The sequence below is a fragment of the Limnospira indica PCC 8005 genome (assembly GCF_000973065.1).
Lineage (GTDB): Bacteria > Cyanobacteriota > Cyanobacteriia > Cyanobacteriales > Microcoleaceae > Limnospira > Limnospira fusiformis.
Map to the genome: position 1 here is coordinate 3716089 of NZ_FO818640.1, position 57671 is coordinate 3773759.

Consider the following 57671-nt stretch of genomic DNA (forward strand, 5'->3'; position numbering starts at 1 on the left):
TTGGCTTCTGCCCCCAAGGCTGCATTCATCGTAAATGAACCACCAATGGTATGTTCCACTGTGTTGGCAAAGCTTTGCTGTTCTGAGCGCAGCCCACCATCGGCATCCCACACATAGGTATTGACAATGTTCCGTTTCGCAGCGCGAATTTGCAGATCTTCCATCCGTTTCTGCCAACCGGCAAAGCTTTCTGTTGCTTGAACCTGCTTCTCTTGGTCGGTGATTTTGCTCTGAATTTCCGCTTGTTTGGCTTGGGTAGCCTGGCTCTGTTTATCCACATTGGCATTGGCATTGGCTTGGAGATTTTGAAGCTTTGCCGCATCGGCTGCTTTTTTCTCCTCCTCTGTCATCTCGGTGGAGGGTTGGTCTTCCTCTCGATGAACGCCAATCGTGCTAGGCGGTGGGCCGCTGTCAATGTTGCGATCCAGGGAGGCTTCATCTAAGAGGCGCGCATTAAAGTTAGAGAAGTAAGATTCTCGGCGCTTGTCCTCAGCTTCAATCTGTTCTTTCAGGTCGTAGGCTTCTTTGAGGCGGTAGTAGCTGGCTGGATAGAGGGAGCCATATTGCGATCGCATTTCGGGAACGTGCTTGAAGAAGCGATCGCTGGTGGCGCTGCTGCCGGTCATCCCATCCAGACTGCCGTTCATGGTGTAGGCCGGGTTCATCAAGAAGGTGATGGTATTGACATCTGGCGGCAGACCTTCGACGGGACGCACCTGGTAGCCCACCATCTTGCCGCTGCGGGCTAGGCGGGTCACAAACACATCGGAGATGGCCGAGACTACTAGGGCATAGCCAATATTCTTGGGAATAAAGCGGGTGCCGAGATGAGGGAAGTGGGGCTTCACTTCAGGGGTTCCCCGCAGTTCCAGTCTATCGGTCAAGCTGAGGGACGAACTGGAGGTAATGTTGCTCTCGTTTAAGAACTGGTAGCTGAAGTCAAAGTTGCCTTTGAACCCGGCCCGCATGGTGGCCACTCGGGTCGTGAATCCGAGACCCGCTGCGGCCTCGGTCTCGGCCCCGGCAAAAATCTCTGCCGCTGCACCCAATCCGCTATCTTGGGCGCGGTTCCAGCTAAAGTCCACATCTTCCGACATGGTCAGCTCCACCGAGGTGGCACCGTTGTAGTCTTCTTCGATGGTCAAGTTCTCGCTGGGAACGGGTGGTGGCCCTTCGATGTACCCCAGCAGGGTTGGGGCAAACTGGGCATTGCCAATCCACTTCAGTTCCAGGGTTTCGATTCGCTTATCCGGCAGCAGCGTGGCCCCATTGATGGTGGGCGCACCCAGGAAGCGCCGCATGATTGCGGCCTTGCGCTTGGTGGTTGGATCCAGGGTAACGGTGCTGTACTCCGCAGAGACCAGGGCATCGCCGCCAATGGGCAGGGTATTGTCTGCGGTGGTCAGTGCTTCATGAACTGTGCCATGGCGGTTGCCCGCTAGGTCTTGAACCTTGCCAGTGTTGCCTTCCATCTTGATTTCATTCAGTGGATAGTAGGCAACCAAGTTAGGTTCCTTGCCGCCGAGGCGGGTATTCATGCCTGCTTGAATTTCATCCTGGGTACGGGCAACATTCCAAATTCGAAGATCGGAAACTTGAGCATCTAGATATCCATCCTGATCCCAATTACTTCGTCCAATGTAATTTCTCGTGCGATTAATACTATTCGGCAAGTGGCAGATTCCTGAGCGGAGAAGTTGACCGTCCTTATAGACTTTGGCATTGCCGGAAGCGTCAATAGTCGCAGCGAGATGTGTCCATTCTCCAAGTGTCAAAGCGTCTGCAACTTTGATTGTCTGGCTAGAAGAGCCTCGAAAGACAACAATCTCTAAGTTATTGGTTCCGGCGAAATTGGCTAACAGAATGTTATCTGCACCAGGGCCATTGCCAAAATCAATAATTCTTGAATAGTACTTGAAACTCTTATGGCACACCCACACTTCCACGCTGAATCCTTTTGAGTAGTTAATATTCATTTCAGGCAGGGTAATGTGGTCATTCACGCCATCAAATTGCATCACTGTATGCCCAGGATTGCCGATAGGTACCGTAGAGGCCCACCAACTAGTACCGGATACCGTGCCATTGTTGCCGTTGCCAGAATGATCGCGAACTTCTACGCCCGTCGCTTCACTCATGGGATAGTAGGCCAATAACCCTGGTTCATTACCACTCAGTAAGGTTTTGCTGTTAATAGCAATTTCCTCTTCACTGAGAACACCACTCCAGATGCGAACTTCGGAAAGCTTGCCAAAGAGTTGTCCTCCTTCGAGGAAATTGCCAATGGTGTAAACAGGCTCACTAACTTTTAGCATTGCTGCCTTAATGGCTTCAAGCTTTTGTTTGGCAGCAGCGTCATTAGGAGTTTTTCTCAGATCCTCTTCGGCATCGGCTAGGGCCTTGGCTTTGGTGTCACCTACCTTTTTGCCGTCGATATAGAACAGGGTAGTAGCTCCTTTGCCTACTGCTGTCAAGTGATGCCAGCCAGGGGACAAGGTGTCAAGATTGAAACCACAATCAAAGAAGTATTGACCCGAGATCATGTCTCCTAGGTAAATTCCCAACTGCTTACCATGTCTGACAAGAATGTGATGCCCTTTAGGATTTGCACGGGTTAACGTATTCCACTCCTGTGTTTCGGGCAAAGGATAGACAAACCAAGCTTCCATGCTCCAATCCATGGGTAGGGGCAAGGCTGCTTTTAGGGTCAAGACACTATTGCTGACGTTGAAGTTGAGACAAGCTCGATGGGCATCAGGAATCCACTGTTCAAAGGCCGCATTTCGACTATCAGCAGTGGCATCGTAGTTGGTTTGCCGCATCCGTCCCTGATTATCAAAGTAACTCAGTTGGACGTTCCCTTCACAGGTTTCTAGGGTATGAAGCCGACTCGCTGGCTGCACGAATCCAAGTAATGCTCCTTGAGTCACTAAGTCATTGCTATCCTTGGTGATGTCAGGCATTGTCTGGGGTTTGACCTGAGAATCTTCGATAGACTTAAGAAAGTCTGCATTCAGAGTATTTATCTCTGTTTGCAACTTGGTTAGCAGAGAAATCACCTCGGCTAATCGTTTTTCCCACGCCTCCTTTTCTCGATCACCAGCACTTAATAGTTTTCTACTTGTATGCAATAGGGCTCTCTTTTGTTTGAGTAACTGAACTATCTCTTCCCATGTCTGGCGAGCTTTTTCGATTTCATTGTTGACTTGCTCTTCTGTTCTTATGAGTTTCCATGTAGAGTTACCAGAAGATGAGGAGTACATTCTTATTGTTGGAAATGAGCCACTATAATCATAGTGACAAAACCAACCGTTGTATGTCGTTTGGATCGTGTAGTACCCTTGATCTGCCCTGGCAAATTTCCATTTAGAGCCAGTACCAGAAGCTGAAGAGTACATTCTTATTGTTGGAAATGAGCCACTATAATCATAGTGACAAAACCAACCGTTGTATGTCGTTTGGATCGTGTAGTACCCTTGATCTGCCCTGGCAAATTTCCATCTAGAGCCAGTGCCAGAAGCTGAAGAGTACATTCTTATTGTTGGAAATGAGCCACTATAATCATAGTGCCAAAACCAACCGTTGTATGTCGTTTGGATATGACACAAGTAATTGAAAGGATTGTTCACTTCATGATCATAATTCAATTTACAGTCTTGTTCTTGAAGTTCAAGACTTTGAACTTTAATGGTCAACTCATTAACTTGTCTTCTGATTAGTTCGAGATTTTTAAGTCCTGCCAGCTTTTCTTCTAGCTCCTGTTTTTCATTTTTTAGCCTTGCTTCTTGTATCTCCTTCCGCTTCAGATTTTGCAAATTTGTTGTCAACGTAGCCTGATCATTGGCCAAAGTTGCTAGAGCTACGTCATCGGTATATTTCGCCGTTGTAATTGCGTCCGACAGCAGACGAATGCGGTGCTTGCGGATCTCCAAGGCGTTCCAGTTGCCCTGTACCTTGGCAATCTCAAAGGAGCGTAGAAGACTGATCTCGTCAGGAATCGTTAGGGTACAGGAAGCCCGATACCAGCCGTTCCCCAGATCTTCAAACTCATCTTGCACCGCCGAGACCGCAATGGTGTCGTTAGCGCTGCGGCTGGTTTTGCCCCAGTGAGAGAAGGTGAAGATCTTGGTACCTTGCCCCCGACCATCGGCATTGTTCAGATCCGCCAGCGTCACTGGTTTGGCAGCATTGACTTTGAACTCAAAGCTTTCTTCATAGGTAGCGCGTTGGCTCACAGCAAATAGGTCAGAATTGCTATATTTCACCGCATCGGCTCCGCTGGCCAGCTTACGGCTGAGGGTAGCGGCACTGACATAGGGATCACCATAAACGGTGCCCTCATTGCCATGGATAGAGAAATCGCTCACCTTGCCTTCGGCAAGGCCACCCAAACGCCAATATCCTTCCAGGCCCACCTCTTTGCCCCGCAGTTGCAGGTACATATTGTTTTTGATGGTGTCCGCACTTTGGGGCAGCGACCAGATCCGTACCTCGGCCAGATGCCCAGAGAAAAAGTCTTGGCCTACTTTTCCGAACTGATAATTGCTGGATGGATCACTGTAAAGCTTTTCCGGTACATCCTCAACAACAGCAAATTCCACACCATTTTTATAGAACCTGAAACGGTTGCCATCTTTCACCCAGGCTACATGAACCCAAGTCTCCGCCTGGTCAAAAAAGTTGTCGAAAGTGCCGCTCAAGACAGACTCTTGGCTGGGATCACCAAACGCCATGTAATGCAAGCCGCCGTTGTCAGGCGCAATCCACAACGAAGGTTTCCATAGATCATTGCCCATCACAGCTTGGGTTGCCCCAGTATTGATCTGTGTCGGCTTGATCCAGACAGAAAGGGTGAAGTTCTTGTTTTTGCCAAAGGGATCGGCAATTTCGATATAGTCGTTCACGCCATCCAGCACAATGCCGCGCCGCTTGCGAGAGACAACTTTGATGTTGACGGCTTCCCCTTTAGCCCACCGCCGCTCGATCACAAAGTGATTATCATCAACGGTCTGCACGGGATAGGTATTGTCATAGCTATCGGTGCCGATGATCTGCACCTCATCCCCATCCTCAAGACCGTGGTAATCGCAGGTAACGCGCAGTTTGCCGTCAGCGGTCTTTTCATAGGCGGCAATCATGCCATCAAAAATTAAGCCTGCCTCCTCTAGATCTTCCTTTTCCCAATAGCCTAAGTTATCGGCGGGGGTAGGTAGCGTAATCTCGAAGGTACGGTCGTCGATCTTCTGAGCCCCATAGAGCCCCCGTAGATCAGGGGTTCCGGAGATTTTCACCAGATCGCCGTTGGCCAGTTGGCCCGCCTCTCCTTCGGTGGATACCATCACCAGGTCTTCGGCATCATCGGCATCAGTACCCAGGGCCAATCCACGGATCACCCCCAGGGGTGGTGGGGTTTGGTCGGCCAGGGCTTTGACTTCATCTAGGGTATTGAGGGGCAGCAAAATTTCCCGCTGACGACTGCGGGCAATGGTGCGTTCAGGGGTTTCATCAATTTCAGACAGGGTGCCATCTCCGGCAATGGCAAAGCTCAGGGCTGCAACCCCTTTATCAGTGGGGATAGCGACCATCAGTTTAGTGGCGCTCCGCAGCAGTTGGGTATCCCCAGCTTGGGTTTCCTGTTCCTGTTGAAGATCGTACTTGGTGGCTGACAGACCATTGGTAATGGAAACCCCATCAATATCCAACGTGCGCTGGATAATCCCTGGAATCTTCTTGGGCACCAGACTACCCTCCGCCTCTTCGTAAATGGTGTAGTCTTTGAGGTCGAAGAGACCTTCCTGTGAGGCGCGTAGGGTCGTCAGTTCAACTTTTTTAGTCTGGCTATTGTAGGCAAAGATATGCCACCGATGAACATCATTTTCAATCGTGGGCACTACTACCACAGAAAACCAACCTTTGTGCAGGTTGCTGACCAAGCAAAGTTCCGTTGTGGGTTCATAGAAGAAATTACCATTGGCATCCCGGAAGTCGAGGGTATCAACATTGCTGAGGCCGTTGTTACCCATCGCCATCGTTTTAGTCGGGATATGCTTTTGCCGACTCCGCTTAAAGCGAACTTCCAGTTTGCGGTTCAGTTTGTTGGCCATGCCATCCAACACAAATCGATCCACTAATAGCGTATTGTTTGTAGATTGACGGAACACATAAATATGATCAAGGGCCGCGATCGCCTGAACGGGGGCAACGGCTGTCATACCTTGGGTCGAGTAGCGCGATCGTAGCAAATAGCGACTTGGATCATTCTGATAGGTGAGTTCAGCTTTCTCCTGTTCAATCACCGATTGATCATCCACCTCATTGGGGAATTCCAGAGGTTGCCAGGTTTCCCATCCGGTTCTTTGGTCGGCAGGGGTATTCAAGTAGCTATCTTCAAAGCCATCTTGCTTCACCGTATAGAAGACCTTACCCTCGGTATCGGTGCCGAATACGACGACCTTACCCTCATGGGTAATTGTACTAATATGTTGGAGTTTGTCTTTTGTTAGGTACATAAGTTCCTGTTTTGTTGAGAGATTCTACATTGTTAGCCAAGGACACGATCGCCGCTTCCTGGCCCGATCGCTCCCCTTGCAGTTGTCACGATGCTGATCACATTTTCCCTGATGCCAGTTTGGGGCTGGGACTAACGAAAAAACTCATCCCCCTTCAAAAAAAAGAGTGAATCCTAGTCGTTCTGTCGGTTACTGCACCCGCAAATGGGACGAGAAACTATCGGATAATTTTTTAATACCTTAGCCTTCAAGCGATGGCAGGAAGTCGATTCTTTATATTTTTTTAATAAAGTCATGGAGCTGCCCGCAGAAAAGCGGCCACAGCTCCGTCAGGCCATCGAGAATTGAAATTACCTGGACATCAGGGGCAGCCGGTTTATGGATATATTTAAACTCTTAATAAACTCGGACTCATTAGCCTAATTTTAACCGATAATTTACGGATGTTTTGGGATGAGCCGGGTGGTGGACAACCGGTTCCGGGACGGCGTGGCGGTGGGCGATCGCTCCGCCGTGGAGAATCCCACCGACGGATGGGGCGCGGACTACCTGTGGATTGGCGACGTGACCGAACCCTTCACCCTCACGGGCTGCAGCAAACCGCCTCAAATCGGCTCTGGCTTACCCAATTCAAGTGGTGAATTGGGAAACGCAACCTGTCCCCGAACCCACCCTGGCGATCGGTTTGGGGGTCGGAGCCCTGGCTATGACTCGCCTGCGCCGCCGCAACAGTTGATCGGCGATCGCCACATCAAAACCCTAAAACGCGCCCCACCTCCTCCCCCACCGCGCCATCCTCTTCGGCGGCGAAACATTTTCCACCCCGACGAAACCCACCCCAGAAGCGATCGCGAAGGGTCTCCACAGGAGAATCGCGAAGCGTTGACCCAGGAGAATCGCCTTTTGCCAAACACTGACGGGGGTAATCGCCATAGCTTTAAACAGCGAGGACCCCCTAGAAGCACCATTAAAAGGCTTCCCCCCAATAAGCGCGAATCTGATATCGGGGTTCCGGAAGCGTTGACCCAGGAGAATCGAAACCGGGTTAGGGGAGATTGGAGGATTCAAGAACCCACTTTCTGACCCTTAGCGGCAAAACTAGCTAAAATGTCAACAACCCCTAGCCCCCAACTCAAAAATGACTCAAACTCTTGATATCAACGGACTCACCCCAGAACCAATCGAGCCAATTCAAAAGATGATAGAAACCTTTAAAACTATTAATCAACAGCAGAAACAAGGCGATCGCCCACTAATAACTGACTCCACCAGCCCCCTCACCCAGGCTCAAAAAATAGTCAAAAAATATGGGAAAAATCGCAACCTAACAGAGGAACTGATTCAAGAACGCCGTCACGAGTCTATAGCAGTCCTAAATGATTTATAACATCTTCTTCTCCCCTCTCCCGTTCTGGGAGAGGGGTTGGGGGTGAGGGTCTTCCACAACTGATTTAGGATTGCTATATCCATGAGTAATGTAATCATGGATGCCTCTGCCATATTAGCATTTCTCAATCAAGAAAGCGGGAGTGAACAAATAACAGACTTGATTGACAATGCAACGATTAGCACCATTAATTTATCGGAAGTTATTGCTAAATTGGCATAAATTGGCATCTCAGAACCGGAGATTTGGCAAATTTTGTCCGACTTGAACTTAAAAATTGTTCCCTTTGATGAACCGCAAGCTCATATTGCTGGTATGCTACGACCCATCACTAAACCTCTAGGCTTATCCCTAGGCGATCAGGCTTGTCTAGGCTTGGGTCTTGTTCTCAATCAACCCGTAATCACCGCAGACCGCCAATGGAGTCAGCTAAATCTCAACCTCGAATTTCGAGTGATTCGGTAAAAAGGTTTCCCCCCAATCAACCGAATCTGATATCCGCCATTGAAACCGGTTTAGAGGAGATTTAAGCAGCAAAGAAACTCGGTTTTTGACCCTGGGCCGCAAAATTAGCTAGAATGTCAGCAACCCCTAGCCCACGACGAAAAAATGACTCAAACTCTTGATATCACCGGACTAACCCCAAAACCAATCGAGCCAATTTATCTAATGATAGAAATCTTTAAAACTATCAATCAACAGCAGAACAAATCAGCCCCAGAAAATCTCTCGGAATTAGACCGGGATTCCTGGTTTTTTGAGAGCTAAATTCTCCCACCCTTTAATCGGACGATGCTTTATGGCAGGGGAAGCTCAACGAATTTATCTGGATATGAACATCCTGGCTTATGTTGCTAATACCAAAGCCCCTCAACATCAAGCCGCCTTAGAAATATTTAGACCGACCGACAGGGAAATTTTGTGTGTCTCATCGCAGGTTTTAGCGGAATTTTACTCCTATATTACTAATCCCGCTATTTTAGCCACGCCTTTACAGCCAACGGAAGCAATTATCCGCATTAACCGGATTTGTCAGATGCCCCATATCTGCTTACTTTCAACTCCGGTGGATCTGTTTGAAGGTTGGATTGGTTTATTGGCAGAAAGACCTGTAACCAATGGAGGAGTTTTTGATTTACTGCATATTTGGATCGTGTTAGCCCATGAAGTGAACAGCATCTACACGTTTAATATCAAGGACTTTTCTTGGTGTTCCCAAATTGAGGCGATCGCTCCGAGTCACCGTTAATCAACCCACCCAGAATCATCGCCTTTTGTCTGACGGGGGAAATAGCGATCGCGAAGCGTCTCGGTAGAAGCGATCGCCTTCCTCACGGACGACCCCCTAGAAGCGCCCTTAAAAGGCCTTTCCCCCAATCAACCGAATCTGATGTCCGCCATTGAAACCTGGTTAGGGGAGATTTAAGCAGCCACCCAGAAACCCGGTTTCCGAACCCTCACCCCAAGTTCTCAAATTCGCTAAAATATCAGCAAAGTGCGAGACGTTTAGGAGTTCAATAGGGCTGAGATGCCCGAAATAACCTCCTAGTGGGGACTTCAACCCCTTGGTTGAATACAAGACAACTCGTTTCTGACCATCCCCATAACTGTTTATATGTCCCGACGTTTTGTATCACAAGATACCAAAACCAGGCAGGGAACCCCAGGTCAACATACTTTGTAATAAATCCTAACAATTTGTTACAAAGTATGTTGAGGGTAAAGGCGATAGCCACCCCCAGTTTCGGGAATCACAACTCTGGGATTGAAGCGGGGAACGGAAGGCGTGAAGTAGAACCTACTACCAAAAGCGACCACTGCCAACCATCCATGATTAGGGAAACCGAATGTCCGGCTTGAACCATCGTAAATATTTAGTAGCGGAATAAGTTTTTATACGCTGCGATCAAAAGAGCAAGGGGAATAGTAGGGGACTTTTGCAACTACCTACACAGACCTTTAAAAGTACCCCGGTGGAGAGGACAAATCTAAAGATGGAATGCCCATATAAACGGAACGTTGTAATCCCTCTAAGGCTCTGATTATCTGGTCGAGGTAATCAGTAGTGATAAGTGTAAGCGGATGGTGCGAGACGTTCGGGTATGAAATAGGGCTGAAATGCCCGAAATAACTACCCGGTGAGGATTCCAGCTCCGAATCTGGATATAAGGAGACCTCTCCTGACCATCCTCATAACTGGTTATATGTCCCGACGCTTAGGGAACTAAGCAAGGCAGGGAACTCAAGGTCATAAACGAACTGAGAAATCAGGGAGTAGAGAGTAACGGCGATAGCCACCCCCAGTTTTGGAAATCATAACTCCAGGATTGAAGCGGGGAACGGAAGGCGTGAGGTAGAACCTACTACCAAGACGCGACCACTGCCAACCATCTATGATTAGCAAGACCGAATGTCCGGCTTGAACCATCGTAATACACTAGCAGCGAAATAGGTTGACACGCTGCGCTCAAAAGGGCAAGGGGAAAAGTAGGGGGTTCGTGCGACTACCTATACAGACCTTTAAAAGTACCCCGGCGGAGAGGACAAATCTAACGATGGAATGCCCATATAATCGGAACGTTGTAACCCCTCTAATGCTCTGCCTATAAACCAGTGAGTAATGCTATTCACAAGGCAGTAGTGAAAAATGTAAGCGCATGGTGCGAGACGTTCGGGTATGAAATAGGGGCTGAAATGCCCGAAATAACTACCCGGTGAGGATTCCAGCTCCGAATCTGGATATAAGGAGACCTCTCCTGACCATCCTCATAACTGGTTATATGTCCCGACGCTTAGGGAACTAAGCAAGGCAGGGAACTCAAGGTCATAAACGAACTGAGAAATCAGGGAGTAGAGAGTAACGGCGATAGCCACCCCCAGTTTTGGAAATCATAACTCCAGGATTGAAGCGGGGAACGGAAGGCGTGAGGTAGAACCTACTACCAAGACGCGACCACTGCCAACCATCTATGATTAGCAAGACCGAATGTCCGACTTGAACCATCGTAATACACTAGCAGCGAAATAGGTTGACACGCTGCGCTCAAAAGGGCAAGGGGAAAAGTAGGGGGTTCGTGCGACTACCTACACAGACCTTTAAAAGTACCCCGGCGGAGAGGACAAATCTAACGATGGAATGCCCATATAATCGGAACGTTGTAACCCCTCTAATGCTCTGCCTATAAACCAGTGAGTAATGCTATTCACAAGGCAGTAGTGAAAAATGTAAGCGCATGGTGCGAGACGTTCGGGTATGAAATAGGGCTGAAATGCCCGAAATAACTACCCGGTGAGGATTCCAGCTCCGAATCTGGATATAAGGAGACCTCTCCTGACCATCCTCATAACTGGTTATATGTCCCGACGCTTAGGGAACTAAGCAAGGCAGGGAACTCAAGGTCATAAACGAACTGAGAAATCAGGGAGTAGAGAGTAACGGCGATAGCCACCCCCAGTTTTGGAAATCATAACTCCAGGATTGAAGCGGGGAACGGAAGGCGTGAGGTAGAACCTACTACCAAGACGCGACCACTGCCAACCATCTATGATTAGCAAGACCGAATGTCCGACTTGAACCATCGTAATACACTAGCAGCGAAATAGGTTGACACGCTGCGCTCAAAAGGGCAAGGGGAAAAGTAGGGGGTTCGTGCGACTACCTACACAGACCTTTAAAAGTACCCCGGCGGAGAGGACAAATCTAACGATGGAATGCCCATATAATCGGAACGTTGTAACCCCTCTAATGCTCTGCCTATAAACCAGTGAGTAATGCTATTCACAAGGCAGTAGTGAAAAATGTAAGCGCATGGTGCGAGACGTTCGGGTATGAAATAGGGCTGAAATGCCCGAAATAACTACCCGGTGAGGATTCCAGCTCCGAATCTGGATATAAGGAGACCTCTCCTGACCATCCTCATAACTGGTTATATGTCCCGACGCTTAGGGAACTAAGCAAGGCAGGGAACTCAAGGTCATAAACGAACTGAGAAATCAGGGAGTAGAGAGTAAACGGCGATAGCCACCCCCAGTTTTGGAAATCATAACTCCAGGATTGAAGCGGGGAACGGAAGGCGTGAGGTAGAACCTACTACCAAGACGCGACCACTGCCAACCATCTATGATTAGCAAGACCGAATGTCCGACTTGAACCATCGTAATACACTAGCAGCGAAATAGGTTGACACGCTGCGCTCAAAAGGGCAAGGGGAAAAGTAGGGGGTTCGTGCGACTACCTACACAGACCTTTAAAAGTACCCCGGCGGAGAGGACAAATCTAACGATGGAATGCCCATATAATCGGAACGTTGTAACCCCTCTAATGCTCTGCCTATAAACCAGTGAGTAATGCTATTCACAAGGCAGTAGTGAAAAATGTAAGCGCATGCTTAGAGGGTGAAGGATGTGACCAGAAGCTAAAGCCCAATTGTCATGGTTGGGATATGCCCACAGGTCACGGTGGGGATATAGATACTGCGGTCAGTAAGAGTATAATGGCGAGGACGAGTTTAAAGACTACGTGGTGCATATAGCTCTGAACATCGAAGTAGAAAGCAGGTCTCTTGATTCTGCTCCTTTGACAAATAGGGTATCCACACCAGGAGCCGTGTGATGGGAAACTATCAAGCACGGTTCTGAATGGGAGAGGGTGAAGGTGACTTCACTCTCGACCCCTAACCTTAGAGGGTGAAGGATGTGACCAGAAGCTAAAGCCCAATTGTCATGGTGGGGATATGCCCACAGGTCACGGTGGGGATATAGATACTGCGGTCAGTAAGAGTATAATGGCGAGGACGAGTTTAAAGACTACGTGGTGCATATAGCTCTGAACATCGAAGTAGAAAGCAGGTCTCTTGATTCTGCTCCTTTGACAAATAGGGTATCCACACCAGGAGCCGTGTGATGGGAAACTATCAAGCACGGTTCTGAATGGGAGAGGGTGAAGGTGACTTCACTCTCGACCCCTAACCTTAGAGGGTGAAGGATGTGACCAGAAGCTAAAGCCCAATTGTCATGGTTGGGATATGCCCACAGGTCACGGTGGGGATATAGATACTGCGGTCAGTAAGAGTATAATGGCGAGGACGAGTTTAAAGACTACGTGGTGCATATAGCTCTGAACATCGAAGTAGAAAGCAGGTCTCTTGATTCTGCTCCTTTGACAAATAGGGTATCCACACCAGGAGCCGTGTGATGGGAAACTATCAAGCACGGTTCTGAATGGGAGAGGGTGAAGGTGACTTCACTCTCGACCCCTAACCTTAGAGGGTGAAGGATGTGACCAGAAGCTAAAGCCCAATTGTCATGGTTGGGATATGCCCACAGGTCACGGTAGGGATATAGATACTGCGGTCAGTAAGAGTATAATGGCGAGGACGAGTTTAAAGACTACGTGGTGCATATAGCTCTGAACATCGAAGTAGAAAGCAGGTCTCTTGATTCTGCTCCTTTGACAAATAGGGTATCCACACCAGGAGCCGTGTGATGGGAAACTATCAAGCACGGTTCTGAATGGGAGAGGGTGAAGGTGACTTCACTCTCGACCCCTAACGTGCGAGACGTTCGGGTATGAAATAGGGCTGAAATACCCGAAATATAGCATTAGTCAAGGTGGTTAGGACGCAGCTTTGAGAACGGAATCCATGGCATCATGGAGAGAATCAAACTGCTCAATGCAGTGGCGAATACGGGCTTTCAGCCACGACCAACATTTCTCTATCTTGTTGAGGTCTGGCGAATAAGGCGGAAGATAGAGTAAACGGCATTGAGCTGCCTCCACCAGTTCAGCAATCCGTCCCCCTTTATGAAACGTTGCATTGTCCAATACTAGAGTCTGACCTGGCTTCAATGTTGGAATTAAGATGAACTCCAACCACAACTCAAACACTGTCCGATTACAACAACCCTCAAAGCTAAAGGGAGCTAAGAGTTGTTGATGACACCATGCGGCTATCATACTTACCCTGCCCTGCCTCTTCCCTGATTTGAGTGCATGGAAGCGTTTTCCTTCCTCGCAGTAACCATAAGGGTAATCCGAGTCCTGACTATTCATGCCGGCTTCATCGAGGTAGACCACTTCTTCCGGCTCCATCTGTTCAATCTGAGCCATAAACTCCTCTCGCTGTTGCTCATCACGTTCTTGGTAGCCGTAAGTTTTTTTTCTGGTGAAGCCAATTTTCTTCAAGGCTCTGGATATGGTGCGAGGAGAGATGTCGTCATCCCAAAGTTCAGCCATTTGAGCTGCTGTTTTGTCGCCATGCTCTTGGGCAAAAGCCTTGAATTTTTCCCAGTCGGTAATTTTGTGGTTATTGCCAGGTCGGTGATGAGGTTTAGGGAGGAAGTCTCCGGTCTGTGCTTTTCTTTGCAGCCAGAGATTAATGGTGTTCCGGCTGACATGGAAAACTTGACTGGCTTCTGTTTTGGGCATACCGTCTAGTTCAATTGCATCAATAACTTTTTGTCTGAGGTCGTAACTATAGGGGGCTGGCATTTTTGGTCTTCTTAGTCATCTCGTCCTCTCCATTATACGTCCTAAGTGTTCTGTCTTGTGCTATATAAACAGTTATGGGGTGGTCAGAAGCGAGCTTCTTGTATTCACCCCAGGGGCTGAAACCCCCACCAGGCGGTTATTTAGGGTATCACAATCCTATTTTATGCCTGAACGTTTCGCACCCGATAATTAATTGATAACAGAAAGCCCCCTAAAAAGTGCGTTCTACCCTCAGTGTTTGACCCGGTGTAAGTTTCTTAATTTCCTCAGTTAAATCTAACCAGGGTTGTAGTTGTCCCGGTTGAAATGTGCGACTCATGACCACATAAATAGAGGTTTGGGAAGCCCCAATTCCTGCACTAATTACACCCTGCCAAGAAGAGGCGGTAATTTCATCTGTCACCAGCCATTGATTATCTTGCCAGAGTAATTTTCGCCGAAAGTGAAACGGTGCATCCTGCTTGCCTGTTATTAACATTTTTTGCAGCATTTTCCGAATTAAGTTGGGAAAAAACCGCCCAAAAGTTAACATGACTACCCGTAACAGGATTAATTTTAAGGGTGACATTTGGGTTTGTTTCGCCCATCCTAACTGCCCTTCGATAGTGATTTCGTCCTGTTCTACTTTGACCTGGTAAGGTTCGATTAGGTGACTGACGGCATTTTTTAAATTTTTCCCCTTGCTAATTTGCAGGGATATTTGAGTGTCAGAAATTACTAATTTATTGTTCCTAAATATCTTGAAAACTCCGCCTTTATTTAAGCCCATATATAACTCAACCCCGGGACGACGTTTGATTAAAATTTGGGCGTCTTTTAACCAAAGACTAGCCACGTCCCGGGGCAGAGGCTGAGGTCGATCGCTCACGAAATCTTGCCAAGCCAGCAGATAATTCCAGGCATGATGCCCAATAATATGATCATCAGCATAGCAAGGACCCAAGCCATTTTTTATACCCTGTAAAAACTGGTCATTAATCCGCAGGGCTTCTGGTAGCCACTTCCCCGCTAACTCAAAACCATGGGGAAAGAAATTATAAGTGTTGCGGCAGCCATATTCCCCGCCATAAGTGCCATCAGGGTGGATGAAATGGGACGCTAATTCTACACCTTTGGCGATCGCATTTTTCACCCGGTCATCAGGTTTAAGGCAGTCCAATTCTGCCAAACAGGAAAGGGTGAGAGTATGATATCCGGGGTCGCAACCCTCATACTCCCGAAACCATCCCTCTTCAGTTTGCCAACTTAAAAGGCGATCGAGTCTCGTCCCTTGTATCCGCCGCCATTTAGAAGTTTGCAGCAGGTTTCCCAACCTTTCCAAAGCTAGAATAATTAACGCCTCATGGTTCGCCAGTTGACCACTTTCGTAGTGGTTAGCCAACCAGTTCGCCCGTCGTTCAAAAAACCTCAGCGCCTCATAATCAACTAACCCCAATAGTCGATAACTTTCCACACAAGCCAGCAAAGAAAACGCCGAAGCCCCCGCCGCCCTTTCATAGGGGAAATAGTCATCACTAGAACCGTCTGCATGGGCGCTGCGGGCTGCAAAAGCTATCCCCGCTTGTACCCATTCCTTGATAGCGGGGTGTTGGTAATAGGAATTATCGGGAACATTGACTTCGTGGGCTAAAGCCAGGGGCCAGACAAACTCCTGGGCCATGCCACTGGGGAAGTCGATAATTTTATAATGCCAGAAGTTTCGGTCAAAACACCCATAGGTCGGACTGTGGGGGTTCCGATCTAGCAAGGTGAGAATTTTAGGAATTTGCCCTAGGGCTTCGATCGCAAATATATCTCTACTCACTTTGGGGTGGCTGAATTAATATGAAACCACATTCTAACTCGAAGTAATCCATCATCAATAATCAATAACTAATTCTATCACGCCTCCCTCTCCCCGGATATTTTGGGGGGTTGACAAACACTGCTCAATTGTGATATTCTGTCAGGAAAATATATAATTTTTTCATAGCTACTTTTTTTTAAATTGTCACTATTCCAATTATCTAAAATTATAGCAGAAACTTACCCAAAAATCAACCTACCCGCCCACAAAAAAAATTTTTTGTAACATTTTTTAACTTTTTGTTACAAAAGTTAACATAATCTGGGAGAGTCCCGGATGGTTGGGAACTCTCCCCCAGATGATGGATAATCCATCAAGCGACGCGCAGGCGTTCAAAGCCGTGTAAGATAGGGGGGCGAGCCTTATCAGAAGTCACTCTATACAGGCGGGAAATTTCGGCGCTATTATATACTCGGAACTCGCTTTCTACAGTAGCCCTGTGGGTACGGATAGCTTGATTCAAGACTAGGGAACCTTCGGGGTCGGATACTGACCGATGGAAGGTTCCTGGGGGAATCCGCAAAATGTGTCGATTAGCGTCTAGTCGGACAATATGATAGGGACATTCCCAAGCGAAATTAACTAGATAGAAAGTACGACCCCCGGAAACAGCCAGTAGGTTATCTTCTTGGTTGGGGTGTAGATAGAACTGCCAGTGGCCATCCTCCGTGTTGTTGGGACTGGTAGCTGGTCCTTCGTGAAAAACCAGATCCCTAGCATTAGAGTTGGGGATGGTGATATCGAAAAAACGCACGCTAGGGGTATCACGGAACTTATGGAAGGGCAGTAACTCGAACATAAATGATTAGAGTAGCGATTAAATTTTTCAGTTCTCCCATAGCTTAATGATCTGATTCGGTATCATGCAAAACTCATTAAGCATAATTTCCATGCGTAAACTGGATGGATGATTGTTAATGACGATGGTCTCCGGTTCGGTCAATTGTTATGAATTTGTTTCATGTGCGGGTGTTAATGGCTGTGGTCGCCAAGGGTAGCTTTTCTGAGGCTGCGCTGGATTTGAATATTTCCCAATCCTCGGTGAGTAGGGCGATCGCATCTTTAGAAAATGAGTTAGGGATTCCCCTATTGTGTAGGGGGCGCTTTGGAGCGCATTTAACCCCCATTGGTGAAAAAGTCCTAGGTCACGCCCAGAAAATCCTGGAACTGCGGGAGACTATCGACCACGAGGTGAATTTGGAAAAGGGGTTACAGGGGTCTAAGGTGCGGGTGGCTTCTTTTCGCAGTGCGGCTACCCATATTTTGCCGCCGAAAGTGGCTGAGTTTCGCAGTCGTTTTCCTAATGTAGAGGTGAAAATTACCGAGACTGATCCTGTGGGGGTGGAACAGGCTTTGCGGACGGGTCAGGTGGATATTGGTTTAGTTCCTTTACCGCGATCTGAAGAGTTTGATACTTGGGAAATTGCCCGGGATGAGTATGTAGTATTATTGCCCAATTCTAAGCAACCAATTCCCCAAAATTTAACCTGGGAAGAGTTGTCAGCTCATGCTTTTATATTGTACAATTATGCTGAGTGTACTTCGGCGGTGCGAGAACATTGGGCTAGGTGGGGACAGACCCTAAAAATTGCCTATGAGATTAAGGAAGATTCTACTATTGTTAGTATGGTGGCTCAAGGTTTAGGGGCCGCAATTCTGCCCCGGTTGGCGGCGCTACCTATTCCTAAGTCGGTGAAAGTGCGATCGCTTCCAGTACCCTTAGAAAGGGCGATCGGCGCGGCTATTCTTAGTAATGGTCTGCATCCTCCGGCGGTTTTCGCCTTCCTCGATGTATTACGTTAGAGACCTGCTCAATTGGTCGGTGGTCTGTATCCCCCCCAATGATTGACAACTCCCTGAGTTATGGTCGAACAGGAAGTCACCTTCCCGAACTCCACTTCAAAACCGTGCTTGCGAGTTTCCCAGCACACGGCTTCTGATATGGACACCCTTTTTCGTAGGAACAGAGTTACTACCCCCTGCTTTCGTACTTCGACTTTTGGAGCTGTATACAACCACGTAGTCTTTAAACTCGCTCTCGTCATAATACTCTTAATCGTCGCAGTACAGCCTTTATCTCAATCATTAAGCACATTAAAAACACTTGGTAAACCAGTTATTCAAACACTGTAAATCCACAAGGCTTACCGCCACTTCTACCAATCTCACTAATAATTCCATGGTCTCCGTCCTGAACTTGCACACTCAACTTTTGAGCTGTGACCACATCATCTCTATCGGGTTAAACTCAGGGGAATACACCGGCAGATATTCTACCCTGGCTCCTACTGACTCTATCATTTCTTTGACTTCTTCTCGATGATGAGAATTTCAGTTATCCATTACCACTACATCTCCTTTTTTTAATTTTGGCAATAAATCTAACTTGATGAATTGGAGAAAATCCTCTTTTTTCATGGATATTTATAATGTTTGAGTCGCCACCACTCCGGAGAGCTTAATTGCACCAATTATTGTCATTTTTTGACCTCGATAGGATTTCCGCAGTTCATAGACTTTTTTCCCTTTCGTAGCTCTGGCTAACGGTCTGCTCATCCCTACCCATAACCCACTTTCATCAATAAACACAAGCTTTTCAGGAGCCACATCTCTAATTCTTTACCAATAATCTACTCGCGCTTTCTGTACTTCTTCAGTTACTACTTTTTCGCTCCTGTATGTTTTTTTTTGAGACTTATATCGTGCTGCTTTAAAAATCTATCTATCATGGTCGTACTGACATTTATGCCCAGCTTGTCTCTGAGCTTCTCACTATATTGCCATAAGGTCAGGTCGGGGTGGGCTTCTACAATATCTATCACGGCTTCCTCATGCTTAGATCAAATGCTTTTCTTTTTAGTGCCACACTTACGAGGAGATAAGTCTCCCGTTAATCGATACTGTTTGACCAGTCGCCTTACCGTGTCTGGACTCACCAAAAAGCGTTTCGCTACTTTTCGGATAGAAGTGTCTCCTTTTTCATAGGCTTCTACTATCTTTTTCCGAAAATCTAAAGAGTAACGGCTCATGGTAGTTGGTTGTGATAACTTATACAATAGCCATACATTATACTGTACTTTGTGTTTTGTGTAAAGGCTGTAATACTCCTACTAATCGCAGTATCTATAGCACAAGACAGGAAAGTTAGGACGTATAATGGAGAGGACGAGATGACTAAGAAGACCAAAAATGCCAGCCCCCTATAGTTACGACCTCAGACAAAAAGTTATTGATGCAATTGAACTAGACGGTATGCCCAAAACAGAAGCCAGTCCAGTTTTCCATGTCAGCCGGAACACCATTAATCTCTGGCTGCAAAGAAAAGCACAGACCGGAGACTTCCTCCCTAAACCTAATCACCCACCTGGCAATAACCACAAAATTACCGACTGGCAAAAATTCAAGGCTTTTGCCCAAGAGCATGGCGATCAAGCCTCCGCTCAAATGGCTGAACTTTGGGATGACGACATCTCTCCTCGCACCATATCCAGAGCCTTGAAGAAAATTGGCTTCACCAGAAAAAAAACTTACGGCTACCAAGAACGTGATGAGCAACAGCGAGAGGAGTTTATGGCTCAGATTGAACAGATGGAGCCACAAGAAGTGGCCTACCTCGATGAAGCCGGCATGAATAGTCAGGACTCGGATTACCCTTATGGTTACTGCGAGGAAGGAAAACGCTTCCATGCCCTCAAATCCGGGAAGAGGCAGGGCAGGGTGAGCTATATAGCCGCATGGTGTCATCAACAACTCTTAGCCCCCTTTACCTTTGAGGGTTGTTGTAATCGGACAGTGTTTGAGTTGTGGTTGGAGTTCATCTTAATTACAACACTGAAGCCAGGTCAGACTCTAGTGCTAGACAATGCAACGTTTCATAAAGGGGGACGGATTCCTGAGCTAGTGGAGGCGGCTCAATGCCGTTTGCTCTATCTACCACCTTATTCGCCAGACCTCAACAAGATAGAGAAATGTTGGTCGTGGTTGAAAGCCCGCATTCGCCATTGTATTGAGCAGTTTGATTCTCTCCATAATGCCATGGATTCCGTTCTCAAAGCTGCGTCCTAACCACCTTGACTAATGCTATATCAATGCGATCGACCACCTCCACCACCGTCCCCTCCGATAACCTAGCAATACTTCCAGTGTTGAGAGTAGCCAGTCGGCGAACATTTACCCGATTACTCCTAATTCTAGCCTTGGCTCGCGGGTAAAAATCAGCACCCCGAAACTCACCATCAGGAAAATTGCGCCTCACCTCTGGCGGCGGTTCCCCCTCAAAGCCAGGATTCCCCACTATCGGCTCAAACAGAGCATCCCCATTAGCCTTCAAATCCTTTTCAGCATCAGGCCTGAACGCTAAACCAATAGCGATCGCACCTACTGCCAGTATAATAGCACCCAGGACAACGAGCCTAACTTTGGGTTTAACCTTCCTCATGGGATAAACAAGTGTTAACCACAGTAACTGATAAATATCCGGTTCTTCTGATCTTCACCATCGCTATGATATGAGATCCTAGGACTCTAATCTATAATGTAATTTCCGAAATGCCTGAGAATCCAACCCGCAACGAATTAGAAGTTCGTGCCAAAAAAGTCGAAGAATTGCGTAGTCAGGGTATTGAACCCTATCCTAGCGTAGCTTTTGAGCGATCGCACCTCGCCCAAGAAATTCACGATCACTTTTCCCAACCACAACACCAACTCGCCAACGGAGAAGCCGACCCCCAAGCACTTCCCCTGCGAGTCTGTGGTCGCATCACCTTCAAACGCGATAGCGGTAGTATTGGCTTTATTGGCTTAACCGACGCATCAGCAACCATTCAACTCAAAATCGAGAAAAAACTCGTCACAGGCGACCCCGGTTTAACATTCAACCAAATTAAAAAACTTCTCGATATTGGCGACTTTATCGGAGTCGAGGGTATTGGCTGCCGCACCAACCGGGGGGAACTCTCCATTCAAGTATCCCGCCTTGACGTGATCTCCAAAGCTACCATACCCTTCCCCGACTCCTACTATGGCATCAATGACCCCGAACTCTGTCGCCGCCACCGGGAAATAGACCTAGTTAGTAATTCCACATCCCTACAGCGGTTTAAACTCCGTAGCCGCATTATCCGCAGCATTCGCACCTATCTATGGAATGCCGGATTTGATGAAATTGAAACCCCCGTCCTCCAGACTATTTATGGCGGCGCGGCGGCGCGACCCTTTATTACCCATCACAATGCCCTAGATATTGATTTATACTTGCGTATTGCTACCGAATTGTTCTTAAAACGTGCCGTTTGTGGCGGTATGGAAAAGGTTTTCGAGATTGGTCGTGTCTTTCGTAACGAGGGAATTGATAGCACCCATAACCCAGAATTTACCTCCATTGAAGTCTATCAAGCCTATGCTGACTATTTCCAAATTATGGCTTTGGTTGAAGACTTAATCTGTGCCGTAGCTACAGAGGTTTTGGGCGGGTCTACTCAGATTGATTATCAGGGAGATAAAATCAGTATCGATCGCCAATATGACTACAGCAATATTTATCCCACATTCACCGGAAAACATTGGCGGGTTAAAACTATGGTCGAAGCTGTCCGAGATGAAACTGGCTTAGATTTTGATACCCTGGAATTCTCAGAAGCTAAATCCAAAGCTGAAGCGATCGGCGTGAGACTCACAGACTTAAATACTCAAAATTTGGGATATTTACTCTATGCCGTCTTTGACCAAAAGGTAGAATCAACCCTAATTGAACCTACATTTATTATTGATTTTCCCGTAGAAGTCAGTCCCTTGGCTAAACGACACCGTTCTAAGCCGGGATTTGTAGAGAGGTTTGAATTATTTATTCATGGCACTGAATATTCTAACGGGTTTTCTGAGTTAAATGACCCCGTAGATCAACGCCAGCGATTTGAGGAACAATTGGCTCAAAAACAAGCCGGAGATGATGAAGCACACCCCATGGATGAAGATTTTATTCAAGCACTTTCTTTGGGGATGCCTAACTGTGGTGGTATGGGAATTGGAGTTGACCGCCTAGTTATGTTTTTAACTGATACCCAGAGTATCCGCGATGCTATTTTATTCCCAACTATGCGTTCCTTCAAAGATACTTAATTCCCATTAATTTTAGGTCTGGGGGTAAATTAACTATTGATTATCCCCTGACCTCAGCGCCATGGCTTTACCAAACCTTTACTAAAATCATCCTGAAAGTTTACACCAGCCTATGTAATTTCACGGAGTCATCATGTTAAAGTTGCCTTACCATGTACAAATTACCCCAATTCACACCAGGGCTGGTTATGAAAAGCATCTACAAAAGCATCTCATTAACTACTAGCATTATTGGTGCGATCGCCATAAATATAATTACCGAGACCTCAGCGATCACCGCCACCTTTAACTTTAGTCAAATCTATATATTTGGAGATGGTTGATCAGATACAGGTAACGCTTATCAAGCCACTAGCGGAGCCATTTTTCAAGGTCTACCCTACTTCGACCAACGAGCATCTAATGGATTACTATGGGTAGATTATTTAGCCTCAGAATTCGGTTTAAATCCGACTACATTAATAGACCCAGACTCTCCCATTGACGGGGTAAATTTTGCCTTTAATGGAGCGACAACCGGAGATTTTAACGCCACCCAGGATTTTTACCAGGTTTATCAACTCAATTACAGGCATTTATTGCCCCTTTATTAATGTCCGGTCAATCCGCCAATTCTGATGCGTTATATATTCTTTGGGCGGGAGCAAATGATTATTTAGGGGGAAGGGAAACTGATGTAAATATCCCCGTTAATAATATTACGCAAGCTGTAAGTTCTTTGTATGGTGTGGGAGCCCGTAATTTTCTAGTGCTAAATTTACCGCAATTAGGAAAAACACCCATTGCCCAATTTAATCCCTTCGACCCAGTTGACCCTTTTAATTCCTTTAATCCCGCCGAACTTAATAGCCTCAGTATCCAACATAATCAAGCCTTACAGCAAGGAATCTTAGGGTTAAATAAAAGTTTATCTAATGCCCATATTAGCTTTTTTGATGTGGGTAGTTTATTCGATAATGCGATCGCTAACCCTCAACAATTTGGATTAACCAACGTAACTGATAGCTGTCTATCCTTAAGATCAGGCACAATTTGTCAGAACCCCCACGAGTATCTATTCTGGGATTATATCCACCCCACTACCACAGCCCATCAAATTATTGCTAGTGGCGTTTATCATCAAATGCAAACAGAATATAATAAGAAATCTGTCCCCGAACCTTCAGCCACTGTAGCTTTAATTGTTTGAGGAGTTGGTGCTATGGTTAAAAAAGGCAAATCGAAGCCACAATAACATCTCCATTCAAGCAACATGATAGGGGTGTATTGATTGTTAGTAGACACACCTCATAATTAGACCACATCAATCTGGATCTGAATCCGTTATCGCGTTTAAGAAAGTGTGAGGAGTAAACTTGATCACGGAAATGAAAGGCGATCCAGATTTGAGTGCTGGTATTTACAAGGAAGGTTTTTCAAATCTATCCCATGTTTTGATTAGGGGGAAATAGGGTCATTGGTTGGGGGATAGTCAAGACAGTTCAACTTCCCAATTTTTGGCTAAATATGATTAGGTATCAGTCCCAGATGTTCTCTGACTTATGGCTCGAACTAAATCAACTAATCCATTAGCCAACCGAGACGCAACCACAGTTCCCTCAAACTCAAATTCATGATTTTGTAAGGCTTCAACCAACATCCATTTACCTGTTTCTGTTAATAAAACCATTGGGACTTGGTTTTCTTTATGAATCTCAATCGCCCCAGCATTTTTGAGATCCTCATAGAGTCCCTGATAAATCCCGACTTTCTTACCTTGTCGTTTTTGTTTGACTTTACTGGTCAGATCACTTTTCTTAACCTTAGTCTGTGTTCCTCCCAACGCCCATAATGTCAGAAGCAAACGGGCTTTAGCCTTATCATCCATTTCACCCGTGATGGGTTTCGGCGTATTGTTGTAATCCATTGTTGACATATCACTTATAGATTGAGAGACCAAAATACCATCAGATTGTACAACAAATAATAATTAATCTAATAATTCGGATCATAACTATACCTAACAACAGATTAGGGACCCAGGTATAAGGGGAAAGCTAAATCATAGAAAACTACCATATTTCTATGAAATCATGCGATCGCCTTCCCGGGGGATCAGGATCTAAATCATCATTTCACCATTTTTGATGAAATAGCGCCCACCCCCTAAGTATATTGTCCCAACCAGAGTCACCCCCATTAGCATAACCCCCCATTTCAGGGATATTTAAGTCTCCACCCCTCTCCCTGACAGATATGGGAAATCAGAAAATAGCCAAAATACAAGACCCATCAACATATCACCATATCACCATAAATTTTTGTCAAACCTTCCCAGCCAAAATCTATACTGGGTAAGATGTGTGATCAACAAACGAAGACCTATAAATCAAGCCAGGGTTAGGGATAACCACAACATCGACAAGAAACTAATCAGGAGAATTTTTCATGTCCGAACTCATTCAGAACGTAATTGATAGCGACGAAAAACAGGATCTGCGACAATTCGCTAGTGAACTGAGAATCTCAGAAAAGCGATATTTACTCCGCAATGATATCCTACAAGCCTTTGCTGATTATTGCCTTAAATTTCAAAAATCAGATCATTTTGTTCATAGTTCTAACCTCAGTAAACTGATTTACTATACCCAAGAAATTATTCTCGAAAATGAAAGCATTTGCTTGATTGTACGTCCCCAGATAGCCACCCAGGAAAGGTTTCGTCTCCGACCTGATCTATCCGTTGATGTCATGAGTGTTCAGGAATTGCTCGATTTACGAGATCACTTCGTGGACCATCACCATCCCCATGAAGGTAATATTTTCGCCATAGACTTTGGCCCCTTTTATGACTATTCTCCCCAACTGCGAGACTCCAAAAATATCGGTAAAGGAGTCCGTTATCTCAACCGCTATTTATCGAGCAAACTCTTTCAAGACTCTAATCAATGGCTGGAATCTCTGTATCAATTTCTGAGCCTCCATTCTTATAATGGCTTACAATTAATGATTAACGATCGCATCACTAATCAAAACCAACTTTCCCACGCCATTAAAAAAGCCATTTCATTACTTAATAAGCGTTCCCCCAAAGAACCCTACGAAAACTTCCGGTTTGAATTGCAAGAAATTGGCTTTGAACCCGGATGGGGAAATACCGCCAGACGCGCCTTAGAAACCCTAGAAATGCTAGACGAACTTCTGGACTCTCCCGACCATCAAGTTTTAGAAGCATTCCTCGCTCGTATTCCCATGATTTTCCGTATCGTTTTAGTCTCTATTCATGGCTGGTTTGGTCAGGAAGGGGTCTTAGGTCGTCCTGATACAGGCGGTCAAGTTGTCTATATTTTAGACCAGGCGCGTAGCTTAGAAATGGAACTAGAGGAAGAATTGAAACTCTCGGGCTTGAGTGTTTTGGGGGTGCAACCAAAAGTGATGATTTTAACTCGTTTAATTCCTCATAGTGATGGAACTCGTTGTCATCAACGATTAGAAAAAGTTTATGGCACTAAAAATGCCTGGATTCTCAGGGTTCCCTTCCGGGAATTTAACCCTAATGTTACCCAAAACTGGATATCTCGGTTTGAGATATGGCCTTACCTAGAAACTTTTTCTATTGATGCTGAAACTGAAATTTTGGCGGAGTTCCAAGGTCGCCCTGATTTAATTGTTGGCAATTATTCTGATGGTAATTTGGTGGCATTTTTGCTGTCTAAACGCCTGAATGTTATTCAGTGTAATGTAGCTCATGCTTTAGAAAAATCTAAATATGTGTTTAGTGATTTGTACTGGCAGAATATGGAGGATAAATATCATTTCTCCTTGCAATTTACCGCCGATTTGATTGCTATGAATGCCGCTAATTTTATTATTAGCAGCACCTATCAAGAAATTATTGGCACTACTGATAGTGTCGGTCAGTATGAGTCTTATAAGTCTTATACTATGCCCGGTTTATATCATGTGGTCAATGGTATCGAACTATTTAGCCCGAAATTTAATGTGGTTCCCCCTGGGGTCAATGAGACCATTTTCTTCCCCTATACTCGCACCGAAGAACGCATATCAAGCGATCGCCAACGACTAGAAAATTTGATTTTTCACCTGGATGACCCTAGCCAAGTGTTTGGGAAATTGGCTGACCCAACTAAACCACCCCTATTTTCTGTCGCTCGTTTAGACCGGATTAAAAATATCACTGGTTTGGTAGAATGCTATGGTCAACATCCCGAACTCCAAGAAAAAGCTAACTTGATTTTTATTGCGGGAAAACTGCGGGTTGAAGATTCTAGCGACTATGAAGAAGCCGAAGAAATTCAAAAGATGTATCATCTCATTGAGCATTATAATCTTTATGATAAAGTTCGCTGGATCGGTGTCCGTCTTTCTAAAACTGATACCGGGGAAATGTATCGGGTAATTGCTGACCATCATGGTGTCTTTGTACAACCGGCTCTATTTGAAGCCTTTGGGTTAACTATTTTAGAAGCCATGATATCCGGTTTACCTACCTTTGCTACTCAATTCGGTGGACCCCTGGAAATTATCAAAGATAAAATTAATGGCTTTTACATTAACCCCACTAACTATGACGAGACTGCTGCTAAGTTAGATGAGTTTCTGCTTCGATGTCAATATAATATTGGCTTCTGGAATGAAATTTCTCAACGGGGCATGGATCGGGTTTACAGCAGCTATACTTGGAAAATACACACTTCCCGATTGTTGACTCTTACCCGCGTCTATGGGTTCTGGAAATATATCTCTAAAGAAAAACGCGCCGATATGATGCGCTATTTGGAGGCTTTATTCTATTTGATCTATAAACCCAGGTCTCAGGAGTTATTACAACAGCATCTACAGCGTTAGAGATAGCTTGGTCTCCGCGAACCGGGCTAGAGATTTGAGTCATTTGGGATCGGTTTGAGTGTGTCGGAAAACCGATCCGGATGTTACAATGTGATCTCGGATAGCTTAACTAACAGCTATAACCTCAAACCATAACACGCACGCTTAGTCATAATGGGTATCAAAACTGCTATCATTGCTGGCATCATGGCTTTAGCAATTCCCAGCTTTACAGGTCCCGCGATCGCCACGTCCGGGACTAGATCGGCGATCGCAGAGTCCGAAATTGAACGACTTCTCCAACTAACCCAAGATCGTCGGAGTTTCTCTGATGATCAAAGTCTATTCTCGGAACCGTTTTATCAGCCAGAACAGCCAACAGGCGATCGTCGCACTTTGGCTGACCCTTTCTACCAACCCAGTGAGGAAATTCGCGAAGAAACTACCTTTGCTGAACCTTTCTACCAACCCAGTGAGGAAATTCGCGAAGAAACTACCTTTGCTGAACCTTTCTACCAACCCAGTGAGGAAATTCGCGAAGAAACTACCTTTGCTGAACCCTTCTATCAACCTGAAGAAAACCAGGTTCGACCTAGGGAAATGACCCTAGCGCGAGGAACTGAAGGAGCACAGGTCGCCGGTTTACAGCAGCGCCTGGAAGTACATGGCTTTTCTGTCGGTCGTATAGATAGTCTCTTTGGTCCCCGCACTGAACGATCCCTCATTCAGTTTCAATTGGCTAAGGGTCTCAGACCTACTGGAGTGGTCGATCGCAGCACTTGGCAGGCTCTCTCAAAAGATCCTCACCAGCAGACTATAGCAGAAACTCTCATTAAACAAGGCGATCGCGGTTCTAAAGTCAGAACTCTGCAAACTCGCCTAGAGTTGACTGGACATGATCCGGGTCCTGTTGATGGTATATTTGGTCCGAAAACTTTGTCGGCTGTCTCTGACTTTCAGTTGGCTATGGGCTTAGAAGCTACCGGGGTTGTAGATGAAAAAACCTGGAAAGTTTTAGGCGATCGCTCTAACTAGGTTATCAACCTGCCGCTTTTTTTAAAAAAATTATGGCCCGCCCGCCTTAGTAAATAGGGGTTGACACGGCGGCGCTAGTTGGCTATGATAGGAGTATGTTAAATAATGGTATGTGAGAAAAAATAATATTTTCGCAAATATTCCCATTATATTAGAGTGTAGCACGGACTGCCAGAAAAAGATAGGGTTTTCTGAAAAAAAAAGCGCGGGGGCGCGCCCAGAAAATTTTTTTTTGGTCACCTAGGTTTACTTTTCCGAAATTCCCGGCGGGGGAAAAATGCGATCGCCCCAATTCTCAGGACATTGAGGCACGGGGATTTTGACTCACCATTGGTCGTCCGGCTGTGTTTCGGAACGCCGTTCTCGAATCAGTTCGTCGGCGAGACTTACACCGTTTGAAATATCTTTAAAAATTCCCCGGAGTTTTTGGACTTGCTCACGCCAACTGACCAGACGCAGGCTGCCATCTTTTTCAAGGGTTAAAGTGAGTTGATCGCCCGCTTGCAGGTTCAGTTGTTTCCGCACAGGTTCGGGAATCATTAACTCGCCGGTTTCTTCTAGGTTAACGGTGTATTGTTCCAGGGGGGGAGCAAGAATTTAATCCAAGATTTGCTTTACATCTTAGGACAATAAGGTACAATACCCAAAAAGATTCGCAACTCAATAATGAATATACGGTCAAACCCCAGACCATGCCAAATTTCCCTGACGACATACTCATCAAGTCGGATTCTTCATGGTAAAATCCAATCATGGTGCGAGACGTTTAGGAGTCAAATAAGGCTGCAATGCCTGAAATAACCTCCTAGTGAGACTTTCACCCCTTGGTGAAATATAAGGGACTCGTACCCTGACCATCCCATAACTGTTTATATGTCCCAACGTTTGGTATAGAAATATACAAAACAAGGCAGGGAACTCAAGGTCAAAACGCCCAACTGGAAATATTAATGATTCCTTAACAATTGCGTTGAGAGTAACGGCGATAGCCACCCCCAGTTTTGGGAATCATAACCCCAGGATTGAAGCGGGGAACGGAAGGCGTGAAGTAGAACCTACTACCAAATGCGACCACTGCCAACCATCCATGATTAGGGAAACCGAATGTCCGGCTTGAACCATCGTAATGATTTAGCAGCGAAACAGGTTGATACGCTGCGTTCAAAAGAGCAAGGGGAAAAGTAGGGTAATCATGACATCACCTACACAGACTTTTAAAAGTACCCCGGTGGAGAGGACAAATCTAAAGATGGAATGCCCGTATAAACGGAACGTTTAAACCCCTTTTAGGCTCTCAAGTGGCAGGATGTACCTGCGGAGTAGTGAAAGTGTAAGCGTATACCTTTAAGGGGAAAGGATGTGACTGAAAGCCAATGCCTAACTGTAATGGTTAGGATATGCCCACTAGTCACGGTGTGGATATAGAGACTGCGACAATTAGGAGTGTTTACGACGAAAGCGAGTTTAAACACTACGATGTTGTATTTAGCTCCAAAAGTTGAAATCACAAAAGCAGGGAGTCGTTACCCTGTTCCCGATGTCAAAAGGGGTATCCACATCAGGAGCCGTGTGATGTGAAAGTATCAAGCACGGTTTTGAATTGGAGTTGGGGAAGGCGACTTCCCTTTCGACCATAACCGTGCGAGACGTTTAGGAGTGAAATAGGGATGCAATGCCCGAAATAGCCTCCTAGTGGGACTTCCACCCCTTGGTGGAATATAAGGGACTCGTATCCTGACCATCCCATAACTGTTTATATGTCCCGACGCTTGGAGAAATCTGAGCAAGGCAGGGGACTCAAGGTCATAAACAAACTGAGAAATCAGGGAGTAGAGAGTAAAGGCGATAGCCACCCCCAATTTCAGGATACACGATTCTGGGATTGAAGCGGGGAACGGAAGGCGTGAGGTAGAACCTACTACCAAATGCGACCACTGCCAACCATCCATGACTAGGGAAACCGAATGTCTGGCTTGAACCATCGTAATGATTTAGCAGCGTAATAGGTTGCCACGCTGCGCTCAAAAGAGCAAGGGGAAAAGTAGGGTTTTGCATAAAACACCTACACAGACCTTTTTAAGTACCCCGGTGGAGAGGACAAGTCTAAAGATGGAATGCCCATATAAACGGAACGTTTAAACTCCTCATTGGTTCTCCTTATCAAAAAAGTGAGCAATATTACTCACAAGGAGTAGTGAAAAGTGTAAGCGTATAGTGCGAGACGTTCGGGTATGAAATAGGGCTGAAATGCCCGAAATAACTACCCGGTGAGGATTCCAGCTCCGAATCTGGATATAAGGAGACCTCTCCTGACCATCCTCATAACTGGTTATATGTCCCGACGCTTAGGGAACTAAGCAAGGCAGGGAACTCAAGGTCATAAACGAACTGAGAAATCAGGGAGTAGAGAGTAACGGCGATAGCCACCCCCAGTTTTGGAAATCATAACTCCAGGATTGAAGCGGGGAACGGAAGGCGTGAGGTAGAACCTACTACCAAGACGCGACCACTGCCAACCATCTATGATTAGCAAGACCGAATGTCCGACTTGAACCATCGTAATACACTAGCAGCGAAATAGGTTGACACGCTGCGCTCAAAAGGGCAAGGGGAAAAGTAGGGGGTTCGTGCGACTACCTACACAGACCTTTAAAAGTACCCCGGCGGAGAGGACAAATCTAACGATGGAATGCCCATATAATCGGAACGTTGTCACCCCTCTAATGCTCTGCCTATAAACAAGTGAGTAATGCTATTCACAAGGCAGTAGTGAAAAATGTAAGCGCATGCTTAGAGGGTGAAGGATGTGACCAGAAGCTAAAGCCCAATTGTCATGGTTGGGATATGCCCACAGGTCACGGTGGGGATATAGATACTGCGGTCAGTAAGAGTATAATGGCGAGGACGAGTTTAAAGACTACGTGGTGCATATAGCTCTGAACATCGAAGTAGAAAGCAGGTCTCTTGATTCTGCTCCTTTGACAAATAGGGTATCCACACCAGGAGCCGTGTGATGGGAAACTATCAAGCACGGTTCTGAATGGGAGAGGGTGAAGGTGACTTCACTCTCGACCCCTAACCCATTGAGGGGAAAGGATGTGACTGAAAGCCAATGCCTAATTGTAATGATTAGGATATGCCCACTAGTCACGGTGTAGATATAGAGACTGCGACAAGTAGGAGTAATATGACGAGAGCGAGTTTAAAGACTACGAGTTGTATGCCAAGCTCCCAAAGTTGGAATCATAAAGCGGGGGTTCGTAACCCTGTTCCTAGTGACAAAAAGGGTATCTACATTAGGAGCCGTATGAGGTGAAAGTCTCAAGTACGGTTTGGAAGTGGAGTTGGGGAAGGTGACTTCCCTTTCGACCATAACCAATCAAAGCTTTCCGGACAAAACTCAAACTCAATGACCGTCATCGCACCTTGATGGCCAAACACGCGGGGTATGCTCGGTTCGTGTTTAATTGGGGATTACACTTATGGAGGTCAGCTTATGAAGAGGGACTCAAGCCTAATATAAACTCCATTAAAAAGGTTTTTACTAATTATGTGAAACCTCAATATCCTTGGATGTCCGAATTGTCTTCTAAAGTTGATCAATATGCCTTCATTAATCTAGGGGATGCCTTTAAGCGCTTCTTCAAGGGAATAAGCAGTTATCCTAAATTTAAGAAGAAAGGCCACCATGATAGTTTTACGCTTGACAATTCCGGACAGCCATTCAATCTGTCAGGAACTCGCCATAAGCTGCCTTTTGTGGGCTGGGTTTCTACATTTGAGGCTTTACCCGAAAGTTGGGTTAAGAAAGTCACCATAACGCGCCAAGCCGGTGACTGGTATATTAGCTTTTTTGTAGAAATCCCCCAAGAAATTACACCGAAATGTCGAGAGAGAATCGGAGTTGACCTAGGAATTAATACGTTGGCGACTTGCTCTGATGGGACAACATTCTCTAATCCCAAAGCTTATAAAGCAGCCCGCAAAAAACTGGCTCGATTACAACGCCATTTAAGTCGCAAAGTCAAGGACTCGAAAAATCGGGTCAAATGTCTATTAAAAGTCCAAAAGCTACATCAAAGGGTAGCAAACATTCGGCGGGACACCATTCATAAAATAACTACTTTTTTGGCTAAAAACCACAGCCAAGTAGTCATTGAAGACTTGAATGTGTCTGGAATGTTGAAAAATCATTGTTTGGCCGGTTCTATCGCTGACGCCTCATTTTATGAGTTTCGTAGGCAACTCAGTTACAAGGCAGAACGCTATGGGTCAAAGTTGATGATTGCGGATAGATTTTATCCATCCAGTCAACTTTGTTCTAACTGTGACCATCGTCAAAAAATGCCGTTAAGCCAGCGGACTTTTGAATGTCAAAACTGTGGTCTGGTGATAGATCGTGACTTGAATGCGAGCATAAATTTAGAAAAATCGCCGGGCTCCGACGATTACACTTGTGGACGGGGTGCTGCCGACAGTCCCGGACGAAGCAAGAAATAAACATCAATATCCGGCTATGTCCGGGTTTGTGTAAGTTTTATAGAGCAGTGTACAATCGAGTATCGAATTGCTTAATGCGATTAGTGACCAACCTCGAACCTATGCCGAAATAGCTGCGATGACTCAGCTTCATCCCAATACCGTCAGCCAAAAATTGAATGTTTTGAGTGAATTTTTTCATATTAAGTTTGGCACAAATACGGCGTATGCACCATCGACTAAAAGAGGAGGGAGGCTTCGCAAATTAGCTGAAAAAGTTTCAAATTAAATCAAAAATAACTTTATTAAGACAAACATAGTACGGAGGTTGGAAACGCTTACGCAGGTTAATACCCAGGGGAGTTCATGCCACCCATTTAGCCAAAAAGTTTCCGAAATCGTTCGATTCTTCCCTAGTGTTGGGGGGTAATGATGCGGCAAAAAAATCTGCTAAATTGCCCCAGATTTGGAAAAGTGGGCGAATTTTGTGCAGTTGACGAAGGAACCCGAGGTGATAACCTATTTTGTCCCCGAAACTGCCCAGGCTTAGTTTGCTAATCAACTGCAACTCAGGTAGCATTCCAATTCAAAAATTCAAAATTATCAGGAAAATTACAAGTCATGTCAAAAAATTTAATCAAGAGTCAAAGGGGATTAGATGAAAAGATTACACACCCTTTATATTGTTTATTAGGTGGTATTAAATTTGTTACAAAACAGCGATTTTACTTGGGGGTAGGGATTTTTGCAGCATCCTTAATTGTCTCTACAATTACCGAGGTATTCGCTCTGCCGATTGGAAATCCCGTGCGAACGTTGGACACAAACAAGAATCTTCTAGCGAATTATCTCACTCAAAACGCCATCCCGGTCTCCGAGTCCTATAAACTTCAACATCCAGATCCGGTCATCATCGCCAGTTTCAGCCCAGACGGGAAACAAATCCTCACCGCCTCTGGGGAAATCGCGCGGGTCTGGGACCACCGTGGTCAACTTATTGCCGAACTGACCGACCATCCAGATAACGTTATCAGCGTCAACTTCAGCCCGGACGGGGAGAGCATCCTCACCGCTGCCGGTGACATCGCCCGGGTATGGGACAGCCTGGGTCAACTGCTTATCGAACTTGTCGGCCACCAAGGTCCAGTCCTTAGTGCTAGTTTCAGCCCGGACGGGGAGAGCATCCTTACCGCTGCTGGTGATGACACCGCCCGGGTATGGGACCGCCGTGGCAATCAAATTGCTGAACTTGTCGGACATCAGGGTTCAATCATCAGCGCGAGTTTCAGCCCAGACGGGGAATATATCCTCACTGCCTCTTTGGACAAAACTGCAAGAGTTTGGGACCGCCAGGGTCAACTTATTGCGGAACTCAAAGGCCATGAAGGTTGGGTTATCAGTGCCAGTTTCAGCCCAGACGGGGAACACATCCTCACCGCCTCGATGGACAAGACTGCCCGGGTATGGGACCGCCGTGGTCAGCTTGTAGCTAACCTTACCGGCCATCAGGGTACGCTCATCAGCGCCAGTTTCAGTCCTGATGGGAACTACATCGCCACCGCCTCATCGGATAGTACCGCCCGGGTTTGGGACCTTCCTGGGCAGGTTGTGGCGGAACTTACCGGCCATCAGGGTCGGGTCTACACCGCCAGTTTCAGCCCGGATGGGGAGCGCATCGTCACGGCTGCAGATGACAACACCGCCCGGGTATGGGACCGCAGTGGTCAGCTTGTGGCAGACCTCACCGGCCATAAAGGTATGGTTTTTAGCGCTAGTTTCAGCCCAGATGGGGAAAGCATCGTCACCGCCTCCTGGGACAAAACTGCGCGGGTATGGCGTCTTGACAGTTTGGAATAGTGCGGGTATTCTAACAAAAAAAATCACCAAACTTGATGCGATCGCACCGAAGAAGTCTGTATTTAAGCCTATCTTAGCCAACGACACCGAAAAACGGCTTGTTACAATTAAATGGGTTTTAAGTAAGAATGAAAGCACCCGGTTGTGGTATATTTAAGGTGATTTTATGGTATTGTTTTCGGGGCATAAGAAGTGGATTTTTATAACTCTATTAGTCCCGATAGCAGCTAATTTTTTTGAATTACTTTGATGTTGTAGGGGCAAATGTAAATAATCAAGTGCAATGCATCAAATCAACTGCGGTCGGTATCATCATTTTCACTCATTAAATTTCATTAATAATTTGAAAATATCAAAATTTTCTCGTTCCCCAATATTCTTAAAATCACAGAGTTCGTACTCGGTGGTACGACTCGCCAATCCAGATTGGATGCAAGCTATTATTGTTGATTACAGCCTTGAGTTAGGTACGAATAATCTCAATAATTTGTATCTAAAGCTATCATGAATAAAACAGCTTTAGATACAAATTTTCAAAGTTTATTTTTCCCTAATCCTTAAAATTGAGCGAGGTTTATCCGGCGAGGGGAATTTCTGCTAAAGTTCCACGAAGTAAGCCCATGATATGATATTTATAGTCTTGGAATTTGGCTGCTCGTCGAATTTGATAAGTACGTTTTTCCGGCAACGAAATATTCACTTCTTCTTGGATTTTCCCAGGATGAGCCGTTAGAATATAAATCCGTTGAGATAAAAAGACCGCTTCTTCAACATCATGGGTAATCATTAAAATGGTGGTGCGGGTTTGCTCCCAAATTTGTAATAAAAATTGTTGCATCACTTCTTTGGTTTGTACATCCAAGGCCCCAAAGGGTTCGTCCATTAACAAAATTTTGGGTTGGCAGGCTAAAGCCCGGGCGATCGCTACCCGTTGTTTCATGCCACCGGAGAGTTCTTTGGGGAATGCCCGGGCAAACTGAGATAAGCCAACGATGTCTAAATAATAGGCGGCCTGTTGTCGCCGTTGCGATCGCGAAAATCCGTGCAGTTTCAAACCGAAGGTGACATTCTCTAGGACATTCATCCAGGGATACAGGGTGTAATGTTGAAATACCATACCGCGATCGGGTCCGGGACCCATGACGGGGATTCCATCCACTAAAATTTCTCCGGAGGTGGGGACATCCAACCCGGCGATTGCCCGCAGCAAAGTTGATTTACCCGAACCCGAAGCACCTACAGCGCAGACAAATTCGCCTTCTTCAATATGCATATTGATATTTTCTAAGGCAGTGATTGAACCGCGTCGGTTCGGGAATTCTTTATAAAGGTTAGAAACGTGTAAGTTCATAATTTGGTTCCTCCATCAAGAGTTAAATAAAAAAGGTGGTTTGTAGCAAACTAAGCCGGGTAAAATTACTGGATGGACCATCGGCAGGATAAGCGTAGCAACAACCTAAATAGTAGGTCGATCGCCAACCCAATTAAGCCAATCACAATTAACCCGGCAAAAATTTCATCGGTCCTGAGAAATCTCTGAGCGACACTGATTCGCCGTCCCAATCCTTCTGTAGCTGCGACTAATTCCGAGACAATAACTAAGTTCCAGGATGCGGCCATATTCACCCGAGAGGCATCGATAATGCTAGGGAGAATAAAGGGAAAAATCACTTGCAAAATAACCTGGTGGCGGCTTCCTCCTAGGGTGTATGAAGTTTCAATTAATTCTTTGGGTACGAACTTGACGGCATCCATAACCATTAACGTATTGAAAAATAAAGTGCCAATAAAAATGAGTAATATTTTAGGGGTTTCTCCTACGCCGCAGTATAAAATGAGCAAGGGAATAAAGGCGGGGGCTGGCATATAGCGGACGATGCCAATAATCGGTTCGAGTAGCGCTCGCAAGCTGGCAAAGGTTCCCATGAGGGTCCCTAATGGGATGGAGATAGCGGCAGCTAAAGTAAACCCGCTCAGAACGCGAAACAAGCTATAAAAGATATCTTTAGGCAGTTCCCCGGTTCCCCACAAATGGCCGATCGCCTTGAGCACCTGTTCTGGGGTAGGCAAAAATAAGGGTTGAACGACTCCGGCATGGGAAATTAACCACCACAGCATCATTGGAATGGCGATCGACAGCGCCATCAAACTCCAACTCAGGGATTTAGGAATATCATCAGCAATCCCCCAAAATAGGCTAGGTTTCAATGTTCGGTCTTCTGTTTGGCATGGCATTGAACCATCCGGTTCGCTATAGTTTGACTGTAGTTTCATGATTTTTGAACTTAAAACGTCAGGGCAATTTATTTTTTTGTATGTGGACTCCATTTTAATTTAAAGTCCCATTATTCTTCCACCTCTCCAACCCCAGGTGTCTAGGAAGACCCTCTTTCTGAGACTTGGCTGATTCTGGCTGTTTTTGCAGACTCTCTGACCGATTAGTTTTGGGCTTCTGCGTAGGCTTTCACGAATTGGGCATCAAAAATTTGAGTGAGGTCCGGCTTGGCTTTTGCTAAACCACTTTCAAACAAAAAATTACTGGTTCTTTCCGCTGCATAATATAAAGAACTCATGTCATTACCCGGGGTAAACGCTTTGAGGTTATCCGCTAAGGTGAAAATTTGGGTCCCTTCGGCATAGCTTTGATAATCTTCCACAGAAACCCCTGCCCGTTGTGCCATAATTTGTTGGGCGGCTGCTGGATTTTCTTCCATAAAGCTGACCGTATCAAACCAGGTATTGACCAGGGCTTGTACGGCTTCTGGACGGTTTTGAATTAGCTGTCGGCTGACTACTAAATGATCCGGAATCGCCCCGGGAAAATCTTTGGAGCTAAACAATTCTTTACTGCCCGGACGTTGTAATGCTTGGGTGGTAAAGGGTGCGAATACCCCCACTGCATCTACTTGTCCGGCGACAAAGGCCGCCGCCGCTGCACCCGTTTCCAACGGCTGTAAATTAATATCCGCCTGGGTCAAACCAGCCTGTTCTAACCCCAGTAAGAGCAGGAAATGATCCACGGTTCCTTCTTCTACAGCGATGCTTTTTCCTCTGAGGTCCGCAACCGTATTGATGCCTTCTCGAACAATAATTTTATCATTGCCGGTTGAATTGTCATTGACTAAAACAATCACCTGATCCGAACCGGCTGCAACCGAGGCAATCGTATCATTTAACGTTTGAGTATTGGCATCCAATTGACCTGCTGTCATGGCATTAATGGAGTCTAAATAGCCATCAAACCAGATTAAATTAACTGCGACATTATTGGCGGCAAACAGTTGTTCTTGTTGCGCGACTTCCCAAGGTAACCAACCGGGCCATGCACTATATCCCATCCGAACGGGGATATCATTCCCCGTCGGAGAGGGAGCGCAACTGATATTTATACTTAAGCTAAGTAAAAATACTCCAATGAAAGATAAAATTTTACGACGTTTCATGGGTCCTCCTGAGTTGATAGTCAGTGGAAAGCTCATGGTTCGATCTATACCATTTATCCCATTTTCAAATGGTAATTAATCCTACAAAATTCTGTGGAAAATGCTTATATGGGGAAGCGTTTTGCTTGAAGGGGAACGGAATCCGGGAGAGGTGGCGCGCTGGGCGATCGCCTTTCTGCCCGGGTTGCGATCGCCCCTCCTTTTAATGCCCGAATGCTGCTACATTCGGGGGGTTAGCTTCTGAAGTAACGGGAGCAAAACGACCCACTTGCGATCGCACCCAGTCGTACCACAACGCTAGTCCTTCCCCTGTTTTGGCTGACACCGGAATGATTGTCACATGAGGATTCATCTGCCGCACGTTCTCTTCAATCCGGGAAATTTCAATATCCAAATAGGGCGCTAAATCAATTTTGGTAATTAACAAACAATCCGCTTGCTGAAACATCACCGGATATTTGAGGGGTTTATCTTCCCCTTCCGTGACACTCAGCAGCGCCACCTTGGCGTGTTCTCCCACCTCAAATTCAGCGGGGCAAACTAAATTGCCGACATTTTCGACCAACACTAAATCAAATTCTGACGGTTCGTAGGAGTAGGCCAGTTGGTGAATGCCTCCCGATACCATTTTAGAATCTAAATGGCAAGAACGCCCGGTATTAATGGCAATCACAGGCACTCCATACTTTCGCAGGCGCTCTGCATCCAGTTCCGTGGTCATATCCCCTTCAATGACCACCATTTTTACCGTATCATTTAACGCGGCCAACGTGCGCTCTAATAGCACCGTTTTTCCCGCACCGGGACTGCTCATAATATTTAAACAAGTCAGCCCCCATTCATCGAAATGAGCACGATTATCATCGGCCCCGGCTTGATTAACATGGAGCAAATTAATTCCAAGGGCGGCGTCAAAAGTTTGATGCATGAATTGGGGTCTCCTGGGTTTCTAAATGGTACTCGATTCTGTCTATTTTTAATTCCCGTCCTGAGCGAATATCTTCCAGAGGGGATTGGCAGGTGGGACAAGCATATTGCAATCCGATTTCTGGAGCATACTCCTGCTGGCAACAATGACAAAAAGCAATCAATGGCGTTTCTTTAATCTTGAGTTTTACTCCCTCTAAAAACGTATTGCGCGTTTGCACCTCAAAGGCAAACTGTAAGCTGACGGGTTCTACACAGGTGAATTTGCCGATAATCAAATGCAAATCTACAATTTTCGGCGGTTCGGGTTGTGCATCCCACCAATCTTTCACCGTAAAAATCAGCGCCTTGGTTAAATCAGTTTCATGCACGGTCGATTTAGGTTGTTGTTGGTCAGGTTTTCCACTTACTCTAGGCGGAAGAGATTTATTACGCCTCTACCTGAGTCACTATCTCACCACTAATTCGGGTTGAGCTTCTGGATGAATATAATAGGGCTTTTCTTTGCGAGGCAATTGCCCGGATAACACCAAATGGGCCATCGTATCGCAAATCACCCGAGTTGCCATCAAGGCGGTAATGTCGCTGATATCGTAAGGGGGAGAAACTTCTACCACCTCTAAGCCACAAACCGGGGCGCGTTGCACAATTTTCCCTAACAAATAGAGGGCCTCCCTGGGTAGTAAACCCCCAGGTTCCGGCCATCCGGTACCGGGGACAAAACCGGCATCAATGCAATCAATATCAAAACTAATATAGACGCAGTCTGTGCCGTCTAAAGCTCGTTCTAAGGCAAACTCTACCGCTGCATCTAAACCCATTTCGGTGATGTCAGTGACGGTTAAAATATTAGTGGCCCTTTCCCGACAAACTTTCACCCCTTGACGGGGAACTTGCCATCCTCCGATGCCAAGTTGTACTAGATTTTGAGGGGGTGCATTCTTGATATTGGTCGCATGAAACCAGGGACAGGTATGCATCCGCTCATCTAAATCAGTTTCCTGGGTATCCACATGGCGGTCAAAGTGAATAATCCCAACTTTTTTATCCCCTAAATGACGACAAATCCCCCGGACTGTGGGATATCCAATGGAATGATCCCCCCCGAGAATAATTGGAAATGCACCGGAACTAAAGATATGGGCAATCCCTTTGGAAATTTGGTCGAATGACTTTTCGTTGTTGGCCGGAATAGTAAAGATATCCCCCGCATCACAAATTGTAATTTGCTCACGCAAATCAACGCCAAGTTCAAAATTGTAGGGGCTATAAAGGGCGGAAATGCGCCGGATTCCTTGGGGGCCAAATCGCGTACCGGGACGATAAGTCGTCCCCGAATCGTGAGGAACACCCACGACGGCGACATCATAGTTCCCCACCTGCCGCACGTCTTCTAAATAAGGCGCTTTTAAAAAGGTGTTAATCCCGGCATAATGCGGCAGTTCTCCCCGAGAAAAAGTTGGAATACTGCGATCTTGGATGCTATCTGCGCCTTCGAGGCCATATTCCAAACCTTTGGAAACTTCTTGCTGCCACCCGGTCATCGGCAACTGTGCTTCTCGTTCCAAAGCGCGACTCGCTTCGGTTGCTCTAATCGGTTGAGAATTGTTAGAGGAATGAGAATTCGGATTTTGAAACGTCGGTTCTTCAGTCATTTTTTAGCACCAATCTTGTTTTATTTGAACGGCAAAAACAACAATGCCCGAGAAGTCATAACAGTTCAACTGTTATAGACCTCCCGGGCTTTTATCCCGCCGTGTAACCAAGGCCTAATTGATGATATGGCTATCCATATCTAAAAAACCATTTTAGGCTGGCTTGCTTCTCTCGGACCAGTCATCTAAACCCAAAGATTCAAATCGGAACCCTAGAAGCACTAATTTTGCTGTACGATGTCCTAATATGTACGAACATCGCTTAAGAGAACTACTTATTGCTCTCGATATTACAGTTATAGCAATTCTTGCGAAGACAAACCGTATTAAAAGTTACCGTTTCGTAAATTTATAGTCAGTCAGAGAAAAATCAGAAAATTGTAAAGAATTGTATCGAGAACCAGAGTGCTACATTTAGTCCTGATGGTAGCCAAATTGTCACGGCTAGTCAGGATGGAACCGCCCGGTTGTGGGATACCCAAGGTAATCTGATTGCGGTGTTCCAAGGGCATCAGGATTGGGTCTACAGTGCCTCGTTTAGTCCCGATGGCAAGCATATTCTCACGGCTAGTGGAGCCGCATTAAGCCGATCGCTAACTTGGCAAACACACGACCGACACCGGGGCGATCGACATTCACGCAACCTGCACCGGGGCAACTGACACCGGGGCGATCGACATTCACGCAACCTGCACCGGGGCGATCGACATTCACGCAACCTGCACCGGGGCGATCGATATTCACGCAACCTGCACCGGGGCAACTGACACCCGGGCGATCGATATTCACGCAACCTGCACCGGGGCAACTGACACAGACGCCAAAACAACCAGCAATCACGCAATCAACACCGGCACAACCAGCGAAACAACTCGTGCAATCCGAGGGAGCAATGATTTAGTCGGAGATTTGCTAGACATCTTAGGACAATAAAGCATAATACTCAAGAAAATTTGGGGAGCATCTCAATTTGGCAAAAATATTATCTTTCTAGGGTCGGATTATGGGAGGATCCTTCACCGGGGTTGCAGAGAAAAATATTGCTCAAATCTTGGAGCAAATTTATGGCAGAATAAAACGACCTAACTTCCCATATGGTAGTCAGATAAATTGGATAAAATATTAAGTGGTAAACTGTAAAAAAAATAAAAACTAACGGTCAATTCTGGTCACATTATGTACGCATCTAGGCTCCCATTAAGATAAGCACAGCGTAACCCTAAAATCTTCGTAATATTTTCCGAATTCCATTGAGCTCCAGCTAATTTTAATCGTTTGTCAATTTGCTTAACCCCTGACTCTACAGCCCCCGAGCCAATGGAACAAATTTGTTCTTTTTGAGCTTGCTCATAATTAATAATTCGGGATTCATGCTTGGTTAAATACGCCCTAAATTTAGAGGCTTGGTGACTTTTATACTTGAGCAATGAGGCTTTAGCCTCTATAACTTGGCCCTTCCAGAGTAACGCTTCGATTGTTTTCAGGTTCTTCTTTGAAGCTCTAACTTTAAAAAGATTTTCTTTAAGATGAAACCAATCTAAAATTTCCTGACGTTGTTCGGGGCTACCAATTTCTTTAAAAAGCTTCCAAATTCCGTCATGCCCATCTCCCAAATAGATGAGTGGATTCGTCGTTTTTTGACTATTAATCCAATCCGTTAAAGTTTGAGGGTCTTGAAAGGTTGCCCCATAGTAAATTCCTTGCATTCGCCCTACTTTATAATCTTTCCAGATACAAGAAACGCCTTTTTCTGGAGTACGCAATCTGACTTTACCTCCATCAATACAGACTTCACTTACAGGCTGTTTCGCTGAAGGAAAATCAAAGTCTGATTCATTAACTTGACGTTGTAAGGTACTATGAGAAACTTGGACACCTGTCAATACTTTTATGTCTTTTTCTCCCCTTTCATAAGAAGACTTAGCACTGACTAACCAACTACATTTTAACAAAAGGGGGCTAAGACGAGCATAGGAATTTATTCCCATAATCTGGGCTTGTTTACTGGTTAAAGTTACGGAACCTAAACAAGTTTTAAGTTTCCGTTTTTTTCCGTGAGTTGTTCCGGTAACTTGAGAAATAAAAAAAAATAAAAGTTTCGGCCCTATATAATCCAATATCTGTTGCCGTGTCATGGTTTCCAACATTTCCATGTCTTTTAGCTTACCTGAGTCCATCTGGCTGTACATAATTTCACCAATTTCTTGGATACAGGCGTCAAGGCGTTCTAACTGTTCAGGAGTCAAGTTCATCAGATTCAATTAAATTCAACTCGATAAAATTTTATCACATCAAATCAAAAGAGCAGCGATGGAGTATTTAAATTGGATGCTTCTAGCTCATTCATACTGTGCAACGCCGCACCCAGTTGAGTTTCATGATTTCCCTTGTTGCCTCCAATTTAGACGGTGAACAACTTAGTACCGTTTAGCTTTCTGTAATTTTAAAGTTGGCAATCAGCAATTTTTTGAAAAGTTATAGGCTTGGGGTGGCCTCTAAGAAGTATTAGCTGCCAAAATGAGATGCTCCCAAAATTTGCCACTCAACAATGGATATATAGAGGTTCAGTGGACTCATGAGGTACGTTGCAAAGCCCTCGGATGTTCTGGGCCGCCGACGGTTTGGGGCTGCCCGAAGCCGTACCATACCCTTCTGGAGAAACGCTATACGGTTAAACCCCAAACCATGCCAAATTTCGCATTCCCCAAACTCAAGAAAGCCGGATTTATGATATAATTAAATCATGGGTGCGAGACGTTTAGGAGTGAAATAGGGATGCAATGCCCGAAATAGCCTCCTAGTGGGACTTCCACCCCTTTGTGGAATATAAGGGATTCACATCCCTGACCATCCCATAACTGTTTATATGTCCCGACGCTTGGAGAAATCTGAGCAAGGCAGGGGACTCAAGGTCATAAACAAACTGAGAAATCAGGGAGTAGAGAGTAAAGGCGATAGCCACCCCCAGTTTCAGGATACACAACCTTGGGATTGAAGCGGGGAACGGAAGGCGTGAAGTAGAACCTACTACCAAATGCGACCACTGCCAACCATCCATGACTAGGGAAACCGAATGTCTGGCTTGAACCATCGTCATTATTGAGTAGCGTAATAGGTTGCCACGCTGCGCTCAAAAGAGCAAGGGGAAAAGTAGGGTTTTCCATACAACACCTACACAGACCTTTTTAAGTACCCCGGTGGAAAGGACAAGTCTAAAGATGGAATGCCCATATAAACGGAACGTTTAAACCCCTTTTTTTAGGCTCTCGGCAGGTACATCTTGTTGAGTAGTGAAAGTGTAATCGTATGCCTTTAAGGGGAAGGGATGTGACTGAAAGCCAATGCCTAATTGTAATGGTTAGGATATGCCCACTAGTCACGGTGTAGATATAGTTACTGCAATCAACAGGAGTTTAACGGCGAAAGCGAGTTTAAACACTACGATGTTGTATTTAGCTCCAAAAGTTGAAGTACAAAAGCAGGGGTTGGTAACCCTGTTCCCGTTGCCAAGGGGTATCTACATCAGGAGCCGTGTGATGCGAAAGTATCAAGCACGGTTTTGAATGGGAGTGGGGGAAGGCGACTTCCCTCTCGACCCCTACCTTTACAAAGCTTTCCGTACCAAACTAAAACTCAATGACCGTCAAGCCACCTTGATGGCCAAACACGCTGGCTATGCTCGGTTTGTGTTCAATTGGGGATTACACTTATGGAGGTCAGCTTATGAAGAGGGACTCAAGCCTAATGTCAACTCCATCAAAAAGGTTTTTACAAATTATGTAAAACCTCAATATCCTTGGATGTCCGAATTGTCTTCTAAAGTTGATCAATATGCCTTCATTAATCTAGGGGATGCCTTTAAGCGCTTCTTCAAGGGAATAAGCAGTTATCCTAAATTTAAGAAGAAAGGCCACCATGATAGTTTTACGCTTGACAATTCCGGACAGCCATTCAATCTGTCAGGAACTCGCCATAAGCTGCCTTTTGTGGGCTGGGTTTCTACATTTGAGGCTCTACCCGAAAGTTGGGTTAAGAAAGTCACTATAGCCCGCCAAGCAGGGGACTGGTATATGAGCTTTTTCGTAGAAATCACACCAGAAATTACACCGAAATATCGAGAGAGAATCGGGGTAGACCTAGGAATTAACAATTGGGCGACTTGCTCCGATGGGACCCAATTCTCTAATCCCAAGGCTTATAAAGCAGCGACCAAAAAACTAGCCAGATTACAACGTCATTTAAGTCGCAAAGTCAAAGGCTCAAAAAATCGGGCCAAATGTCTCTTAAAAGTTCAAAAGCTACATCAAAGAGTCGCTAATATTCGCCGTGACACCATTCATAAAATCACTACTTTTTTGGCTAAAAACCACAGCCAAGTAGTCATTGAAGATTTGAATGTGTCAGGTATGCTGAAAAATCATGGTTTGGCGGGTTCTATCGCTGATGCTTCATTTTATGAGTTCCGTCGGCAACTAGGTGACAAGGCAGAACGTTATGGTTCAAAGTTGATTATTGCCGATAGATTTTATCCATCCAGTCAACTGTGTTCTAATTGCGGTTATCGTCAAAAAATGCCCCTAGTCCGTCGGACTTTTGAATGTCCAAACTGTGGCCTGAAGATTGATAGAGATTTGAACGCCAGTATAAATTTAGAAAAATTGCCGGGTTTCGACGATTACACTTGTGGACGGGGTGCTGCCGACAGTCCCGGACGAAGCCAGAAATAAACATCAATATCCGGCTATGTCCGGTTTTGTTTAAGTTTTATAGAGCAGACATAGATATTTTATATTTGCAATTTACACTGATGACCCTAGCCCGGATGCAAGGGTATTTATGATCGAACAAGCTGGCATTCTCGCCACGAAAATTGCTACCAGTGTGATCTAGTATATCAAAAAGTAGTGAAAAGGGGGTTGACACGGCGGCGCTAGTCGGCTATGATAGGAGTATATCACATAATTAGATGTGAGCCAAAATAATATTTTCGCAACTATCGCCATTATCTTATACTGTAGCACGGACTCCCTGAAAAAGATAGGGTTTTCTGAAAAAAAAGCGCGGGGGCGCGCCCAGAAAATTTTTTTTTGCCACCTAGGTTTACTTTTCCGAAATTCCCGGCTGGGGAAAAATGCGATCGCCTCTATGGAAAGCCAACTATAAATCAATAGCAAAACGTTCACCCGCCTGCGGATTAAGCACGCGAGTTTTCAGGTTATTGCGAGCGATGAGAGAGCGAAAATCTTCTAGGTTTCCGACTACCTTTAAAGCCGCAACTAATAATCCCTCATAGGAGACATCACCAGCGGCGGCGGTTGGTAATATCACCTGTGGCTGTACCATTTTGGTTAACTCTAGGGCGGATTTTGTGCCACGAATAATGGGACCTATCAAGGGTAAAGCCAAATCCATAATAGGAGTAATTACGACATCAATGGGAGCCAATTCTTTCAAAGTGGGGGAATGATAGCCGTGGGGTTCATAATAGAGACTGTGGTGAGTAGTAGTATCAGAGATAACATAGCCATTTTCCACCAAAGTCGGACCAATAGGGGAACCGGGAACCGCCCTAATTTCGATGCTCGCGCCCAGTTGAAAAGTCTCCCCATGATTCAAAGAATGAACCTGAGTATAACCCAATTCTCGCACCACCTTAGCCGCATTAGGGGAAGCGACGACGGGAATATTTTTATCGAGTATTTTTAAGGTAGGAATATGAGCATGATCTTCCAACCCCTGAGACAGAAGGATAGCATCAATGCGTTCGGGAATGGGGCGAGTTTTCTGTTTTTCCCCTTTAAATAACCAGGGTAAATTACCAAACACCAAAGACCCCACCAACCAAGGGTCAACCAGGATAGACTTACCAGCCATCTCCACTAACCAAGAGTTACTGTCCAACCAAGTTAGATACATAAGGTATAATTGCAGATTACATCAAGATTATATTGTGACACCAATCAGAGTTGGAAGGGTGTCGAGTCCTAGGAAGAAGTAGGAAGAAGTAGGGGGGGGTCGGGGAGAATGACGGAAAACGGGAATACTCCTCCCCCCCAACGGACACGCAGGAAAAACCAGTTAAACCTAGTGGATTAACTCGATCGCTCTTTTAGTCAAAGTCTCAGCAGTCAAGCCATTAAAAGCCATCAACTGACCCGCACTAGAAGTAGTTTCTCCCCGTTTCCATGCGAAAGTATCGCGGCGGACACTACTACGCAACATAATCGGTTCCAGCATCAAACTAGCGCCGCCTGTCACCCCAATCAAAGCATCCCCACCAAACAAATTATCGAAGAGTTCATCACTGATAAAATCGCCATCAGGTTCGGAACAAGTATCCCAAGCGACATCAGTAGGACGATACAAACGGCGGGGGTTAATCACGGAGACAATGCGAGTACCAATTCCCTCGGTTTCCAGGTAAGCCGCCGCCTCAAAAACGGGGATTAAAGTCATATCTCCAATGACAGCAAAAACGACAGTTTTATCACCTTTGACTTCTTCCAAAATCACGGCTCCATCTCGCAAGCCTTGGCGGGTTTGTTCAAAGGTAGTACGAATCGGTAAAGGTGACTTACTAGCAGTAATAGTAATGCCCTTATTTTTAGTATTGAGTGCCCATTGATAACAGACCTGGATACTATTGGCATCTGGGGGAAACAGAGCGAAAACATTACCGTTGCGTAACATAGCGGCAAAATAAGCCTCAATTTCCGGGCGTTGGTGAGTCCAGCCGTTGCGTCCCTGTTCCAAAGCGCCGGCGGTAAATAAGGTAATGGTGGAGGGGGTGAGGTGGCGCAACTCAGCCATAGCCTGGGTGACAGTTTGCCAAATCGGTAAACCATTAATAGCAAAAGACTCGTAGGAACACCACAGAGTCCGTGCGCCCATTAAGGCTAAACCTGCAGCCATTCCGGCGCAAGCGTCTTCACTGAGTGGCTCATAAACCTGTCCATTGGGTCCCTGGAAATAGGTATCATCAGGGGTAGGGTGAATAATTTTCAGGGCTTGGTTAATGTTGTTAATACCGGAAGCGGCGTTACCATCGGCGTTGGTGACGAGAAAATGGGGGTCTTTTTGGCCAACATGACCAACGATCGCCCCCATAGCGGTAGTTGCGACTTTCGGATCACCGCCGACTGTATATTCTTCTAAGGGGAGTGTACCAAAATCGGCGATCGGGTACTCAAACTCAGTTACGACTGTCTTAGAAGCGGGACCACCGCCTGCTCGTTCAATGTTTTTACGCACCAACTCCCAAGCGGCTACTGGTAGCGATCGCTCCTGGAGGGCCTTAATAATATGGGGACTGTCGAGGGTATCTCCGGGATAGAGATTATGGGATTTCGCACCCCGGGCATGAACACCGGCCCCTTTGAGTTGTTTAATAATAAATACGGTCAATGTACCATTTAGGGCGGATTTTGCGGCTTTGTCTACTGTTTCCATCACCGCCTGGGTGAAAGCCATGCGCCGATCAATGGAAAAAGCGGTACTATCAACATAATCTCCGGGTTGGTTTTGGTCGTCGAAGTCTTTAGCATCGACTAGCAAGACTTCTTTGAAGCCGTTACCTTTCCAATAGGCGATCATTTCCTCATTAGTTTTAGTGGAGACCATGCTGTGATGTTCCTGGCTGTAGCCATTCCAAACTAATATGGGCAGGAAGTTGGTTACATTAGGATAGGCTGTGTTAAAATGCGCCATGCTGCTCATGGGGTAAGGCTCTCCCATACCACCATCACCTAGGGTGAAGGGGAAGAGTTTGTCCCTGTGTAAGAGGGCGGCGGCCATGGCGAAATGCTGACCTTGTCCTAGGGGTCCGGCGGGGTTCAGTAGACCGGGAATATAACCGGAAAGATGCCCCAGCAGTCCGTGCATTTCCCGGAAGCGATCGCGCAGTTGTTGCACGGTGTAGATTTCCATGTCTTCTAAGGAGCGATCGAGGAAAACCGCGCTATAGAAGCCTGGCGCATGGTGTCCCACTTCCGTAATAATATTTTTATAACCCAGCATGACTAAGGCTGCATAGGCTTCCGCTTGGCTGGCGAAACCCCCTGGGTGTCCTGATGCTTTACTACCTGTTACCTGTAGAATTAAGTACCGCAGCGCGTCCGCGTACAGCAGGGTTTGATATACTGCTACGGGGTCTTTAGGGTCGGAAATAGCCACTTTCCCCTCAGCTATGGCTGGCTTCTGACCGTAAGTTTCTAATCTGGGGAATGTTTCGCTAAAATACTGGATGCCCTGACAAAATTCGGGAATGGCGGAAACGGGTTTTGATGTGGTTGCGGTCATGCTTTATACCTAATTGTCTTTCCGGTTTTGATTAATATGGTAATTTATTTTACCGAACAATTGGGCGAATTTCTCCGGCTAAAGGCGGTGGGTCAGATGAACAAAATTGGCCGTTGACCCGATAGGTTATCCCTGTGACGCGCCCTACGAGGGTGATAATTATTAATTGTAGAGGCGGGTTCTGCTGTTAGTTCTCCCACCCCACCGTTTGCTTAGAAACCCGGTTTCTTGACCACGATAGGGGCGGTGCGTCAGATGAACAAAATTGGCCGTTGACCCGATAGGTTATCCCTGTGACGCACCCTACGAGGGTGATAATTATAGCACAAAACAGGAAAGTTAGGACGTATAATGGAGAGGACGAGATGACTAAGAAGACCAAAAATGCCAGCCCCCTATAGTTACGACCTCAGACAAAAAGTTATTGATGCCATTGAACTAGACGGTATGCCCAAAACAGAAGCCAGTCAAGTTTTCCATGTCAGCCGGAACACCATTAATCTCTGGCTGCAAAGAAAAGCACAGACCGGAGACTTCCTCCCTAAACCTCATCACCGACCTGGCAATAACCACAAAATTACCGACTGGCAAAAATTCAAGGCTTTTGCCCAAGAGCATGGCGACAAAACAGCAGCTCAAATGGCTGAACTTTGGGATGACGACATCTCTCCTCGCACCATATCCAGAGCCTTGAAGAAAATTGGCTTCACCAGAAAAAAAAACTTACGGCTACCAAGAACGTTGGAAGCAACAGCGAGAGGAGTTTATGGCTCAGATTGAACAGATGGAGCCGGAAGAAGTGGTCTACCTCGATGAAGCCGGCATGAATAGTCAGGACTCGGATTACCCTTGTGGTTAGTGCGAAGAAGGAAAACGCTTCCATGCCCTCAAATCAGGGAAGAGGCAGGGTAGGGTGAGCTATATAGTCGCATGGTGTCATCCTAAGTACAGGACAAAAGTTGTAGAGTAGAGCCTGGTGAAACCGCCCTGAAAACAAAGGCAGATTAGAGAAAGTGCGGCGTAGAAAATCGAAGCCAGTGCGGAAAAGACTCTGGGAGCATCGTCCGTGAGCCTTCAAAGGAATGGGTGAACCTTGGTGAATCCACAAACCCACCTTCATAGCCCAAGTAAAAGCAAAGCCAGGCTAAGCAAAGCCAATAAACGGCTCAAGCGCTCAGGGTCCTTAAAGTGAGTCGATTCGAGACAGAAGCCCCGAGTCTTCAAGGCTCCGAAGAGGTTTTCAATACCCCAACGCCGAGCATAGTCGGGGAGGGCCGTTTCGGGGCAAGCGTTAGTGATGAGAATCAACAACTCCCCCGAATCAGACAGACGAGAGCCAATGACGTAAACCTGCCGTCCCCAAACCCAACGGCGACCCGAAAGCTGGCGAAATTCTCCGGGTCGCAGAGAATCAAACATTCGTTCGCCGCTACGCCGAGTTGAGTTCCTCCTAACTTAGGACTAATCAGCTCGCTGTGGCGGATGCGTAGGCGGAAAGGAACCTCGGGGTCGATGAGAAGATACGAGAGCCAATCTCGCCCCACAAATTCCCGGTCAGCGGTCAGACAAGCCACCTCCACGTCAGGAAATAGTGCCTCGAAGCGGTCGAATAAGTCCATGCGTTCGCCACTGTTGCTATTGCCCTTTTTGTCAAGCATCGTCCACAGCAGGGGAAAGGCAATCCCCTCGTGGACGACTGCCAACATCAAGATGTTGAAATGGGTTTGACCGAAAGACCAACAGGTGCGGTCGAGACTAAGAGTCCAAGGTTGGGGAATGTCAATGAGGCTAACGACGAAACGGGCAATCTCTGCCCGGTCAAATTTGAATTGCCGAAAAAAACGTTGTAATCGCTGGTAATTTGAGGAAATTTGCACAGGATTTGCGAATACAGTCGCTATTTCCATCAGATTAACCGTCTTTGTTTGGAATAGCGCCATCAGGAACAGGCAGACAAAGTTTAATCTCGCCCCGTGCCAGGGCAAGTGAGGGCGCAAAGTGTCTCGTAATCGGTTAAGCTCGTTCATGAGAGGGAAGTTTGGTTTGTGGTAATTCCGATGTAACCCTCTCACCCCAACTTGGCGCTACCCCCCCACCCCTCGACTTTCACCTCAGCCCGGAGCGCCCCCTTCAGAATTTTCGGCTAGATTCCCTTTTGGCTAAGACTTTCAGCTTTTTTGTCCTGTACTGAGGGTGTCATCAACAACTCTTAGTCCCCTTTAGCTTTGAGGGTTGTTGTAATCGGACAGTGTTTGAGTTGTGGTTGGAGTTCATCTTAATTCCAACACTGAAGCCAGGTCAGACTCTAGTGCTAGACAATGCAACGTTTCATAAAGGGGGACGGATTCCTGAGCTAGTGGAGGCGGCTCAATGCCGTTTGCTCTATCTACCACCTTATTCGCCAGACCTCAACAAGATAGAGAAATGTTGTTCGTGGTTGAAAGCCCGCATTCGCCATTGTATTGAGCAGTTTGATTCTCTCCATGATGCCATGGATTCCGTTCTCCAAGCTGCGTCCTAACCACCTTGACTAATGCTATAGTTATGGGATGGTCAGGGCGCACTCCTTATATTCTACCAAGGGGTAGAAGTCCCACTAGGAGGTTATTTCAGGCATTGCAGCTCTATTTCACTCCTAAACGTCTCGCACAAAGGGGTTATTGTATAGCACAAGACAGGAAAGTTAGGACGTATAATGGAGAGGACGAGATGACTAAGAAGACCCAAAATGCCAGCCCCCTATAGTTACGACCTCAGACAAAAAGTTATTGATGCAATTGAACTAGACGGTATGCCCAAAACAGAAGCCAGTCAAGTTTTCCATGTCAGCCGGAACACCATTAATCTCTGGCTGCAAAGAAAAGCACAGACCGGAGACTTCCTCCCTAAACCTAATCACCCACCTGGCAATAACCACAAAATTACCGACTGGCAAAAATTCAAGGCTTTTGTCCAAGAGCATGGCGACAAAACAGCAGCTCAAATGGCTGAACTTTGGGATGACGACATCTCTCCTCGCACCATATCCAGAGCCTTGAAGAAAATTGGCTTCACCAGAAAAAAAACTTACGGCTACCAAGAACGTTGGAAGCAACAGCGAGAGGAGTTTATGGCTCAGATTGAACAGATGGAGCCACAAGAAGTGGTCTACCTCGATGAAGCCGGCATGAATAGTCAGGACTCGGATTACCCTTATGGTTACTGCGAGGAAGGAAAACGCTTCCATGCCCTCAAATCAGGGAAGAGGCAGGACAGGGTGAGCTATATAGCCGCATGGTGTCATCAACAACTCTTAGCCCCCTTTAGCTTTGAGGGTTGTTGTAATCGGACAGTGTTTGAGTTGTGGTTGGAGTTCATCTTAATTCCAACACTGAAGCCAGGTCAGACTCTAGTGCTAGACAATGCAACGTTTCATAAAGGGGGACGGATTCCTGAGCTAGTGGAGGCGGCTCAATGCCGTTTGCTCTATCTACCACCTTATTCGCCAGACCTCAACAAGATAGAGAAATGTTGGTCGTGGTTGAAAGCCCGCATTCGCCATTGTATTGAGCAGTTTGATTCTCTCCATGATGCCATGGATTCCGTTCTCAAGGCTGCGTCCTAACCACCTTGACTAATGCTGTAGCACAAGACAGAACACTTAGGACGTATAATGGAGAGGACGAGATGACTAAGAAGACCAAAAATGCCAGCCCCCTATAGTTACGACCTCAGACAAAAAGTTATTGATGCCATTGAACTAGACGGTATGCCCAAAACAGAAGCCAGTCAAGTTTTCCATGTCAGCAGGAACACCATTAATCTCTGGCTGCAAAGAAAAGCACAGACCGGAGACTTCCTCCCTAAACCTCATCACCGACCTGGCAATAACCACAAAATTACCGACTGGCAGAAATTCAAGGCTTTTGCCCAAGAGCATGGCCACAAAACCTCCGCTCAAATGGCTGAACTTTGGGATGACGACATCTCTCCTCGCACCATATCCAGAGCCTTGAAGAAAATTGGCTTCACCAGAAAAAAAACTTACGGCTACCAAGAACGTTGGAAGCAACAGCGAGAGGAGTTTATGGCTCAGATTGAACAGATGGAGCCGGAAGAAGTGGTCTACCTCGATGAAGCCGCCATGAATAGTCAGGACTCGGATTACCCTTATGGTTACTGCGAGGAAGGAAAACGCTTCCATGCACTCAAATCAGGGAAGAGGCAGGGCAGGGTAAGTATGATAGCCGCATGGTGTCATCAACAACTCTTAGCTCCCTTTAGCTTTGAGGGTTGTTGTAATCGGACAGTGTTTGAGTTGTGGTTGGAGTTCATCTTAATTCCAACATTGAAGCCAGGTCAGACTCTAGTATTGGACAATGCAACGTTTCATAAAGGGGGGCGGATTGCTGAACTGGTGGAGGCAGCTCAATGCCGTTTACTCTATCCTATCTACCACCTTATTCGCCAGACCTCAAGAAGATAGAGAAATGTTGGTCGTGGCTGAAAGCCCGTATTCGCCACTGCATTGAGCAGTTTGATTCTCTCCATGATGCCATGGATTCCGTTCTCAAAGCTGCGTCCTAACCACCTTGACTAATGCTATAGTACAAACAAACTCCTACTTTTCCCCATGTTCTTTTGAACGCAGCGTATCAACCTATTTCGCTACTCACTCATTACGATGGTTCAAGCCGGACATTCGGTTTCCCTAATCATGGATGGTTGGCAGTGGTCGCATCTGGTAGTAGGTTCTACTTCACGCCTTCCGTTCCCCGCTTCAATCCTGGGGTTGTGATTCCCAAAATTGGGGGTGGCTATCGCCTTTACTCTCTACTCCCTGATTTCTCAGTTTGTTTATGACCTTGAGTTCCCTGCCTTGCTTAGATTTCTCCAAGCGTCGGGACATATAAACAGTTATGGGGATGGTCAGGAGTGCGCTCCTTATATTCAACCGAGGGGTTGAAATCCCCACCAGGCGGTTATTTCAGGTATTGCAACCTTATTTCATGCCTGAACGTCTCGCACGTGTATTTTGAGTGTAACGGTACGACTATCGGGTTAAAGCAATTCCCGCGATAGTAGTCAGGATAAGGGTTTAAGTTAAATCGGGATGACAGGATTTGAACCTGCGACATCCTGCTCCCAAAGCAGGCGCGCTACCAAGCTGCGCTACATCCCGTTGTACTCAAACCTCTCCATTATAGATCAGCTGACACCTATATGTCAATAGGCATTGGATGATATCAGCAATTCTCATTTGAGAAAAAAGCGACTCAAGGACGGAAAATGGGGTACTGTACTGTAAGGACATCCAAGAGCCAATAGGGTCAGAGCCGTTGGAAAAACATGAGTTGTTTGACACAATCGTCAGTTCTTTTCGCCAGCGTTTGTCCTCGTTACCGGACAAGCCTACTGGTAAGAATAGCCACTATGGGATGGAAGACGCAGCCAATCGCGCGTTTAGTGTGTTCTTCACTCAAACCCCATCATTCCTTGCCTATCAACGCACGATGGAAGGCAACAAAGGCAAGAGCAATGCTCAAAGCTTGTTTGGGGTTCATCAAATTCCCGGCGACAACCACATCCGGGATTTTTGGGCGACAGTGTCACCAGACCACATCTTTCCGGTCTTTGAGGATATCTTGCCGGTGCTCGAAGTCCAGGGGCAGTTGGTAAAATTCCGTTCTATTGTCAACAGTCTGTTAGTGGCGTTGGATGGGACTGAATATTTGAGTTCGGAGAAAATCCACTGCCCCCAGTGCTCGACACGCACCTATAAGTCTGGGGCAACCCATTACTTCCATGGGGTGGTGACTGCGGTCATCGTTTGTCCAGGACAAAAGCATCTGATTCCCTTGGTTCCTGAATTTATCGTGCCCCAAGATGGTCATGACAAGCAGGACTGTGAGACGGCGGCAGCCAAACGGTGATTATCGCGGCAAGGGGAACGTATCATTAGATGGAACGTTACGGTCTTAGGGGATGACCTGTATTGTCACCAACCCTTGTGTGAGCAATTTCTAAAGCACCAACTCAACTTCATCCTCGTCTGTCGTCAGGAGTCCCACACCACCCTCCATGAACACCTTGATGGCATTGAGCTACCCACAGTCACAACCCTTGGTTGGACCGGGAAAGTCGAGGAAACCTATACCTACCGCTATCTCAACGCCGTGCCGCTCAGAGACAGTGATGATGCCCTGTTGGTCAACTGGTGCGAACTCACCGTCACCACTGCCGATGGCCAGGTGAGCTATCACAATGCCTTTGCTACGAATTATCCCCTCAGTGAGGAAAATGTCGCAGAAGTCGTGCTGGCAGGGCGAACCCGGTGGAAGGTGGAAAATGAAAACCACAACACCCTCAAGACCAAGGGCTACAATCTGGAACACAATTTCGGCCATGGTAAGCAGCATCTTTCCTCTTTACTGGCAACCCTTAATATCCTCTCTCTGCTCTTCCATACCTTCCTCGAACTGAGTAGGGGTCGAGAGAGATGTCGCCATCTCCCCCTCCCATACAAAACCGTACGTGAGACTTTCACCTCATACGGCTCCTAGCCTGACTGTGTTATGGTCGAAAGAGAAGTCACCTTCCCCAACTCCAATTCCAAACCGTGCTTGCGAGTTTCCCAGCACACGGCTCCTGATGTATAGCACAAGACAGAACACTTAGGATAGGACGTATAATGGAGAGGACGAGATGACTAAGAAGACCAAAAATGCCAGCCCCCTATAGTTACGACCTCAGACAAAAAGTTATTGATGCCATTGAACTAGACGGTATGCCCAAAACAGAAGCCAGTCAAGTTTTCCATGTCAGCAGGAACACCATTAATCTCTGGCTGCAAAGAAAAGCACAGACCGGAGACTTCCTCCCTAAACCTCATCACCGACCTGGCAATAACCACAAAATTACCGACTGGCAGAAATTCAAGGCTTTTGCCCAAGAGCATGGCCACAAAACCTCCGCTCAAATGGCTGAACTTTGGGATGACGACATCTCTCCTCGCACCATATCCAGAGCCTTGAAGAAAATTGGCTTCACCAGAAAAAAAACTTACGGCTACCAAGAACGTGATGAGCAACAGCGAGAGGAGTTTATGGCTCAGATTGAACAGATGGAGCCGGAAGAAGTGGTCTACCTCGATGAAGCTGGCATGAATAGTCAAGACTCGGATTATCCTTATGGTTACTGCGAGGAAGGAAAACGCTTCCATGCCCTCAAATCAGGGAAGAGGCAGGGCAGGGTAAGCTATATAGCCGCATGGTGTCATCAACAACTCTTAGCTCCCTTTACCTTTGAGGGTTGTTGTAATCGGACAGTGTTTGAGTTGTGGTTGGAGTTCATCTTAATTCCAACATTGAAGCCAGGTCAGACTCTAGTATTGGACAATGCAACGTTTCATAAAGGGGGGCGGATTGCTGAACTGGTGGAGGCAGCTCAATGCCGTTTACCTGAGAGGGTGACAACGGAGGTCAAACCCAGACAGGGCAATTGTTTGAGATAATGGAGATATCGTCAAAAAGCGGGTGGCCTTGGGAGCCACCCTGACAAAAAATGCTAAGGACATTATACCAAAAACTATTACGAATCAATTTGAGCGAGAGTCAAGCACAGACGTTAGAACTCTTAGTGTTGATGCTTCAAAGTTATCGGCAAGTCAGATTATCAACCCAACCCTCGCCAACGTTTTTCCACAACCCATTCAATACAATACAGTAGTCGCCTCCGAAATATCCAACGATTTCTGAAACTCCCCCAACTTTCGGCTAAGTTGCTGTGGTTCCCAATAATCAAGGCCGCTCTCAAATCTGAATTTAGAGAAAAACATTTAAATAGAGAGCAACGGAGAAAGCGCTCAAAATTCAGATTGAAAACCAAAAACTATGTAGCGGTTGCTCTCGACCGCACTCAATGGAGAGACCGAAATCTCCTGATGGTCACGATAATTTGGGGACATCATGCTTTACCAATATATTGGGAGCTACTCCCAAAGTTAGGCAGTAGCTCTTTCCGGGAACAGAAACGGGTATTAGGGCCGGTGTTGGCTCTTTTAAAACCTTATCCGGTTGTAGTGATAGGAGACCGTGAGTTTCATAGTGCTCAACTCGCGGACTGGCTCAGAGTAAGGGGTGTAAATGTTGTATTTCGTCAGAAAAAGAGTGCTTTTGTAGCTACCTCATGCCAGCCAGGTAAGTCTTTAAAAACTCAAGGATTTAAGTCGGGCGAATCCCATTTTTTTAAAAATGTAACCTTGCAAAAATTTGCACCTATTCATGGATTTAACCTAGGAGTTTATTGGTAAAAAATTCACCGAGGAAAAAAGGTAAAAAAACCTTGGTATTTACTAACTACGCTTGATAACCCCAAGCTGGTTAAGCAACTTTATCAAGCGCGGTGGGGTATCGAAATGATGTTTAGAGATTGTCAAAGTGGGGGCTATAATATGGAATCTACTCGGGTGGATTCAACCCGATTTTTAGCCTTGGTTTTGTTGATTACTTTTGCTTATTGGCTGGCGACACTAGGAGGTCATGAGTGGGAAGCTAATCACTTAGTAGCTTACCTCGGTCGAAGCGAAAAAACTCCTAATAATTTTCCCCATCACAGTATTTTTGGGCTCGGATTATCGGGTTATGCTTGGAGCCAGTCGCTAGTTTTCTGGCAAGAAGAGATGTTAGCATTAATGGCCCTCAAGCCTCATAAAGCTCAGAATTTTCGGCAAGGACTAAATGCTCTATCCCTTGTACAGCAATCAGTCTAGCTCTATTGTCACCCTCTCAGGCCGTTTACTCTATCTACCACCTTATTCGCCA

The 57671-nt window shown here is 46.1% G+C and carries 39 protein-coding genes, 1 tRNA gene, 9 pseudogenes and 1 riboswitch (2 of these 50 only partly in view); of the genes and pseudogenes, 29 read left to right on the forward strand and 20 right to left on the reverse strand.

What is annotated here, in order from left to right; genetic code table 11:
* On the reverse strand, positions 1–6509 hold the 5' portion of the coding sequence (locus XZ46_RS16235) for a LamG domain-containing protein (protein ID WP_008056146.1). It extends 532 nt beyond the left edge of the window; only the first 6509 of its 7041 coding nucleotides appear in the window; the start codon lies at positions 6507–6509; the stop codon falls past the left edge of the window.
* Positions 6510–6962: 453 nt separating this feature from the next.
* Between XZ46_RS16235 and XZ46_RS38340 the strand changes: the two genes are divergently transcribed.
* From XZ46_RS38340 to XZ46_RS38345, 7 genes are all read left to right on the forward strand, one after another.
* Positions 6963–7592 carry a hypothetical protein gene (locus XZ46_RS38340; RefSeq protein WP_228116361.1) on the forward strand — a complete coding sequence of 210 codons (630 nt, stop codon included), beginning with the start codon at positions 6963–6965 and terminating at the stop codon, positions 7590–7592.
* 55 nt (positions 7593–7647) lie between these two features.
* On the forward strand, positions 7648–7896 hold the full coding sequence (locus tag XZ46_RS16245; RefSeq protein ID WP_006624831.1) for a hypothetical protein: 249 nt from the start codon (positions 7648–7650) through the stop codon (positions 7894–7896).
* 81 nt (positions 7897–7977) lie between these two features.
* Positions 7978–8118, forward strand: a complete 141-nt coding sequence (locus XZ46_RS36820) for a PIN domain-containing protein (RefSeq protein ID WP_008056147.1) — start codon at positions 7978–7980, stop codon at positions 8116–8118.
* Between the two features lie 33 nt (positions 8119–8151).
* Positions 8152–8361 carry a PIN domain-containing protein gene (locus XZ46_RS36825; RefSeq protein WP_008056148.1) on the forward strand — a complete coding sequence of 70 codons (210 nt, stop codon included), beginning with the start codon at positions 8152–8154 and terminating at the stop codon, positions 8359–8361.
* A gap of 144 nt (positions 8362–8505) precedes the next feature.
* Positions 8506–8664 carry a hypothetical protein gene (locus XZ46_RS35450; protein WP_006624828.1) on the forward strand — a complete coding sequence of 53 codons (159 nt, stop codon included), beginning with the start codon at positions 8506–8508 and terminating at the stop codon, positions 8662–8664.
* A 31-nt stretch (positions 8665–8695) separates the two neighbouring features.
* Entirely contained in the window at positions 8696–9145 is a 450-nt protein-coding gene (locus tag XZ46_RS16255; RefSeq protein ID WP_006624827.1) for a type II toxin-antitoxin system VapC family toxin, read from the forward strand.
* 72 nt (positions 9146–9217) lie between these two features.
* The gene (locus tag XZ46_RS38345; RefSeq protein WP_396442575.1) at positions 9218–9322 is read left to right on the forward strand and encodes an NACHT C-terminal alpha/beta 1 domain-containing protein; all 105 of its coding nucleotides are present in this window, start codon (positions 9218–9220) and stop codon (positions 9320–9322) included.
* A 4188-nt stretch (positions 9323–13510) separates the two neighbouring features.
* Here XZ46_RS38345 and XZ46_RS16260 read toward each other — a convergent pair.
* From XZ46_RS16260 to XZ46_RS16270, 3 genes are all read right to left on the reverse strand, one after another.
* On the reverse strand, positions 13511–14386 hold the full coding sequence (locus XZ46_RS16260) for an IS630-like element ISAtsp1 family transposase (protein ID WP_048895136.1): 876 nt from the start codon (positions 14384–14386) through the stop codon (positions 13511–13513).
* Between the two features lie 211 nt (positions 14387–14597).
* Complete coding sequence (locus XZ46_RS16265; RefSeq protein WP_006624822.1) at positions 14598–16190, reverse strand: hypothetical protein; 1593 nt, start codon at positions 16188–16190, stop codon at positions 14598–14600.
* A gap of 355 nt (positions 16191–16545) precedes the next feature.
* A complete protein-coding gene (locus XZ46_RS16270; RefSeq protein ID WP_006624821.1) occupies positions 16546–17031 on the reverse strand; it encodes a hypothetical protein in 486 nt (161 codons plus the stop codon).
* Positions 17032–17180: 149 nt separating this feature from the next.
* Here XZ46_RS16270 and XZ46_RS16275 point away from each other — a divergent pair, with 149 nt between their 5' ends.
* Complete coding sequence (locus XZ46_RS16275; protein WP_006624820.1) at positions 17181–18035, forward strand: LysR family transcriptional regulator; 855 nt, start codon at positions 17181–17183, stop codon at positions 18033–18035.
* Positions 18036–18326: 291 nt separating this feature from the next.
* On the opposite strand, the pseudogene XZ46_RS32760 reads toward XZ46_RS16275, so the two are convergent.
* Positions 18327–19261 (reverse strand): annotated as a pseudogene (locus XZ46_RS32760) (IS630 family transposase).
* 160 nt (positions 19262–19421) lie between these two features.
* Here XZ46_RS32760 and XZ46_RS16295 point away from each other — a divergent pair.
* Positions 19422–20297, forward strand: coding sequence for an IS630 family transposase (locus XZ46_RS16295; protein ID WP_048895137.1), 876 nt, complete (start codon positions 19422–19424; stop codon positions 20295–20297).
* Here the strand turns inward: XZ46_RS16295 and XZ46_RS16300 are convergent.
* The gene (locus tag XZ46_RS16300; RefSeq protein WP_008057215.1) at positions 20281–20670 is read right to left on the reverse strand and encodes a hypothetical protein; all 390 of its coding nucleotides are present in this window, start codon (positions 20668–20670) and stop codon (positions 20281–20283) included. The two genes, XZ46_RS16295 and XZ46_RS16300, sit on opposite strands and share 17 nt — an antisense overlap.
* 110 nt (positions 20671–20780) lie before the next feature.
* Between XZ46_RS16300 and lysS the strand changes: the two genes are divergently transcribed.
* From lysS to XZ46_RS36830, 3 genes are all read left to right on the forward strand, one after another.
* A complete protein-coding gene (gene lysS / locus XZ46_RS16305; protein WP_006668156.1) occupies positions 20781–22349 on the forward strand; it encodes a lysine--tRNA ligase in 1569 nt (522 codons plus the stop codon).
* A gap of 188 nt (positions 22350–22537) precedes the next feature.
* Positions 22538–22672 (forward strand): hypothetical protein, encoded by a 135-nt coding sequence (locus XZ46_RS37600; RefSeq protein ID WP_008057216.1) that lies wholly within the window; start codon positions 22538–22540, stop codon positions 22670–22672.
* 269 nt (positions 22673–22941) lie between these two features.
* Positions 22942–23538, forward strand: a complete 597-nt coding sequence (locus XZ46_RS36830) for an SGNH/GDSL hydrolase family protein (RefSeq protein WP_008057217.1) — start codon at positions 22942–22944, stop codon at positions 23536–23538.
* A gap of 321 nt (positions 23539–23859) precedes the next feature.
* Here the strand turns inward: XZ46_RS36830 and XZ46_RS16315 are convergent, their stop codons facing one another.
* Positions 23860–24255 (reverse strand): hypothetical protein, encoded by a 396-nt coding sequence (locus XZ46_RS16315; RefSeq protein WP_006620051.1) that lies wholly within the window; start codon positions 24253–24255, stop codon positions 23860–23862.
* Between the two features lie 521 nt (positions 24256–24776).
* On the opposite strand from XZ46_RS16315, the gene XZ46_RS16320 reads away from it, so the two are divergent.
* Together XZ46_RS16320 and XZ46_RS16325 are read left to right on the forward strand one after the other, a co-directional pair.
* Complete coding sequence (locus XZ46_RS16320; RefSeq protein WP_008057219.1) at positions 24777–27197, forward strand: sucrose synthase; 2421 nt, start codon at positions 24777–24779, stop codon at positions 27195–27197.
* 153 nt (positions 27198–27350) lie between these two features.
* A complete protein-coding gene (locus XZ46_RS16325) occupies positions 27351–28211 on the forward strand; it encodes a peptidoglycan-binding domain-containing protein (RefSeq protein ID WP_006624815.1) in 861 nt (286 codons plus the stop codon).
* A 324-nt stretch (positions 28212–28535) separates the two neighbouring features.
* Here the strand turns inward: XZ46_RS16325 and XZ46_RS16330 are convergent, their stop codons facing one another.
* A complete protein-coding gene (locus XZ46_RS16330) occupies positions 28536–28751 on the reverse strand; it encodes an AbrB/MazE/SpoVT family DNA-binding domain-containing protein (RefSeq protein ID WP_006624814.1) in 216 nt (71 codons plus the stop codon).
* 2889 nt (positions 28752–31640) lie between these two features.
* Between XZ46_RS16330 and XZ46_RS16335 the strand changes: the two genes are divergently transcribed.
* The 4 genes from XZ46_RS16335 (at position 31641) to XZ46_RS34420 (ending at position 34704) form a co-directional block, all read left to right on the forward strand.
* Positions 31641–32711: an RNA-guided endonuclease InsQ/TnpB family protein gene (locus XZ46_RS16335; protein ID WP_008048887.1), complete on the forward strand. Its 1071-nt coding sequence runs from the start codon at positions 31641–31643 to the stop codon at positions 32709–32711.
* Positions 32712–32778: 67 nt separating this feature from the next.
* Complete coding sequence (locus XZ46_RS38085) at positions 32779–32979, forward strand: ArsR family transcriptional regulator (protein ID WP_008048888.1); 201 nt, start codon at positions 32779–32781, stop codon at positions 32977–32979.
* 332 nt (positions 32980–33311) lie between these two features.
* Positions 33312–34547 (forward strand): WD40 repeat domain-containing protein, encoded by a 1236-nt coding sequence (locus XZ46_RS16345; RefSeq protein ID WP_008048889.1) that lies wholly within the window; start codon positions 33312–33314, stop codon positions 34545–34547.
* The gene (locus XZ46_RS34420) at positions 34531–34704 is read left to right on the forward strand and encodes a hypothetical protein (RefSeq protein ID WP_157234364.1); all 174 of its coding nucleotides are present in this window, start codon (positions 34531–34533) and stop codon (positions 34702–34704) included. Before XZ46_RS16345 ends, XZ46_RS34420 begins: the two co-directional genes overlap by 17 nt.
* Before the next feature lie 417 nt (positions 34705–35121).
* Here XZ46_RS34420 and XZ46_RS16350 read toward each other — a convergent pair whose 3' ends face one another.
* The 6 genes from XZ46_RS16350 to XZ46_RS16375 all read right to left on the reverse strand — a co-directional run bounded on the left by XZ46_RS16350 (position 35122) and on the right by XZ46_RS16375 (position 40572).
* A complete protein-coding gene (locus XZ46_RS16350) occupies positions 35122–35898 on the reverse strand; it encodes an ABC transporter ATP-binding protein (protein WP_008048890.1) in 777 nt (258 codons plus the stop codon).
* A 65-nt stretch (positions 35899–35963) separates the two neighbouring features.
* Entirely contained in the window at positions 35964–36821 is an 858-nt protein-coding gene (locus XZ46_RS16355) for an ABC transporter permease (RefSeq protein ID WP_008048891.1), read from the reverse strand.
* 164 nt (positions 36822–36985) lie between these two features.
* Positions 36986–37990 carry an ABC transporter substrate-binding protein gene (locus XZ46_RS16360; RefSeq protein WP_008048892.1) on the reverse strand — a complete coding sequence of 335 codons (1005 nt, stop codon included), beginning with the start codon at positions 37988–37990 and terminating at the stop codon, positions 36986–36988.
* Between the two features lie 202 nt (positions 37991–38192).
* Positions 38193–38918, reverse strand: coding sequence for a hydrogenase nickel incorporation protein HypB (gene hypB, locus XZ46_RS16365; protein WP_008048895.1), 726 nt, complete (start codon positions 38916–38918; stop codon positions 38193–38195).
* On the reverse strand, positions 38902–39288 hold the full coding sequence (hypA, locus tag XZ46_RS16370) for a hydrogenase maturation nickel metallochaperone HypA (protein WP_008048897.1): 387 nt from the start codon (positions 39286–39288) through the stop codon (positions 38902–38904). The genes hypB and hypA overlap by 17 nt, the downstream gene beginning before the upstream one ends.
* Before the next feature lie 78 nt (positions 39289–39366).
* Positions 39367–40572, reverse strand: a complete 1206-nt coding sequence (locus XZ46_RS16375) for an agmatinase family protein (protein ID WP_008048899.1) — start codon at positions 40570–40572, stop codon at positions 39367–39369.
* A 78-nt stretch (positions 40573–40650) separates the two neighbouring features.
* Positions 40651–40799: riboswitch (guanidine-I (ykkC/yxkD leader) on the reverse strand.
* A gap of 165 nt (positions 40800–40964) precedes the next feature.
* Here XZ46_RS16375 and XZ46_RS32770 point away from each other — a divergent pair.
* Positions 40965–41234, forward strand: a complete 270-nt coding sequence (locus XZ46_RS32770; protein WP_228116604.1) for a WD40 repeat domain-containing protein — start codon at positions 40965–40967, stop codon at positions 41232–41234.
* Here XZ46_RS32770 and XZ46_RS34425 read toward each other — a convergent pair.
* Both XZ46_RS34425 and XZ46_RS16385 read right to left on the reverse strand, forming a co-directional pair.
* Positions 41140–41361 (reverse strand): hypothetical protein, encoded by a 222-nt coding sequence (locus XZ46_RS34425; RefSeq protein WP_152344065.1) that lies wholly within the window; start codon positions 41359–41361, stop codon positions 41140–41142. The two genes, XZ46_RS32770 and XZ46_RS34425, sit on opposite strands and share 95 nt — an antisense overlap.
* A 380-nt stretch (positions 41362–41741) precedes the next feature.
* The gene (locus XZ46_RS16385) at positions 41742–42824 is read right to left on the reverse strand and encodes an ISKra4-like element ISAtsp10 family transposase (RefSeq protein WP_008048903.1); all 1083 of its coding nucleotides are present in this window, start codon (positions 42822–42824) and stop codon (positions 41742–41744) included.
* Positions 42825–44135: 1311 nt separating this feature from the next.
* Here XZ46_RS16385 and XZ46_RS16395 point away from each other — a divergent pair.
* Both XZ46_RS16395 and XZ46_RS16400 read left to right on the forward strand, forming a co-directional pair.
* On the forward strand, positions 44136–45299 hold the full coding sequence (locus XZ46_RS16395; RefSeq protein WP_071829358.1) for an RNA-guided endonuclease InsQ/TnpB family protein: 1164 nt from the start codon (positions 44136–44138) through the stop codon (positions 45297–45299).
* Between the two features lie 241 nt (positions 45300–45540).
* The gene (locus XZ46_RS16400) at positions 45541–45735 is read left to right on the forward strand and encodes a hypothetical protein (protein ID WP_039932137.1); all 195 of its coding nucleotides are present in this window, start codon (positions 45541–45543) and stop codon (positions 45733–45735) included.
* Here the strand turns inward: XZ46_RS16400 and XZ46_RS16405 are convergent.
* Positions 45730–46488, reverse strand: coding sequence for an MBL fold metallo-hydrolase (locus XZ46_RS16405; RefSeq protein WP_006624811.1), 759 nt, complete (start codon positions 46486–46488; stop codon positions 45730–45732). The genes XZ46_RS16400 and XZ46_RS16405 overlap by 6 nt on opposite strands.
* A gap of 168 nt (positions 46489–46656) precedes the next feature.
* Entirely contained in the window at positions 46657–48870 is a 2214-nt protein-coding gene (locus XZ46_RS16410) for a phosphoketolase family protein (RefSeq protein ID WP_008049219.1), read from the reverse strand.
* Between the two features lie 384 nt (positions 48871–49254).
* Here XZ46_RS16410 and XZ46_RS16415 point away from each other — a divergent pair.
* A pseudogene (locus tag XZ46_RS16415) lies at positions 49255–49810 on the forward strand (IS630 transposase-related protein); the annotation flags it as partial.
* On the opposite strand, the pseudogene XZ46_RS16425 reads toward XZ46_RS16415, so the two are convergent.
* Positions 49763–50897: pseudogene (locus XZ46_RS16425) on the reverse strand (IS4 family transposase). The pseudogenes XZ46_RS16415 and XZ46_RS16425 overlap by 48 nt on opposite strands.
* A gap of 167 nt (positions 50898–51064) precedes the next feature.
* Here XZ46_RS16425 and XZ46_RS29935 point away from each other — a divergent pair.
* From XZ46_RS29935 to XZ46_RS16435, 3 genes and pseudogenes are all read left to right on the forward strand, one after another.
* Positions 51065–51391, forward strand: a pseudogene (locus tag XZ46_RS29935) (transposase); the annotation flags it as partial.
* A 207-nt stretch (positions 51392–51598) separates the two neighbouring features.
* Positions 51599–52474, forward strand: a complete 876-nt coding sequence (locus XZ46_RS16430; protein ID WP_048895138.1) for an IS630 family transposase — start codon at positions 51599–51601, stop codon at positions 52472–52474.
* Positions 52475–52555: 81 nt separating this feature from the next.
* A pseudogene (locus tag XZ46_RS16435) lies at positions 52556–53436 on the forward strand (IS630 family transposase).
* A 521-nt stretch (positions 53437–53957) separates the two neighbouring features.
* Here XZ46_RS16435 and XZ46_RS16440 read toward each other — a convergent pair.
* Positions 53958–54031: transfer RNA gene (locus tag XZ46_RS16440), tRNA-Pro, on the reverse strand.
* Between the two features lie 184 nt (positions 54032–54215).
* Here XZ46_RS16440 and XZ46_RS32790 point away from each other — a divergent pair.
* The 4 pseudogenes from XZ46_RS32790 to XZ46_RS36835 all read left to right on the forward strand — a co-directional run.
* Positions 54216–55412: pseudogene (locus tag XZ46_RS32790) on the forward strand (transposase).
* Between the two features lie 161 nt (positions 55413–55573).
* Positions 55574–56308 (forward strand): annotated as a pseudogene (locus tag XZ46_RS16455) (IS630 family transposase); the annotation flags it as partial.
* 104 nt (positions 56309–56412) lie between these two features.
* Positions 56413–57619 (forward strand): annotated as a pseudogene (locus tag XZ46_RS16460) (IS4-like element ISAtsp5 family transposase).
* A gap of 22 nt (positions 57620–57641) precedes the next feature.
* Positions 57642–57671: pseudogene (locus XZ46_RS36835) on the forward strand (transposase) (its annotated part continues 118 nt past the right edge of the window); the annotation flags it as partial.

Bases quoted from the DNA above. Each gene is read 5' to 3' on its own strand.
- XZ46_RS16300 (WP_008057215.1), bottom strand. From the start codon at position 20,670: ATGAGGAAGGTTAAACCCAAAGTTAGGCTCGTTGTCCTGGGTGCTATT.
- XZ46_RS36830 (WP_008057217.1), top strand. From the start codon at position 22,942: ATGTCCGGTCAATCCGCCAATTCTGATGCGTTATATATTCTTTGGGCG.
- XZ46_RS16255 (WP_006624827.1), top strand. From the start codon at position 8,696: ATGGCAGGGGAAGCTCAACGAATTTATCTGGATATGAACATCCTGGCT.
- XZ46_RS16245 (WP_006624831.1), top strand. From the start codon at position 7,648: ATGACTCAAACTCTTGATATCAACGGACTCACCCCAGAACCAATCGAG.
- XZ46_RS16320 (WP_008057219.1), top strand. From the start codon at position 24,777: ATGTCCGAACTCATTCAGAACGTAATTGATAGCGACGAAAAACAGGAT.
- XZ46_RS16385 (WP_008048903.1), bottom strand. From the start codon at position 42,824: ATGAACTTGACTCCTGAACAGTTAGAACGCCTTGACGCCTGTATCCAA.
- XZ46_RS16275 (WP_006624820.1), top strand. From the start codon at position 17,181: ATGAATTTGTTTCATGTGCGGGTGTTAATGGCTGTGGTCGCCAAGGGT.
- XZ46_RS16355 (WP_008048891.1), bottom strand. From the start codon at position 36,821: ATGAAACTACAGTCAAACTATAGCGAACCGGATGGTTCAATGCCATGC.
- XZ46_RS16395 (WP_071829358.1), top strand. From the start codon at position 44,136: ATGGGAGTGGGGGAAGGCGACTTCCCTCTCGACCCCTACCTTTACAAA.
- XZ46_RS16335 (WP_008048887.1), top strand. From the start codon at position 31,641: ATGGCCAAACACGCGGGGTATGCTCGGTTCGTGTTTAATTGGGGATTA.
- XZ46_RS16360 (WP_008048892.1), bottom strand. From the start codon at position 37,990: ATGAAACGTCGTAAAATTTTATCTTTCATTGGAGTATTTTTACTTAGC.
- XZ46_RS16350 (WP_008048890.1), bottom strand. From the start codon at position 35,898: ATGAACTTACACGTTTCTAACCTTTATAAAGAATTCCCGAACCGACGC.
- XZ46_RS16410 (WP_008049219.1), bottom strand. From the start codon at position 48,870: ATGACCGCAACCACATCAAAACCCGTTTCCGCCATTCCCGAATTTTGT.
- XZ46_RS16270 (WP_006624821.1), bottom strand. From the start codon at position 17,031: ATGTTCGAGTTACTGCCCTTCCATAAGTTCCGTGATACCCCTAGCGTG.
- lysS (WP_006668156.1), top strand. From the start codon at position 20,781: ATGCCTGAGAATCCAACCCGCAACGAATTAGAAGTTCGTGCCAAAAAA.
- XZ46_RS16345 (WP_008048889.1), top strand. From the start codon at position 33,312: ATGTCAAAAAATTTAATCAAGAGTCAAAGGGGATTAGATGAAAAGATT.
- XZ46_RS16315 (WP_006620051.1), bottom strand. From the start codon at position 24,255: ATGGATTACAACAATACGCCGAAACCCATCACGGGTGAAATGGATGAT.
- XZ46_RS16405 (WP_006624811.1), bottom strand. From the start codon at position 46,488: ATGTATCTAACTTGGTTGGACAGTAACTCTTGGTTAGTGGAGATGGCT.
- XZ46_RS36820 (WP_008056147.1), top strand. From the start codon at position 7,978: ATGAGTAATGTAATCATGGATGCCTCTGCCATATTAGCATTTCTCAAT.
- XZ46_RS35450 (WP_006624828.1), top strand. From the start codon at position 8,506: ATGACTCAAACTCTTGATATCACCGGACTAACCCCAAAACCAATCGAG.
- XZ46_RS16330 (WP_006624814.1), bottom strand. From the start codon at position 28,751: ATGATTCCCGAACCTGTGCGGAAACAACTGAACCTGCAAGCGGGCGAT.
- XZ46_RS16325 (WP_006624815.1), top strand. From the start codon at position 27,351: ATGGGTATCAAAACTGCTATCATTGCTGGCATCATGGCTTTAGCAATT.
- XZ46_RS16260 (WP_048895136.1), bottom strand. From the start codon at position 14,386: ATGCCAGCCCCCTATAGTTACGACCTCAGACAAAAAGTTATTGATGCA.
- XZ46_RS38340 (WP_228116361.1), top strand. From the start codon at position 6,963: ATGAGCCGGGTGGTGGACAACCGGTTCCGGGACGGCGTGGCGGTGGGC.
- hypB (WP_008048895.1), bottom strand. From the start codon at position 38,918: ATGCATCAAACTTTTGACGCCGCCCTTGGAATTAATTTGCTCCATGTT.
- XZ46_RS16295 (WP_048895137.1), top strand. From the start codon at position 19,422: ATGCCAGCCCCCTATAGTTACGACCTCAGACAAAAAGTTATTGATGCA.
- XZ46_RS16375 (WP_008048899.1), bottom strand. From the start codon at position 40,572: ATGACTGAAGAACCGACGTTTCAAAATCCGAATTCTCATTCCTCTAAC.
- XZ46_RS16430 (WP_048895138.1), top strand. From the start codon at position 51,599: ATGCCAGCCCCCTATAGTTACGACCTCAGACAAAAAGTTATTGATGCA.
- XZ46_RS37600 (WP_008057216.1), top strand. From the start codon at position 22,538: ATGAAAAGCATCTACAAAAGCATCTCATTAACTACTAGCATTATTGGT.